This window comes from Chelativorans xinjiangensis (genome assembly GCF_009812055.1).
GTDB lineage: Bacteria > Pseudomonadota > Alphaproteobacteria > Rhizobiales > Rhizobiaceae > Chelativorans > Chelativorans xinjiangense.
Genome location: NZ_WQNH01000024.1, coordinates 1 through 57,671, shown reverse-complemented (window position 1 = coordinate 57,671; position 57,671 = coordinate 1). Strand labels below are relative to the sequence as shown.

The 57,671-nt window shown below is 65.5% G+C and carries 46 protein-coding genes, 1 tRNA gene and 1 pseudogene (1 of these 48 running past the window's edge); 25 read left to right on the top strand and 23 right to left on the bottom strand.

The features are described 5' to 3' along the window. On the bottom strand, nt 1-139 hold the 5' portion of the coding sequence (pdxR, locus tag GM910_RS15575) for a MocR-like pyridoxine biosynthesis transcription factor PdxR (protein WP_159588796.1). It extends 1,355 nt beyond the left edge of the window; only the first 139 of its 1,494 coding nucleotides appear in the window; the start codon lies at nt 137-139; its stop codon lies off the left edge, out of view. 253 nt (nt 140-392) lie between these two features. Between pdxR and pgi the strand changes: the two genes are divergently transcribed. After that, nucleotides 393-2,021: a glucose-6-phosphate isomerase gene (gene pgi, locus GM910_RS15570; protein WP_159588794.1), complete on the top strand. Its 1,629-nt coding sequence runs from the start codon at nt 393-395 to the stop codon at nt 2,019-2,021. A gap of 256 nt (nt 2,022-2,277) precedes the next feature. On the opposite strand, the gene GM910_RS15565 is transcribed toward pgi, so the two are convergent. Next, nucleotides 2,278-4,335: a long-chain-fatty-acid--CoA ligase gene (locus tag GM910_RS15565; protein ID WP_159588792.1), complete on the bottom strand. Its 2,058-nt coding sequence runs from the start codon at nt 4,333-4,335 to the stop codon at nt 2,278-2,280. Nucleotides 4,336-4,493: 158 nt separating this feature from the next. Continuing rightward, the gene (locus tag GM910_RS15560) at nt 4,494-5,045 is read right to left on the bottom strand and encodes a DUF924 family protein (RefSeq protein ID WP_159588790.1); all 552 of its coding nucleotides are present in this window, start codon (nt 5,043-5,045) and stop codon (nt 4,494-4,496) included. 235 nt (nt 5,046-5,280) lie between these two features. On the opposite strand from GM910_RS15560, the gene GM910_RS15555 reads away from it, so the two are divergent. The 5 genes from GM910_RS15555 (at nt 5,281) to GM910_RS15535 (ending at nt 10,611) form a co-directional block, all read left to right on the top strand. Next, nucleotides 5,281-6,876 carry an ABC transporter substrate-binding protein gene (locus GM910_RS15555; protein WP_159588788.1) on the top strand — a complete coding sequence of 532 codons (1,596 nt, stop codon included), beginning with the start codon at nt 5,281-5,283 and terminating at the stop codon, nt 6,874-6,876. A gap of 110 nt (nt 6,877-6,986) precedes the next feature. Next, nucleotides 6,987-7,991, top strand: coding sequence for an ABC transporter permease subunit (locus GM910_RS15550; protein WP_159588786.1), 1,005 nt, complete (start codon nt 6,987-6,989; stop codon nt 7,989-7,991). 3 nt (nt 7,992-7,994) lie between these two features. After that, a complete protein-coding gene (locus GM910_RS15545) occupies nt 7,995-8,930 on the top strand; it encodes an ABC transporter permease subunit (protein WP_159588784.1) in 936 nt (311 codons plus the stop codon). 2 nt (nt 8,931-8,932) lie between these two features. Next, nucleotides 8,933-9,787 (top strand): ABC transporter ATP-binding protein, encoded by an 855-nt coding sequence (locus tag GM910_RS15540; RefSeq protein ID WP_159588782.1) that lies wholly within the window; start codon nt 8,933-8,935, stop codon nt 9,785-9,787. Next, nucleotides 9,784-10,611 (top strand): dipeptide ABC transporter ATP-binding protein, encoded by an 828-nt coding sequence (locus GM910_RS15535; protein ID WP_159588780.1) that lies wholly within the window; start codon nt 9,784-9,786, stop codon nt 10,609-10,611. Before GM910_RS15540 ends, GM910_RS15535 begins: the two co-directional genes overlap by 4 nt. A gap of 130 nt (nt 10,612-10,741) precedes the next feature. Here the strand turns inward: GM910_RS15535 and GM910_RS15530 are convergent, their stop codons facing one another. The 5 genes from GM910_RS15530 to GM910_RS15510 all read right to left on the bottom strand — a co-directional run bounded on the left by GM910_RS15530 (nt 10,742) and on the right by GM910_RS15510 (nt 16,644). Further along, on the bottom strand, nt 10,742-12,376 hold the full coding sequence (locus GM910_RS15530) for an ABC transporter ATP-binding protein (RefSeq protein ID WP_159588778.1): 1,635 nt from the start codon (nt 12,374-12,376) through the stop codon (nt 10,742-10,744). A 1-nt stretch (nt 12,377) separates the two neighbouring features. Further along, a complete protein-coding gene (locus GM910_RS15525) occupies nt 12,378-13,517 on the bottom strand; it encodes an ABC transporter permease (protein ID WP_159588776.1) in 1,140 nt (379 codons plus the stop codon). Further along, entirely contained in the window at nt 13,510-14,433 is a 924-nt protein-coding gene (oppB, locus tag GM910_RS15520; RefSeq protein ID WP_159588774.1) for an oligopeptide ABC transporter permease OppB, read from the bottom strand. The genes GM910_RS15525 and oppB overlap by 8 nt, the downstream gene beginning before the upstream one ends. Before the next feature lie 75 nt (nt 14,434-14,508). Beyond that, nucleotides 14,509-16,113 carry a peptide ABC transporter substrate-binding protein gene (locus GM910_RS15515; protein WP_159588772.1) on the bottom strand — a complete coding sequence of 535 codons (1,605 nt, stop codon included), beginning with the start codon at nt 16,111-16,113 and terminating at the stop codon, nt 14,509-14,511. Between the two features lie 455 nt (nt 16,114-16,568). Further along, a tRNA-Thr gene (locus GM910_RS15510) sits at nt 16,569-16,644 on the bottom strand. A 210-nt stretch (nt 16,645-16,854) separates the two neighbouring features. On the opposite strand from GM910_RS15510, the gene GM910_RS15505 reads away from it, so the two are divergent. The 5 genes from GM910_RS15505 (at nt 16,855) to GM910_RS15485 (ending at nt 21,234) form a co-directional block, all read left to right on the top strand. Next, nucleotides 16,855-17,340 (top strand): (2Fe-2S)-binding protein, encoded by a 486-nt coding sequence (locus GM910_RS15505; RefSeq protein WP_159588770.1) that lies wholly within the window; start codon nt 16,855-16,857, stop codon nt 17,338-17,340. A 142-nt stretch (nt 17,341-17,482) separates the two neighbouring features. After that, nucleotides 17,483-19,831, top strand: a complete 2,349-nt coding sequence (locus tag GM910_RS15500) for a xanthine dehydrogenase family protein molybdopterin-binding subunit (RefSeq protein WP_159588768.1) — start codon at nt 17,483-17,485, stop codon at nt 19,829-19,831. Nucleotides 19,832-19,960: 129 nt separating this feature from the next. After that, nucleotides 19,961-20,761, top strand: coding sequence for an FAD binding domain-containing protein (locus GM910_RS15495; RefSeq protein WP_159588766.1), 801 nt, complete (start codon nt 19,961-19,963; stop codon nt 20,759-20,761). Continuing rightward, nucleotides 20,758-21,006: a hypothetical protein gene (locus tag GM910_RS27835; RefSeq protein WP_425482689.1), complete on the top strand. Its 249-nt coding sequence runs from the start codon at nt 20,758-20,760 to the stop codon at nt 21,004-21,006. Before GM910_RS15495 ends, GM910_RS27835 begins: the two co-directional genes overlap by 4 nt. Nucleotides 21,007-21,039: 33 nt before the next feature. Then, nucleotides 21,040-21,234, top strand: a complete 195-nt coding sequence (locus tag GM910_RS15485; protein ID WP_201285513.1) for a hypothetical protein — start codon at nt 21,040-21,042, stop codon at nt 21,232-21,234. A gap of 9 nt (nt 21,235-21,243) precedes the next feature. Here the strand turns inward: GM910_RS15485 and GM910_RS15480 are convergent, their stop codons facing one another. Continuing rightward, nucleotides 21,244-23,520, bottom strand: a complete 2,277-nt coding sequence (locus GM910_RS15480) for an NADP-dependent malic enzyme (RefSeq protein ID WP_159588764.1) — start codon at nt 23,518-23,520, stop codon at nt 21,244-21,246. 206 nt (nt 23,521-23,726) lie between these two features. Here GM910_RS15480 and mutS point away from each other — a divergent pair, with 206 nt between their 5' ends. From mutS to GM910_RS15450, 6 genes are all read left to right on the top strand, one after another. After that, on the top strand, nt 23,727-26,375 hold the full coding sequence (gene mutS / locus GM910_RS15475) for a DNA mismatch repair protein MutS (protein WP_159588818.1): 2,649 nt from the start codon (nt 23,727-23,729) through the stop codon (nt 26,373-26,375). Between the two features lie 305 nt (nt 26,376-26,680). Next, a complete protein-coding gene (locus GM910_RS15470) occupies nt 26,681-29,491 on the top strand; it encodes a [protein-PII] uridylyltransferase (protein ID WP_159588762.1) in 2,811 nt (936 codons plus the stop codon). 286 nt (nt 29,492-29,777) lie between these two features. Beyond that, on the top strand, nt 29,778-31,340 hold the full coding sequence (gene murJ / locus GM910_RS15465; RefSeq protein ID WP_159588760.1) for a murein biosynthesis integral membrane protein MurJ: 1,563 nt from the start codon (nt 29,778-29,780) through the stop codon (nt 31,338-31,340). Nucleotides 31,341-31,422: 82 nt separating this feature from the next. Next, nucleotides 31,423-32,490 (top strand): tryptophan--tRNA ligase, encoded by a 1,068-nt coding sequence (gene trpS / locus GM910_RS15460; protein ID WP_159588816.1) that lies wholly within the window; start codon nt 31,423-31,425, stop codon nt 32,488-32,490. 93 nt (nt 32,491-32,583) lie between these two features. After that, entirely contained in the window at nt 32,584-33,075 is a 492-nt protein-coding gene (locus tag GM910_RS15455) for a universal stress protein (protein WP_159588758.1), read from the top strand. Nucleotides 33,076-33,170: 95 nt separating this feature from the next. Continuing rightward, a complete protein-coding gene (locus GM910_RS15450; protein ID WP_159588756.1) occupies nt 33,171-33,746 on the top strand; it encodes a NifU family protein in 576 nt (191 codons plus the stop codon). Nucleotides 33,747-33,922: 176 nt separating this feature from the next. On the opposite strand, the gene GM910_RS15445 is transcribed toward GM910_RS15450, so the two are convergent. Then, nucleotides 33,923-34,543, bottom strand: coding sequence for a L,D-transpeptidase (locus tag GM910_RS15445; protein ID WP_159588754.1), 621 nt, complete (start codon nt 34,541-34,543; stop codon nt 33,923-33,925). Nucleotides 34,544-34,778: 235 nt separating this feature from the next. Between GM910_RS15445 and GM910_RS15440 the strand changes: the two genes are divergently transcribed. Further along, nucleotides 34,779-35,279 carry an MmcB family DNA repair protein gene (locus tag GM910_RS15440; RefSeq protein ID WP_159588752.1) on the top strand — a complete coding sequence of 167 codons (501 nt, stop codon included), beginning with the start codon at nt 34,779-34,781 and terminating at the stop codon, nt 35,277-35,279. Nucleotides 35,280-35,512: 233 nt separating this feature from the next. Here GM910_RS15440 and GM910_RS15435 read toward each other — a convergent pair whose 3' ends face one another. From GM910_RS15435 to GM910_RS15410, 6 genes are all read right to left on the bottom strand, one after another. Beyond that, entirely contained in the window at nt 35,513-36,079 is a 567-nt protein-coding gene (locus tag GM910_RS15435) for an ActR/PrrA/RegA family redox response regulator transcription factor (protein ID WP_159588750.1), read from the bottom strand. 56 nt (nt 36,080-36,135) lie between these two features. Continuing rightward, nucleotides 36,136-37,449, bottom strand: a complete 1,314-nt coding sequence (locus tag GM910_RS15430; RefSeq protein ID WP_159588748.1) for an ActS/PrrB/RegB family redox-sensitive histidine kinase — start codon at nt 37,447-37,449, stop codon at nt 36,136-36,138. Nucleotides 37,450-37,685: 236 nt separating this feature from the next. After that, entirely contained in the window at nt 37,686-40,142 is a 2,457-nt protein-coding gene (hrpB, locus tag GM910_RS15425; RefSeq protein WP_159588746.1) for an ATP-dependent helicase HrpB, read from the bottom strand. Then, entirely contained in the window at nt 40,139-40,780 is a 642-nt protein-coding gene (locus GM910_RS15420; protein ID WP_159588744.1) for an ATP-binding cassette domain-containing protein, read from the bottom strand. Before GM910_RS15420 ends, hrpB begins: the two co-directional genes overlap by 4 nt. Before the next feature lie 10 nt (nt 40,781-40,790). Next, on the bottom strand, nt 40,791-42,467 hold the full coding sequence (locus tag GM910_RS15415; protein ID WP_159588742.1) for an ABC transporter permease: 1,677 nt from the start codon (nt 42,465-42,467) through the stop codon (nt 40,791-40,793). Nucleotides 42,468-42,705: 238 nt separating this feature from the next. Next, entirely contained in the window at nt 42,706-43,926 is a 1,221-nt protein-coding gene (locus GM910_RS15410) for an ABC transporter substrate-binding protein (protein WP_159588740.1), read from the bottom strand. A 455-nt stretch (nt 43,927-44,381) separates the two neighbouring features. Here GM910_RS15410 and GM910_RS15405 point away from each other — a divergent pair, with 455 nt between their 5' ends. From GM910_RS15405 to GM910_RS15390, 4 genes are all read left to right on the top strand, one after another. Next, nucleotides 44,382-44,693, top strand: coding sequence for a (2Fe-2S)-binding protein (locus GM910_RS15405; RefSeq protein WP_159588738.1), 312 nt, complete (start codon nt 44,382-44,384; stop codon nt 44,691-44,693). Beyond that, entirely contained in the window at nt 44,659-45,144 is a 486-nt protein-coding gene (gene bfr / locus GM910_RS15400) for a bacterioferritin (protein WP_159588736.1), read from the top strand. The genes GM910_RS15405 and bfr overlap by 35 nt, the downstream gene beginning before the upstream one ends. A 320-nt stretch (nt 45,145-45,464) precedes the next feature. Next, on the top strand, nt 45,465-46,280 hold the full coding sequence (locus GM910_RS15395; protein ID WP_159588734.1) for a C40 family peptidase: 816 nt from the start codon (nt 45,465-45,467) through the stop codon (nt 46,278-46,280). Nucleotides 46,281-46,414: 134 nt separating this feature from the next. Continuing rightward, nucleotides 46,415-47,839 (top strand): alanine/glycine:cation symporter family protein, encoded by a 1,425-nt coding sequence (locus GM910_RS15390; protein WP_159588732.1) that lies wholly within the window; start codon nt 46,415-46,417, stop codon nt 47,837-47,839. Nucleotides 47,840-47,908: 69 nt separating this feature from the next. On the opposite strand, the gene GM910_RS27740 is transcribed toward GM910_RS15390, so the two are convergent. Both GM910_RS27740 and GM910_RS27735 read right to left on the bottom strand, forming a co-directional pair. Next, on the bottom strand, nt 47,909-48,718 hold the full coding sequence (locus GM910_RS27740) for a response regulator (protein ID WP_343032991.1): 810 nt from the start codon (nt 48,716-48,718) through the stop codon (nt 47,909-47,911). Then, nucleotides 48,687-50,345: a hybrid sensor histidine kinase/response regulator gene (locus GM910_RS27735; RefSeq protein ID WP_343032990.1), complete on the bottom strand. Its 1,659-nt coding sequence runs from the start codon at nt 50,343-50,345 to the stop codon at nt 48,687-48,689. Before GM910_RS27735 ends, GM910_RS27740 begins: the two co-directional genes overlap by 32 nt. Nucleotides 50,346-50,544: 199 nt before the next feature. Here GM910_RS27735 and lepA point away from each other — a divergent pair, with 199 nt between their 5' ends. Further along, nucleotides 50,545-52,353 carry a translation elongation factor 4 gene (gene lepA, locus GM910_RS15380; RefSeq protein WP_159588730.1) on the top strand — a complete coding sequence of 603 codons (1,809 nt, stop codon included), beginning with the start codon at nt 50,545-50,547 and terminating at the stop codon, nt 52,351-52,353. 779 nt (nt 52,354-53,132) lie between these two features. Further along, nucleotides 53,133-53,627 (top strand): hypothetical protein, encoded by a 495-nt coding sequence (locus GM910_RS15375; RefSeq protein ID WP_159588728.1) that lies wholly within the window; start codon nt 53,133-53,135, stop codon nt 53,625-53,627. On the opposite strand, the gene GM910_RS15370 is transcribed toward GM910_RS15375, so the two are convergent. The 3 genes from GM910_RS15370 to recR all read right to left on the bottom strand — a co-directional run bounded on the left by GM910_RS15370 (nt 53,597) and on the right by recR (nt 56,129). Next, nucleotides 53,597-53,995: a Kazal-type serine protease inhibitor domain-containing protein gene (locus tag GM910_RS15370; protein ID WP_159588726.1), complete on the bottom strand. Its 399-nt coding sequence runs from the start codon at nt 53,993-53,995 to the stop codon at nt 53,597-53,599. The genes GM910_RS15375 and GM910_RS15370 overlap by 31 nt on opposite strands. Before the next feature lie 90 nt (nt 53,996-54,085). Next, nucleotides 54,086-55,303 (bottom strand): lytic murein transglycosylase, encoded by a 1,218-nt coding sequence (locus GM910_RS15365; RefSeq protein WP_425482690.1) that lies wholly within the window; start codon nt 55,301-55,303, stop codon nt 54,086-54,088. Nucleotides 55,304-55,523: 220 nt separating this feature from the next. Further along, nucleotides 55,524-56,129: a recombination mediator RecR gene (gene recR / locus GM910_RS15360; protein ID WP_159588724.1), complete on the bottom strand. Its 606-nt coding sequence runs from the start codon at nt 56,127-56,129 to the stop codon at nt 55,524-55,526. A 96-nt stretch (nt 56,130-56,225) separates the two neighbouring features. Here recR and GM910_RS15355 point away from each other — a divergent pair, with 96 nt between their 5' ends. Beyond that, the gene (locus GM910_RS15355) at nt 56,226-56,729 is read left to right on the top strand and encodes a GNAT family N-acetyltransferase (protein WP_159588722.1); all 504 of its coding nucleotides are present in this window, start codon (nt 56,226-56,228) and stop codon (nt 56,727-56,729) included. A 4-nt stretch (nt 56,730-56,733) separates the two neighbouring features. On the opposite strand, the gene GM910_RS15350 is transcribed toward GM910_RS15355, so the two are convergent. Both GM910_RS15350 and GM910_RS15345 read right to left on the bottom strand, forming a co-directional pair. Then, nucleotides 56,734-57,057 (bottom strand): YbaB/EbfC family nucleoid-associated protein, encoded by a 324-nt coding sequence (locus GM910_RS15350; protein WP_159588720.1) that lies wholly within the window; start codon nt 57,055-57,057, stop codon nt 56,734-56,736. 18 nt (nt 57,058-57,075) lie between these two features. Continuing rightward, nucleotides 57,076-57,671 (bottom strand): annotated as a pseudogene (locus GM910_RS15345) (DNA polymerase III subunit gamma/tau); the annotation flags it as partial.

The following is a 57,671-nucleotide window of genomic DNA, read 5'->3' as shown; positions in this document are numbered from 1 at the left end:
GCGGCATCGAAGGCGCGATCTGCCGGTCGAGAATCGCCGAGACGATCGCCTGGCGGATCTGCGCCTGCAATGTCTGGCTCGAATCAGGGGATATCTTGAACAGCCCGGCCCAAAGGGCGGCGTCGTTTCTGGTCGGCATGGCTTCCTCTCCGGCGGCGGAGCCTACCCCCATGGGCAATGTGCCGCAACCCTGGACTAAGCCGTTACGCCACAGATGCGCCTTCTTCACCGCTTCACATTTTCCGGGTAGCGACCTAAAGCAATTCCAGGAAAAGTGGAAACCGGTTTTCCGTCCGGAATTGCGATAAAACAATGGGTTAGACCAGTTCATCGATTCCGTGAAACGATGAACTGGTCTAAGATCCGGCCGGCAAGGAAGGAGAAGCACCGACATGAGCGCCTACGAGAATGCCCTGGCTGCGCTGCGGCGGCACCGGGAAGAGAATCGGGATTTCGACCTGCGCGCTGCCTTCGCCGCCGATCCCCAACGCTTCTCCCGTTATTCGACCACGCTCGACGACATGCTTCTCGACTATTCGAAGTGCGCCGTCAGCGACGAGACGTTGAAGCTTCTTGCCGATCTTACCGAAGCCGCCGGCCTCGGTGAGCGCCGCGAGGCGATGTTCTCCGGCGAGCGGATCAACACGACCGAGGATCGCGCCGTCCTGCACACCGCCCTGCGCAACTCCGGTGCACCGGTCATGCTCGACGGCAAGGACGTCATGCCCGATGTCGAAGCCGTGCTGGCTGCGATGAGCGCGTTCGCCGAGGCGGTGCGCGCGGGCGACCTTGCGGGCGCCACCGGCAAGCGCTTCACCGATGTCGTCAACATCGGCATCGGCGGCTCCGATCTCGGCCCGGCCATGGCAACGCTGGCGCTGGCGCCCTATCACGACGGCCCGCGCCTCCACTACGTCTCCAATATCGACGGCGCCCACATCGCCGATACGCTGAAGGAACTCGATCCCGAGACGACGCTTTTCATCGTCGCCTCGAAAACCTTCACCACCGTCGAGACCATGACCAACGCCGGAACGGCGCGCGCCTGGGTGGCGGAGAAGCTCGGCTCGGGCGCGGTCGGCGCCCATTTCGCCGCCGTTTCCACCGCCCTCGACAAGGTCGCCGCCTTCGGCATCGACAAGGCGCGCGTCTTCGGCTTCTGGGACTGGGTGGGCGGGCGCTATTCGCTCTGGTCGGCCATCGGCCTGCCCATCATGATCGCCGTCGGCGCGGAGAACTTCCGCCGCTTCCTTGCCGGGGCGGAGGCCATGGACAGGCATTTTCGCGAAGCGCCGACACGCGAAAACATGCCGGTGCTCCTCGGCCTCGTCGGCTTCTGGCACCGCGCCGTCTGCGCCTATCCCGCCCGCGCTGTCATCCCCTACGACCAGCGGCTTTCCCGTCTGCCCGCCTATCTGCAGCAGCTCGATATGGAATCGAACGGCAAGCGCGTCACGCTCGACGGTGAACCGGCTGCCACCCCCACCGGCCCGCTCGTCTGGGGCGAGCCGGGCACCAACGGCCAGCACGCCTTCTTCCAGCTCCTGCATCAGGGCACGGACGTCATCCCCGTCGAGTTCATCCTGGCCGCCAACGGCCACGAGCCGGCACTGAAGCACCACCACGACCTGCTCGTCGCCAATTGCCTTGCCCAGTCGGAAGCCCTGATGAAGGGCCGTACGCTGGAGGAGGCGACTGCCCAGCTCCGCGCCAAGGGCATGGGGGAAGCGGAGGTAATGGCGCTCGCCCCCCACCGCGTCTTCCCCGGCAACCGCCCCTCGCTCACAATCGTCTACGAACAGCTCGACCCCTTCGCCCTTGGCCGCCTGATCGCGCTCTACGAGCACCGGGTCTTCGTCGAGGCCACGCTCTTCCGCATCAACGCCTTCGACCAGTGGGGCGTCGAGCTCGGCAAGGAGCTGGCGACGGAGCTTCTTCCGGTGGTGGAAGGCAAGAAGGACGCCTCGGCCCGCGACGCCTCGACGGCGGGGCTGGTGGGGCACATCGCGGCGCTGCGGTAGAGGCGTCGCCGAAGGGCCGGGCATCCTCCCTCGCGCGTCATCCCGGCCAAGGGAGCCCAAGCTCCCGCGAGCCGGGATCCATTCCGTGACTCATCCATGTTCCGGAATGGGTCCCGGACAGCCTCTGCTTCGCTCCGGCTTCCGGGATGACGCGCGAGGGAGGATGCTCGGCCCTTTGACAGAACCCCCGGCCCTTTGACAGAACCCAGTGAGGGCGCGAAGGGGCGCGGCACCTCCAATGAGTATGGACGGGCCCCTACCGCAATTCCCGCCGCAGGATCTTGCCCACGTTGGATTTCGGCAACTCGCTGCGGAACTCCACATGCTTCGGCCGCTTGTAGCCGGTCAGCTCCTTGCGGCAGAAGTCGATGATGTCCTCTTCGGTGAGCGTACTGTCCTTCCTCACCACGAAGAGCTTCGGCACCTCGCCCGAGTGCTCGTCCGGCACGCCGATCGCAGCCACTTCCCGCACGCCGGGGTGCTGCGCTACCACATCCTCGATCTCGTTCGGATAGACGTTGAAGCCCGAGACGTTGATCATGTCCTTCTTGCGGTCGACGATCTTGATGTAGCCGCCTTTGTCCATCACGCCCATATCGCCGGACTTGAAGAAGCCGTCCTTCGTCATGCTTTTCCTGGTCTCGTCGGGCCGGTTCCAGTAACCGCCCATCACCTGCGGGCCGCGGATGCACACTTCCCCCACCTCGCCCGTTTTCACGTCCTTCCCGTCTTCGTCGCGGATGGCCACTTCGGTGGACGGCAGGGGCAGGCCGATCGTACCGGTGAAGTCGTCACTGTCGAAGCGGTTGGCCGTGGCCACCGGCGAGGTCTCCGAAAGCCCGTAGCCCTCGGAGATCATGCATCCCGTCAGTGCTTTCCAGCGCTCCGCCACAGAGCGCTGCACGGCCATGCCGCCACCGAAAGTGAGGATCAGGTTCTTGAAGTCGAGTTTGTGGAAGTCATCGTTGTGGAGCAGCGCGTTGAAAAGCGTGTTGAGGCCGGGGAACATGGTGAAGTCGTACTTCGCCAACTCCTTCACGAATGCAGGGATGTCGCGCGGGTTGGTGATCAGGACATTCTGCGCCCCCAGCTTCAGACCCATCAGCGCGTTCACCGTCAGCGCATAGATATGGTAGAGCGGCAACGCGCAGATATAGACCGCATGCTCTGGCCGGGCCCGCTTCAGATAGGCCGTTTCCAGCCAGATTTCGTTCTGCATCACGTTGGCGAGGACGTTGCGGTGGAGCAGCATCGCCCCCTTTGCAACGCCCGTCGTGCCGCCCGTATACTGCAGGAAGGCGACGTCATCGATGCCGACATCGGCGGGCGAGAAGCGCCGGGCCGCGCCTTCCTTCATGGCGGTTTTGAAGGGCACGTGGCCGGGCAGCTCCCATGCCGGCACAAGCTTTTTCACCCGGCGCACGACGAAGTTCACGATGTGGCCCTTCAGCCCCATCATGTCGCCCATGGCGGCGACCACCACGTGCTTGACCTCGGTCTTGTCGATCGCCGCCTGCAGCGTCTTGGCGAAATTCTCCAGAATGACGATGGCTTCCGCGCCCGCATCCTTGAGCTGATGTTCCAGTTCGCGCGGTGTGTAGAGGGGGTTGACGTTGACGACCACAAATCCCGCCCTCAGCGCCGCCAGCATCACCACCGGATATTGCAGCACGTTGGGCATCATGATGGCCACGCGCGCGCCCTTCTTCAGCCCCTTCGACTGCAGGTAGGCGGCAAAGTCCCGCGATGCCTTCTCCAATTCGGCGAAGGTGAGGGTCTTGTCCATGCAGGTGAAGGCCGGCTGCTCGGCGAAGGCGCGGCAGGAGGCTACGATCATATCGCCGAGGGAGTTGTGTTCGAAATCCCCGATCTCGCTCGGGATTTCCTTGGGGTAGCTCTTCAGCCACGGCTTCTGCGCAGCCTTGGCAGTGCGCGCGGCAGGCTTGCGGGCCGTCGTTCTGGCGCCGGCAGTCTTCGCGGGCGCGGCCTTTGTGCCCGAGCCTTTCGAGGCAGCCGCTTTCGACGCTGCGGAGCGAGTGGAGGCGGGTTTGGCTTTATCCGCGGTTTTGGCCGCTGCGGTCTTTGCGCTTGCTGCCGTTGACGTGGCTGCTTTGGCGCCCTTCTTGCCGGCATCGGTGGTTTTTGCCGCGGTCTTGGCTGCAGGCTTTTTCTCCGCTGCAGAGCGGGTGGGCGAGCGCTTGGGCGCTGCCTTCTGCTGCGTATTGCCGCTCGCTGCGGCCTGCGTTTTTCCGGCGCGGGTGGTTGTCGTTTTCTTCTCTCCGCCCGTCTTGCTCGTCGTTGTGGTCTTGGCCAAATTTCCCTCCCTTTGGAAATTCCCGTTTACCTTCACGTCAACGTTAATATCCGGTCATCACCTGTTCCGCTACTGGGATTGCGCATTCCGGTGGCGCTGCTCCCCGATGCCGCCACCTTATTGTGGCGCGTCCCGCACCGGCAAGCCCGGCGCTGCGGTTACTGCCCGAAGCCCTTGTGCCCTTCCAGAAAGGCCTCCTCGTCGTGTGTGCTGACGCGGCCCAACGCGCGGTTGCGGTGTGGAAAGCGGCCGAAGCGTTCTATGATGTCCCGGTGCTCGACGGCGTAGCGCAGCGCCTCCTCGTCGCCCAGCGCCTTGAACAGCATCACCGCATGCTCCTGGTCGGCCAGAACCTCCGAGTGCTGGAACGGCATGTATAAAAACTGCCGCTGCTCTTTGGACAGCCCTTCGTCCAGCCGCTTCTCGACCGCCTCGCGCGCAATCCAGATGGCAAGGTCGTCCGTCGAGAACGCCTTGGCGGTGCCGCGGAACATGTTGCGCGGAAACTGATCGAACAGAATGACGGCGGCGAGCGCCGCCCGGGCATCCTCGGCCGCCTCCTTCGGCGCCCCGGCGCTCAGCCGCTCGTGCAGCGCGCCGAAGCGCGGGCGGATGGTCTCGTCCAGCTTGCCGTTGCCTTTGAACCAGTCCTCCGTCGCGATCTCCTCGAACCAGAAGGAGAGAACGCTGTCGATCCAGTCACCGGCCATAAATACCTCCTCACTTCCGCTTGCCGCCACCTTGCCGAGGCTTCGCCACCCCCATTCTCTCAACGTGCCGGCGGCCGTGCGGCCAAGTCCACCATTCGAAAGCCTTGTGAAACAAAATTCACGAAATGCGAAATTTTATTACTCCGAGAGGAGTTTCCTCCCCAAGAGAACTTTGCTTATATGCGGCTTCCAAGAGCCTGTGGGAAGGGCTCGATATAACAAGAGGGAGAATCCCATGAAAACGAAACTGACATTCGCGGCCGCGCTGCTGGCTGCCACGATGCTGAGCGGCGCGGCGGGCGCCAAGACGTTCGTCTATTGCTCGGAGGGCAGCCCGGAGGGCTTCGATCCGGGTCTCTATACGGCGGGGACGACATTCGATGCAGCCGCGCACACGGTCTACAACCGCCTGCTCGAGTTCAAGCCCGGTACGACCGAGACCGTCCCCGGCCTGGCCGAAAGCTGGGAGATCTCCGACGACGGCCTGCAGTACACCTTCAAGCTGCGCCCCGGTGTCAAATTCCAGACCACGGACTTCTTCACGCCGACGCGCGACATGAACGCGGACGATGTGATCTTCTCCTACGAGCGGCAGTTGAAGAGCGACAATCCTTGGCACCAATATGTCGCCGGCGCCGCGTGGGAATATTTCAACGGCATGGGCTTTCCGGATCTGATCGACACGATCGAGAAGGTGGACGACATGACGGTGCGTTTCACGCTCAAGCAGCGGGAAGCGCCGTTCCTCGCCAACGTCGCGATGCCCTTCGCCTCGATCGTGTCGAAGGAATATGCCGACAAGCTGGAAGCCGACGGCCAGATGCAGATGCTCAACCAGCAGCCGGTGGGAACAGGCGCCTTCGAGTTCGTCGCCTATCAGCAGGATGCCGTGATCCGCTATCGCGCGCATGAGGACTACTGGAACGGCAAGCAGCCGATCGACGATCTCGTCTTCGCCATCACGCCGGACGCTTCGGTGCGCTATCAGAAGCTGAAGGCTGGCGAATGCCACCTGATGCCTTATCCGAACGCGGCCGACGTCGAGGAGATGAAGGCGGATCCGAACCTTAAGGTGATGGAGCAGGAAGGCCTCAACGTCGCCTATCTCGCCTACAACACCACCCAGGAGCCTTTCGACAAGGTCGAGGTGCGCAAGGCGCTCAACATGGCGATCAACAAGGAGGCGATCGTCGAGGCGGTGTTCCAGGGGCAGGCCACACCGGCCAAGAACCCGATCCCGCCGACCATGTGGTCCTACAACGATGCCATCGAGGACGATCCGTATGATCCGGAAGCGGCCAAGAAGATGCTCGAAGAAGCAGGCGTCACCGACCTTTCCATGAAGGTCTGGGCGATGCCGGTCAGCCGCCCGTACATGCTCAATGCCCGCCGTGCGGCCGAGCTCATCCAGTCCGATTTCCGGGAGATCGGCGTCAATGTCGAGATCGTCAGCTACGAGTGGGCTGAATATCTCGATCGCTCGAAGGCGAAGGACCGTGACGGCGCCGTGATGCTCGGCTGGACCGGCGACAATGGCGACCCCGACAACTTCCTCCACACCCTGCTCGGCTGCGATGCCGTCGGCGGCAACAACCGCGCGCAGTGGTGCAACGAGGAATTCGACAATCTGGTGACGCAGGCCAAGCAGACCTCAGATCAGGCCGAGCGCACCAAGCTCTATGAAGAGGCGCAGGTGGTCTTCAAGCGCGAGGCGCCGTGGGCGACGCTCGACCATTCGCTGTCGGTCGTACCGATGCGCAAGGAAGTCGAGGGCTTCGTGCAAAGCCCGCTCGGCGACTTTGCCTTCGAGGGCGTAGACATCGTCGAATAAGCCACTAAATGGCCCAGACGGGAGGCGCGCCGGGAAACCAGCGCGCTTCTTTTCCATTTTGTAATGTAGCCCTCCCGGGCTCGCGCGTACTATGGGAGATCGAAAGCGCCATGTTCCGGTTTTTCCTCCGGCGGCTTGCGGTCCTGATTCCGACCTTCATCGGCGTCTCCATCATCGCCTTCGCCTTCATCCGCATCCTGCCGGGCGATCCCGTCATGCTCATGTCGGGCGAGCGTGTCATGTCTCCCGAACGCCATCAGGAACTGACCCATCTGCTCGGCTTCGACCGGCCGCTCTGGATTCAGTATGTCGATTATCTTGGCGGCGTGGTCACCGGCGACTTCGGCAACTCGATCGTGACGAAGCGCCCGGTTCTGAACGATTTTCTCACGCTCTTCCCGGCGACATTGGAGCTTTCCATCTGCGCCATCATCATCGCCATCCTCATCGGAGTGCCGCTCGGCATCCTGGCGGCGGTCAAGCGCGGTTCCTGGCTCGACCAGTCGGTTATGGGCTTTGCGCTCGTCGGCTACTCCATGCCCATCTTCTGGTGGGGCCTTCTGCTCATCATCTTCTTCTCCGGCGTCCTGCAATGGACACCGGTGTCGGGGCGTATCTCGCTGCTCTACTATTTCCCACCGGTGACCGGCTTCATGCTTATCGACAGCCTGCTGTCGGGCCAGGAAGGCGCCTTCACGTCCGCCGTCTCCCATCTCGTCCTGCCGACCGTGGTGCTCGCCACCATCCCGCTCGCCGTGATCGCACGGCAGACGCGCTCGGCCATGCTGGAGGTGCTGGGCGAGGACTATGTGCGCACCGCCCGCGCCAAGGGCCTGCCGCCGCGCCGCGTCATCGGCCTTCACGCGCTGCGCAACGCGCTCATCCCGGTCATCACCACCATCGGCCTGCAGGTCGGCGTGCTTTTGGCCGGCGCCATCCTCACCGAGACCATCTTCTCCTGGCCGGGCATAGGCAAGTGGATGGTCGATAGCGTGTTCAAACGCGACTACACGGTGGTGCAGGGCGGGCTGCTCTTGATCGCCGGCATCATCATGATCGTCAACTTGATCGTCGACATGCTCTACGGTCTGGTGAATCCCAGGATCAGGCACTGAGCCATGGCCACCACGAACACAAAAGACCAAAACGCGGCCATCGGCCTTGAAGGCGGCACCCTTATCGCCACCAGCCGGCGCGCGCGGCTGGCCGAGTTCTGGTATTACTTCCGCCAGAACCGGGGCGCCGTCATCGGCCTGGCTGTCTTCGTCATCATCGTCGCCATCGCCGTCCTGGCGCCCCTCATCGCCCCGCACGGCCCCAGCCTTCAGAATCGCGGCGCCTTCCTCCTGCCGCCCGTTTGGGAGGACGGCGGGCGCTGGGAGTTCGTGCTCGGCACGGACGCGGTCGGACGCGACATCCTCTCGCGCCTCATCTACGGCGCGCGCTTCTCGCTTTTCATCGGTGTCGTCGTCGTCTCCCTCGCCGTCACCGTAGGCATCTTCGTCGGCCTGATGGCCGGCTATTTCCGCGGCGCGGTCGATACCGCCGTCATGCGCATGATGGATATCATCCTGGCCTTCCCCTCGCTGCTCCTGGCGCTGGTGCTCGTCGCCATCCTGGGGCCGGGGCTCACCAACGCGATGATCGCCATCGCCCTGGTGCAGCAGCCGCATTACGTGCGGCTCACCCGCGCCGCGGTGATGGCGGAAAAGGGCAGGGACTATGTGACGGCGGCACGCGTCGCCGGCGCCGGCAATCTGCGGCTGATGTTCAAGACCATCCTGCCCAACTGCACCGCACCGCTCATCGTCCAGGCCGCGCTTTCCTTCTCCACCGCCATTCTCGACGCAGCGGCACTCGGCTTCCTCGGCATGGGTGCGCAGCCGCCGACGCCGGAGTGGGGCACCATGCTGGCCGAGGCGCGCGAGTTCATCCTGCGCGCCTGGTGGGTGGTCACCTTCCCCGGCATCGCCATCCTCGTCACCGTGCTTGCCATCAACCTGATGGGCGACGGCCTGCGCGACGCGCTCGATCCGAAACTGAAGAGGTCGTGACGATGTCCCTGCTCGAGATCGAAAACCTCACTGTCGAGTTCGACACCGCAGGCGGCAAGCTGCGCGCCGTCGACGGCATCTCCTTGTCGGTGGAGGAAGGCGAGGTGCTGGCCGTCGTCGGCGAGTCGGGCTCCGGAAAATCCGTCTCCATGCTCGCCGTCATGGGGCTGTTGCCCTGGACGGCCACCGTTACGGCGGACCGCCTGGCCTTCCAGGGCCGCGATATCCTCAACCTGTCGCCCGCCGAGCGGCGGCGCATCGTCGGCAAGGATATCGCCATGATCTTCCAGGAGCCGATCGCCAGCCTCAATCCATGCTTCACCGTCGGCTTCCAGATCGAGGAGACGCTGCACCAGCACACCGATCTCGACCGGGCGGCGCGCCACCGCCGTGCTATCGAGCTTCTGAAATCCGTCGGCATCCCCGAGCCGGAGGATCGCCTCGGCGCCTTCCCGCACCAGATGTCGGGCGGTCAGTGCCAGCGCGTCATGATCGCCATCGCCCTCGCCTGCGGCCCGAAGCTTCTGATCGCCGACGAGCCGACCACCGCACTCGACGTCACCATCCAGAAGCAGATCCTCGATCTGCTCATGGACCTGCAGGCCAAGACCGGCATGGGCATGATCCTGATCACCCACGACATGGGGGTCGTGGCCGAGACGGCGGACCGGGTCGTCGTCCAGTACATGGGGCGCAAGATGGAGGAGGCGGACGTGCTCTCCCTCTTCGAAAAACCGAAGAGCGCTTATACGCGAGCGCTTCTTTCCGCCCTGCCGGAGAATGCCGTCGGCGACCGCCTGCCCACCGTCTCCGACTTCGCCCTCGACGACACGCCCTACACGGGAGCGCGCACATGAGCGAGATCGTGCTGGAAACCCGCGACATCGTCCGCGACTACCACATCGGCGGCGGTCTCTTCCGCCAGGGCCGCACCGTGCACGCGGTGAAGGGCGTCAGCTTCAAGCTCGAGAAGGGCAAGACGCTGGCCATCGTCGGCGAGAGCGGCTGCGGAAAGTCGACGCTGGCGCGCATGATCACGATGATCGACGCGCCCACCGCCGGCGAGCTTTTCATCGACGGCGAAAAGGTCGATATCGTAAGACAAGGGCTGACGCCGGAACTGCGCCGCAAGGTGCAGATCGTCTTCCAGAACCCCTACGGTTCACTCAACCCGCGCCAGAAGATCGGCGATGTGTTGATGGAGCCGCTCATCATCAATTCCAACATTCCCGCGAGCGAGCGGCGCGAGCGCGCCATGCGGATGCTCAAGAAGGTCGGCCTCGCTCCCGAGCACTTCAACCGCTATCCGCACATGTTTTCCGGCGGTCAGCGCCAGCGCATCGCGATCGCCCGCGCGCTCATGCTCAACCCGCGGCTCCTTGTCCTCGACGAGCCGGTCTCCGCGCTCGACCTGTCGGTGCAGGCGCAGGTCTTGAACCTTTTGGCCGACCTGCAGGACGAGTTCGGCCTCACCTTCGTCTTCATCAGCCACGACCTCTCGGTCGTGCGCTACATCGCCGACGAGGTGATGGTGATGTATTTCGGGGAGGCGGTGGAATACGGCACGCGCGACGAGGTCTTCTCCAACCCGCAGCACGACTACACCAAGACACTCTTCGCTGCCACGCCGCGTGCCGATGTCGAGAGCATCCGTGCGCGGCTCGCCAGGAAGGCGGCTTGAGCAAGTCCGCCTAGAGCAATTCCAGGAAAAGTGGAAACCGGTTTTCCGTCCGGAATTGCGACAAAACAAAGAGTTAGACCAATTCATCGATTCTATGAAACGATGAATTGGTCTAGCGGGGGGCGAGCTATCACGCCCGCGCCTCCGCTTGCCGGCTCAGCACCTGCCTCAGATTGAAGGCCGCCTCCATGAGATCGCGCGTATAGTCGCTCCTGGGGCGTTCGAAGACCTCGTCCGTCACCCCCTCCTCTACCACCCGTCCAGACTTCATGACGATGGTGTAGTCGGCCAGCGCCTTCACCACCGCCAGGTCGTGGCTGATGAAGATGAAGGACAGGTTGTGGCTTTTCTGGATGCGCCGCAGGAGCGTGATGATCTGCTTCTGTACCGACCGGTCGAGCGCCGAGGTCGGTTCGTCCAGAACGATCACCGTCGGCTTCAGCACCACGGCGCGGGCAATCGCGATGCGTTGGCGCTGACCGCCGGAGAATTCGTGCGGGAAGCGGTTGCGCATGGCCGGGTCCAGCCCCACCTCCTTGAGTGCCTCCATCGCCTGCTCCACGCGCTGGCCCGCCGAAAGCCCCGGCTCGTGCACCAGAAGCCCTTCGGTGATGATCTCGCCCACCGTCATGCGTGGACTTAAGCTACCGTACGGGTCCTGGAACACCATCTGCAGGTTCCTCCTGTATGGCCGCATGGCCGCGCGGTTGAAGCCCTGGATGGGCACGCCCTGATAGACGACACGTCCTTCCGACGGCAGCAATTGCAGCAGCGCCCGGCCAAGCGTCGATTTTCCCGAGCCCGATTCGCCGACGATGCCCACCGTCTGGCCCGCCCTCAGGCTCAGCGTCACATCCTGCACCGCCTTCAGCGCGAAACCGGGTGAGAACAGCCCGCCCCTGGCGGAGAAGGTGACCGACACCTTGTCGGCGTCGAGCAGGATCGGCGCGCTTTTCGGCACCGGCGGCTTGTGCCCCTCGGGTTCGGCGGCCAGCAGCATTTTCGTGTAGTCTTTCGTGGGGCGGGTGAAAATCTGCTCCGTTACCCCTTCCTCCACCACCTTGCCGTGCTGCATCACATACACCCTGTCGGCGAAGGCCTCGACGATGGTCAGATCGTGGGTGATGAAGAGGATTGCCATGCCGAGCTTGTGCTGCAGCTCAGCCAGGAGCCCCAGGATTTCGGCCTGGATCGTCACGTCCAGCGCCGTCGTCGGCTCGTCGGCGATAAGCAAGTCCGGGCCGTTGGCAAGCGCCATGGCGATCATCACGCGCTGGCGCTGCCCGCCGGACAACTCGTGCGGATAGGATTTCAGCCGTCGCTCCGGCTCGGGGATGTGCACCAGCTTCAAAAGCTCCAGCGCCCGTCTTCGCGCCGCGGAAGCCGACAGCCCGCCATGCACGCGCAGAGGCTCCGATATCTGCCGTTCGATGGTGTAGAGCGGGTCGAGCGAGGTCATCGGCTCCTGAAAGATCATGGTGATCTTGGCGCCGCGGATACGGTTGAGCTTCTCCCGCGGCAGGCCGACCAGTTCCTGCCCGCGATAGGTGACGGAGCCGTCGGCCCGGCCGTTGGAGGCCAAAAGCCCCATGGCCGCCATCATGATCTGGCTTTTTCCCGAGCCGGATTCGCCCACCACGGCCACCGTCTCCCCGGCTCTCACGTGCATATCGACCCCGCGCACCGCCTCGACCGCGCCGTCCGGCGTATCGAAGGTGACGCGGATGTCGCGTATGTCGAAGATCGTTTCCGCCATCCTTTCCATCTCAGCGATCCTTCGGGTCGAGCGCGTCGCGCAGTCCGTCGCCAAGGAAGTTGAGGGCGAAGAGAAGCATCGTCAGCGCCAGCGAGGGGTAGAGGAGCATGTAGGCGGCACCGCGCATGTTGCGCGCGCCCTCGGCGATCAGCACGCCCAGGCTCGTCAGCGGCTCCTGCACGCCGAGCCCGAGGAATGAAAGGAAGCTTTCCAGAAGGATCACCTTGGGGACGAGCAGCGTCATGTAGATGATGACCGGTCCCAGCGTATTGGGGATGATGTGGCGGCGCAGGATGCCCCCGGAGCTCACACCCAGCGCCTCGGCCGCCTGCACGAACTCGCGCCTTCTGAGCGAGATGGTCTGCCCACGCACGATGCGCGCCATGTCGAGCCATTCCACCGCGCCTACGGCAATGAACATCAGGACGATGTTGCGGCCGAAGAAGACCACCAGCAGGATGGCGAAGAAGGTGAAGGGAAGCGCGTAGAGGATGTCGACCACCCGCATCATGACATTGTCGATGCGTCCGCCGAGGAAACCTGCCGTCGCACCGTAGAGCACACCGATGAGGAGCGCCACGCCGGTCGCCAACGCACCGATCATCAGCGAGATGCGGATGGAGATGAGCACGCGCGCGAAGAGGTCGCGCCCATTGGCGTCCGTGCCGAAGATGAAGCGCAGCCGGTGCACGTCGGCTTCCATCGTCACGTGCTGTCCGTCCGCGCTCTGCTCGACGATGCGGGCGTTGGAGAACAGGTCCGAGCGGTCGAGGTAGCGTGTCACGCGCGGGTCGATTTCACGGCTGGAGGATGCCTCCACGCGCAGCGTCCCGCCGTCGATCGTCAGCGCATCGATATCGAGCCGCATACGCGCCGCGACGCTCTCGGCCGCCGGCAGGATCTCGTCCTCGCGCGGATAGGCCTCCAGGCTCGCCGGCACCTTGACGAAGTTCGGATAGACGTTGGCGTAGTGGTGCGGCGCCAGCATCGGCCCGAACAGGCCGGCGAAGATGAAGACGATGAGGATGCCGAGGCTCACCATCGCCGCCTTGTTGCGGCGCAGGCGCATGAAGGCGGTGGCCCACAGCGAGCGGCCTTTGACGCCTTCGCCGATAACGGCCGCGGGTGTGTTGGTGGCGATATCAGTCATAGCGCACCCTTGGGTCGAGCGCCGCATAGAGCAGGTCGACGATCAGGTTGAAGACCACCACGAAGACGGCGATGATGATGACGGTGCCCATCACAAGGGTGTAGTCGCGGTTGAGTGCCCCTTGCACGAAGTAGCGGCCGATGCCCGGCAGGCCGAAGATCGTCTCCACCACGACCGAGCCGGTCAGAAGCGCGGCCGCCGCCGGCCCGAGATATGAGACCGCGGGCAGGCAGGCCGCCCGCAGCGCGTGCACGCCGACGATCATACGCGTCGGCAGGCCGTAGGCGCGCGCCGTCCGCACGTGGTCGGAGCGGAGCGCCTCGATCATCGAGCCGCGGATGAGGCGGGCGACGATCGCCACCTGCGGCAGCGCCAGCGTGATGACGGGCAGAACCATGTTCTGCGGGCTGCCGCCGCCCCAGCCGCCGGCCGGCAGCATGCTGAGCCACACGCCGAAGATCAGCGACAGGAGCGGCGCCACGACGAAGTTGGGCACCGTGATGCCGAACGTCGCCACGGCTGTCACGCTGTAGTCTATCCACGAATTCTGCCTGAGCGCGGCGATTGTGCCGAGCACGGATCCCGCCAGGAGAGCCACGAGAAGCGCCAGGCCGCCGAGCTGGATCGACACCGGCAGCCCGTTTGCGAGCAGTTGCTGCACGTTGAAATCGCGGTAGATGAAGCTCGGCCCCAGGTCGCCGCGCGCCAGGTTGCCGAGATAATAGAGATACTGTTCCCACACCGGGCGGTCGAGGTGGAAGACCCGGTTCAGGTTCTCCAGCACCTTCGCCTCGAGTGCGCGTTCCTGGTCGAAGGGCCCGCCGGGGGCCACACGCATCAGGAAAAAGGACGCGGTTACGACGAGAAACAGCGTCGGGATCGCCCCGAGCAGGCGACGCAATACATAGCCGAACATAGGCTTGTCTAACTCTCGACTGTGCACGCAGCGGCTGCGCGCATTCGTGGAAAGCGCGCAGCCGCCAACGCGACGTTATTCGGAGAGGCTCATAAAGCGCGTGGGATGAACATTCCGAATATTGTCCTCCCAGCCCTGCAGCTTGGGCGAGACCAGCGAAAGGGACGAGTAGAAGAGCAGCGGAACGAAGGGCGTGTCGCGCAGGAACACGGTCTCCGCCTGGCGAAGGATTTCGGCCCGCTTCTCAAGATCGCCTTCCGCCGCCGCCTGGTCCATCAGGGCGTCGTATTCGGGGTTCTTGTACTTGGCGTAGTTGAACCCCGTATTGTCGCTCTCCACCAGGAACAGGAAGTTCTGCGGGTCGGAATAATCGCCGATCCAGCCTGCGCGCGCCACCTCGTAGTCGCTGGTATCCCGCAGCGTCGCATAATGCGCCGAGAGATCGCGCACGTTGAAGGTGACGTTGACCCCCAGCGGCTTCCACATATCGGCGATGGCGGTCGACGTGTTCTTGTGGTTCTCCGAGTTGTTGTAGGAGATTTCCAGCGTCAGCGGGTTGTCGGGGCCGTAGCCGGCTTCCTCCATCAGCGCGATCGCCTGGTCCTCTCGGTCGAGCGGCGACATTTCCGCCCATTCGACCGTGGCGCCGCCGCCCTGGTAGTTGCCGATACCGGGGGGCACGAGGGCGTAGGCTGGAAGCATTGCGCCGGCCCAGATCTCCTCGGCAAGGAATTCGCGGTCGATGACCATCGCAAGCGCCTGGCGCACTTTGGGATCCTTCAGCGCCTCTTTTTCGGTGTTGAGCGCGAAGTAGTATGTGCCAAGGTAGGGCGCGATGCGGACTTGGTCGCCCAGGCGCTCTTTCAGCGAGGCGATCTGCTCGGTGGGCAGGTCGGAGCAGCTATGCACCTCGCCCGCCTCGAAGCGGCGCACGCAGGTGGCGCGGTCCTCGATCGGCAGATATTCGATACGATCGATGGCGGCGCTGTCGAATTCGCGGAACTCCGGGTTCTTCTCCATCACGATCTTGTCGCCGGGCGTGAAGGAGACGAGGGTGTAGGCGCCGTTGGTCACCATGTTTTCCGGCGTCACGAAATCGCTGCCGTGTTCCTCGACACTCGCCTTGTGCACCGGCAGACCCGTCTGATGGGTCAGAAGCTCGATGAAATAGGGCGTCGGCTGCTCGAGCGTGATCTCCAATGTCTTCTCGTCGATCGCCCTGGCGCCGAGTTCGGTGGGTTCCATCTCGCCTTTGTTGATCTTCTCGGCATTCTTGATGGGAAAGAGGATGTTGGCGTATTTCGCACCTGTTTCCGGCGTCATGATGCGCTGGAAGGAAAAGACGAAATCCTCCGCCGTGACCGTGTCGCCGTTCGACCATGTCGCGTCGTCGCGCAGTTTAAAGGTGTAGGTCAGGCCGTCGTCGGAGACCTCCCAGCTCTCCGCGGCGCCGGGAATGACATTGGCCTTGCTGTCGTTGATTACGAGCCCCTCATAGAGGTCGCGGAAAAGGTGGGCCTCGGCCACGGTCGAGGTCTTGTGCTGGTCCAGCGTTTCCGGATCGCCGTCGTTTCCGCGGATATAGGTCGTTTCAGCCAGCGCCATGTTTGCCCCGGCGACCACACCCGCGGCCGCCAACGCGCCGGCCAGGAGCGGCCGGATGACTGCAAGTTTCAACATACTCAACACTCCCATCTTTTCGCGTTTCGCGCTTGTTGTTGATTTGGCTCGGTCGCGAGCGCAGCCCGTCTGGAAGAGAAAATTTGCGTGACGCCCGTCGGTCGAAAAAGCGGATCGAACGTTTTTCTTCCCCCTTCCGGTTCGACACAGCATGGCTGGATATTGCCGAAGGCAACGCGTGTAACGAGCCTGGTTGGAGGCCTGATTAGGCATCGAAATGACGCGCACGTCAAACAGATTCCTGTGTAAACAAGAAGCAGCAACAAGCGCACCACGGCGTGCCGGCACAGGCAATAAAATTGCCGCTCCCGCTTGTCTGCGCCGTGCAAAGTTGCGCGTGGAAAGCAGCAAGTGCCGTGCAGCGGCCGACGGCGGAGGTGATGGATCCTGAAGGAAGAAGAGGGGCAGCGCCTCGGAGTCGGGGTGGCCTGCCACCCGAAGCCGAAGGCGTAGGGTGGTGCCGCTTGTCAGACTCGAACTGACGACCTCCGCATTACGAATGCGATGCTCTACCAACTGAGCTAAAGCGGCTAAGGCCGGCTGGCGCCGGCATCCCATGCGTGACGCCTGATACCCGCATCGCCGGCGAAGATCAAGTGATCTTGCGCTGCTTTGCAAGATGGCTCCGTGCCCTCCGAAATGGTCATGGACTCTCCCGCAACCTGCGCTAAGCTGTCGGTATGACCCACCGTCCGTGGTGGGCGGATGCATCACGGCAACGACCGACCTGAGGAGGGACCCATGGCGGAAATTTCGATGACGGTGAACGGCCGCAAGGTGACAGGCACGGTGGAGGACCGCACGTTGCTGGTCCATTTCCTGCGTGAGAACCAGGGCCTGACCGGCACCCATGTCGGCTGCGACACCTCGCAGTGCGGCGCCTGTGTCGTCCACCTCGACGGCAAGGCGGTCAAATCCTGCACCATGCTGGCCGCACAGGCCTCGGGCTCGCAGGTGCTCACCATCGAAGGCCTCGCCGAGAGCGGCGAACTGCACCCGGTACAGGCCGCTTTCAAGGAGCACCACGGCTTGCAGTGCGGCTTCTGCACGCCCGGCATGATCATGGCCGCGGTCGACATGATCCGCCGCCATCCGCAGGGCCTCGACGAGAAGACCGTGCGCGCGGAGCTGGAGGGCAATATCTGCCGCTGCACCGGCTACCACAACATCGTCAAGGCGGTGCTGGCCGCCTCGGAGGCGATGAGCGGCAAGGCGAAGGCAGCGTGAGGGAAGTGAATGGTGAGTAGTGAATAGTGAATAGAGGCGAACGGCGCCAAGCCGGAGACTGAAGCTCTCCAAGAGCGGTGTCTTTCACTATTTCACTACTCACCACCTCGCTATTCACCCATTCCGACGGAGGAGGAACGTCATGGGTATCGAAGGCATCGGCGCCAGAGTGGCGCGCAAGGAAGACAAGCGGTTCCTAACCGGCCTCGGCCGCTATGTGGACGACATGGTGGTGCCCGGCATGAAGCACGCCATCTTCGTGCGCAGCCCGCATGCGCACGCGGCGATCAGGAGCGTCGACACCAAGGCAGCCAAGGCCATGCCCGGCGTTATCGGCGTGCTGACGGGCGCCGAGTTGAAGAACGACGGTATCGGCAACTTGATCTGCGGCTGGATGATCCATTCCAAGGACGGAACGCCGATGAAGATGGGCGCCTATTCGGCGCTCGCCACCGACCGCGTGCGCTATGTGGGCGAGGCGGTTGCCGTCGTCGTGGCTGAAACCAGGGGCCAGGCGCGCGACGCCGCCGAGGCGGTCGAGATCGACTACGAGGAGATGCCGGCTGTCACCGACGCGGTCGAGGCGCTCGAGAAGGGCGCGCCGCAGCTCCACCCCGAGGCCGAGAACAACCTCATCTACGACTGGGAGATCGGCGACGCCTCCGCCGTCGACCAGGCGCTCGATGGCGCTGCCCATGTGACGCGCATGAAGCTCGTCAACAACCGCCTCGTGCCCAACGCGATGGAGCCGCGCGCCGCCCTCGGCCACTACGACATGGCGGAGGACCACTTCACGCTGTGGACCACCAGCCAGAACCCGCATGTGGCCCGCCTCGTCATGAGCGCCTTCTACAATGTCGCGCCGGAGAACAAGCTGCGCGTCATCGCGCCCGACGTCGGCGGCGGCTTCGGCTCCAAGATCTACGTCTATCCGGAGGAGATCGTCTGCCTGTGGGCCTCCAAGAAGACCGGCGTGCCGGTCAAATGGGTGGCCGACCGCACCGAGAGCTTCCTCACCGACGCCCATGGCCGTGACCATCACACGGAGGTTTCGCTTGGCTTCGACGCCGACAACCGCATGGTCGCGTTGAAGGTCGACACCATCGCCAATTTCGGCGGCTACATGTCGCTCTTCTCCTCCTGCGTGCCCACCTATCTCTACGCCACCTTGCTTTCCGGGCAGTACGCCATCCCGGCGATCCACTGCAACGTGCGGGCGGTCTACACCAACACCGCACCGGTGGACGCCTATCGCGGCGCCGGCCGGCCGGAGGCCACCTATCTGCTCGAACGCACGGTGGAGACGGCGGCGCGGGAGCTGGGTGTCTCTCCAGCCGAGCTTCGCCGCAAGAACTTCATCCGCGAGTTCCCCTACCAAACCCCCGTCATCATGAACTACGACGCGGGCGACTACGAGGCCTCGTTGGACGCCGCCATGCGCGAGGCCGACTATGCCGGCTTTCCCGCCCGCCGCGATGAGGCGAAGAAGAGGGGCAAATTACGCGGCATCGGCATGAGTTGCTACATCGAGGCCTGCGGCATCGCGCCCTCCCAGGCCGTCGGCAGTCTCGGCGCCGGCGTGGGTCTCTGGGAGTCGGCCGAAGTGCGGGTAAACGCCGCCGGCACCATCGAGGTGCTGACAGGCTCGCACAGCCACGGCCAGGGCCACGAGACCACCTTCGCCCAGGTGGTGGCCTCACGTTTCGGCGTGCCGCTCGAGCAGGTCTCCATCGTCCATGGCGACACGGACAAGGTGCAGATGGGCATGGGCACCTACGGCTCGCGCTCCGGCGCTGTCGGCGCCAGCGCCATCGTCAAGGCGCTCGACAAGGTCGAGGCAAAAGCGAAGAAGATCGCCGCCCACCTCCTGGAGGCTGACGAGAGCGACATCGTCATCGAAAATGGCGAGGCAAAGGTCGCCGGCACGGACCGGACCCTGCCATGGTTCCAGGTGGCGCTCGCCGCCTATACGGCGCACAACCTGCCGGAGGGCATGGAGCCCGGCCTGAAGGAGGGCGCCTTCTACGACCCGACCAATTTCACCTTCCCCGCCGGCTGCTACATCGCCGAAGTCGAGGTGGACCCGGAGACCGGGCACACCGACGTCGTGCAGTTCGTGGCGTCGGACGACTTCGGCAACATCATCAATCCGCTGATCGTCGAAGGGCAGGTGCATGGTGGGCTGGCGCAGGGCATCGGCCAGGCGCTTCTGGAGGGCTGCCATTACGATCCGGCCTCGGGCCAGCTCGTCACCGCCTCCTACATGGACTACACCATGCCGCGCGCAGGCGACCTTCCGTCATTCCAGGTATCGACCACCAACACCCCGTGCCCCGGCAATCCGCTCGGCGTCAAGGGGTGCGGCGAGGCCGGTGCCATCGGCTCCCCGCCGGCGATCATCAACGCGATAACGGACGCGATCGGCAACAACGATCTCAGCATGCCGGCAACACCGCAGAAGGTGTGGGCGGCGATGCGGAGAAATCAGTGAATAGTGAATAGGGAGATAGTGAGTAGTGGGGAGCTTGAGATCGGCGTCGAGCCCACAGAGAGCTTTCTACTCACTACTCACTACTCACTACTCACTACCTCGCTCATCGACCTCGAAGAGGAGAACCCAATGCACCAGACCACCTACCACCGCGCCTCCTCCGTTTCCGAGGCGGTGAAGCTGTTGAACGATGCCGACGACGGCAAGTATGTCGCTGGCGGGCAGACGCTCATCCCCACCATGAAGCAGCGCCTCGCCGCGCCGTCCGACCTGGTGGACCTGCGGCACATCGCCGACCTGAAGGGCATCGAGGTCTCGGGCGACAAGGTGAAGATCGGGGCCGCCGCCACCCACGCGGAGGTGGCCGAAAACGCCGCGCTCGCCAAAGCCTGCCCGGCGTTCTGCCATCTCGCCGCCCATATCGGCGACCCGCATGTGCGCCACATGGGAACCGTCGGCGGCTCCATCGCCAACAACGATCCCGCGGCCGACTACCCGGCCGCCCTTCTGGCGCTCGCCGCCACTGTGCACACCAACAAGCGTGAGATCTCGGCCGACGATTTCTTCGTCGACCTGTTCGAGACCGCGCTCGAGGACGACGAGATCATCACCGCCGTCTCCCTCACCGTTCCGGAGAAGGCGGGCTACGGCAAATTTCCCAACCCGGCCTCGCGTTATGCGCTCACCGGCGTCTTCGTGGCCAGGCGGGCGGATGGCGTGCGTGCCGCCGTCACGGGTGCCGGCGAGAACGGCGTCTTCCGCGCCGAGGCGATCGAGAAGGCGCTCTCCTCCTCCTTCGACGCCTCCGCTCTCGATGGCGTCACCATCCCGGCCGACGGCCTGATGACCGACATCCACGCCTCCGCCGAATACCGCGCCAACCTCATAGCCGTGATGGCCAAGCGCGCCGTCCAGGCGGCGAATGGATGAGTGACGGCGCCTGGGGCAAGGCCTTCGAGCGGCTGCGCGAAGCCGCCGCAGGCCTGCCCGAGGTGGAAGAAAGCACATCGTACGGCACGCCTTCGTTGAAGGTGCGCAAGAAGTTCCTGGCCCGGGTGAAGGATCCCGAGACCGTCGTCCTAGAGCAATTCCAGGAAAAGTGGAAACCGGTTTTCCGTCCGGAATTGCGACAAAACAACAACTTAGATCAGTTTATCGATTCCATGAAACGATGAACTGGTCTAGTGTGTCCGCTGGAGGAAAAGGAGATGCTCCTTTCCGCCGCACCCGGCATCTTTTATGAGACCGACCACTACAAGGGCTGGCCAGCCCTCCTGGTGCGCATCCACCGCATCGCCCCTGATGAGCTTCGCCACCGGCTGGATCGCGCCTGGCGCATGCAGGCGCCGAAGCGCCTCGCCGCCGCCCAGGACCGCGGACGGGAAAACCCTTCCGGCAACTGATTCCGCCGCCTACTGCCCGGCGCTGTACGCAGCGATCGCCGCCATATTCACGATGTCGGAATCCTTGGCGTTGAGCGACACGATCTGCACCGGCTTGTTGAGGCCCACCAGAAGCGGCCCGATCACCGTAGAGCCGCCCAGTTCCTGCAGCATCTTGGTGGAGATCGAGGCCGAGTGGAACGCCGGCATGACAAGCACGTTCGCCGGTCCCGACAGCCGGCAGAACGGATATTGCTTCATCAGCTGCGAATTGAGTGCCACGTCCGCCGCCATCTCGCCGTCATACTCGAAGTCGACGCGCCGCTTGTCGAGAATGCGAACAGCTTCCTGCACCTTGGCCGAGCGCTCGCCCGGCGGGTGGCCGAAAGTGGAGTAGGCGAGCATGGCCACGCGCGGCTCGTATCCCATGCGCCGCGCCATGCCGGCCGCTTCCTCGGCGATGTCGGCAAGTTCCTCCGAGGTCGGCATATCGTGGACGGCCGTATCGGCCACCAGCACCGTGCGCCCGCGGCACAGCGCGATCGACACGCCGATGACGCGGTGTCCGGGCCGGGCGTCGATGATGCGGCGTATATCGTCGAGAGCGGTGGAATAGTTGCGCGTCAGCCCAGTTACCACCGCATCCGCATCCCCCAGCGCCAGCATGCAGGCGGCGAAATGGTTGCGGTCGTTGTTGATCAGCCTCTGGCAGTCGCGGAAGAGATAGCCCTTGCGCTGCATCCGCTCGTAGAGGTGGTGGGCATAGATGCCGTTGCGCCGCGACAGCCGGGCGTTGATGAGCTCGATGCCGGGCCGGGAGAGGTCGACGCCGGCGTTGCGCGCCGTCTCCTGCATCTGCTCCTCGCGGCCTAGAAGGATTGCGGTGCCCAGCTTCTGGTTCACGTAGGAGACAGCCGCCCGCATCACCTGCTCTTCCTCGCCCTCGGCGAAGACCACGCGCTTGGGCTGGCGGCGCACCCGGTCGTGGATGCGTTGCAGCGTCGAGGCGATGGGGTCGCGCCGGGCGGAAAGCTCGTTGGCGTATTTCTCCATGTCGAGGATTGGCCGGCGCGCCACGCCGGTATCCATCGCCGCCTTGGCGACCGCCACCGGCACGGCCGAGATCAGCCTGGGATCGAACGGCACCGGGATGATGTAGTTGGGCCCGTATTTCGGCCGGTTGCCCTGATAGGCAGCCGCCACGTCGTCCGGCACGTCTTGCCGGGCGAGTGCAGCCAAGGCCTCCGCCGCCGCCACTTTCATCGCTTCGTTGATGGTGGTCGCCCTGACATCCAGCGCACCGCGGAAGATATAGGGAAAGCCGAGCACATTGTTGACCTGGTTCGGATAGTCCGAGCGCCCCGTCGCCATGATGGCGTCGGTACGGATCTCCGCCACCTCCTCCGGTGTGATCTCCGGGTCCGGATTGGCCATAGCGAAGATGATCGGGTTCCTGGCCATGGACTGCACCATGGCCGGCGTCAGCGCCCCCTTGGCCGAAAGGCCGAAAACCACATCCGCGCCCTCGAGCGCCTCGGCCAGCGTGCGCTTGTCGGTCTCCACCGCATGGGCCGACTTCCACTGGTTCATGCCCTCTTTGCGCCCCTTGTAGACGACGCCTTTCGTGTCGCACAGGATGACGTTTTCCGGCGCAAATCCCATCGCCTTGGCCAGTTCGATGCAGGCGATGCCGGCCGAGCCCGCCCCGTTGCAGACGAGCTTCGTCGTCTTCAGGTCGCGCCCCGTCAGATCGAGCGCGTTGATGAGCCCGGCCATGGCGATGATGGCCGTGCCGTGCTGGTCGTCATGGAAGACGGGGATGTCCATCAACTCGCGCAGCCGGCTTTCGATGATGAAGCACTCCGGCGCCTTGATGTCTTCCAGGTTGATGCCGCCAAAGGAAGGGCCGAGCAGCTTGACGCAGTTGACGAATTCCTCCGCGTCCTCGGTATCCACCTCGAGATCGATGGAATCGACATCGGCGAAGCGCTTGAACAGCACCGCCTTGCCCTCCATCACCGGTTTCGACGCCAGCGCCCCGAGATTGCCGAGCCCCAGGATCGCCGTGCCGTTGGAGATCACCGCCACCAGGTTGCCCCGCGTCGTGTAGTCGAAGGCGCGGCTCGGATCCTCGGCGATCGCCTTCACCGGGACGGCCACGCCCGGCGAATAGGCCAGCGAGAGGTCCCGCTGCGTGGCCATCGGCTTGGTCGGGTTGACCTCCAGTTTGCCCGGCCGGCCCGAGGCGTGAAAATCCAGGGCCTCCTGCGGGCTCACCGAGGGGCCCTGTCTCTCAGTCTTGTCCATCTCCGCCACGCTCCTCCGCTCCCTCCGATGTCGGCTTCTTGTGGAGTTTTGCCGAACACGGGTGCATAAGGCTACATTTGCGGTAGGTAAATGGCCAAGCAGAGCTAAACGCGCGTTTTTTGAAGGGGCGCTTCTTGAACGACGAAACGCCAATCCGCCAGCGTGAGGCCGCCGCAGTGGGGGCGCCCGCAGCCGGCGCGACGCCGATGATGCAGCAGTATATCGAGATCAAGGCAGCCAACGCCGACTCGCTGCTCTTCTACCGCATGGGCGATTTCTACGAACTGTTCTTCGAGGATGCGGAGGTGGCAAGCCGCGGCCTCGGCATCACGCTCACCAAGCGTGGCAAGCATCAGGGCGAAGACATCCCCATGTGCGGCGTGCCGGTGCATGCGGCCGACGATTACCTGCAGAAGCTCATTGCGCTCGGCCACCGCGTCGCCGTCTGCGAGCAGATGGAGGACCCGGCGGAGGCCAAGAAGCGTGGCTACAAGTCCGTGGTGCGTCGCGACGTCGTCCGCCTCGTCACCCCCGGCACCATTACCGAGGAAAAGCTCCTCGACCCTTCCGAAGCCAACTACCTGATGGCGCTGGGCCGCGTGAAGGGCGGGGAGGAGCAGCTTGCGCTCGCCTGGATCGACATCTCCACCGGCACCTTCCGCGTTGTCTCCACCACGCCCGAGCGGCTTCTTGCCGACATCCTGCGCGTCGACCCGCGCGAGTTGATCGTCGCCGAGCCCGTCTACCACGACGAAGCCCTGCGCCCGGTCTTCGACACGCTCGGCCGCGTCGCCAACCCGCAGCCGCCGAGCTTCTTCGATTCGTCCAGCGCGTCCGCCCGCCTTTCCCGCTTCTACGGCGTTGCCACCCTCGACGGCTTCGGCCGTTTCTCGCGTGCCGAGCTTTCCGCCATCTCCGGCGCCGTCGCCTATGTGGAAAAGACGCAGAAGGCCGAACGCCCGCCGCTTGGCCGCCCCGAGCGCGACGAGGAGGGCGCCAGCCTCTTCATCGACCCCTCCACCCGCGCCAACCTGGAGCTTACCCGCACCCTTTCCGGCCAGCGCGACGGCAGCTTGCTGAAGGCCATCGACCGCACGGCGACCGGCGCCGGCGGAAGGCTGCTCGCCGAGCGCCTGACATCCCCGCTCACCGACCCCGGGGCCATCGGCGAGCGCCTCGATTCCGTCTCCTTCTTCCTTGAGGAAGCCACCCTGCGCGAGCGCCTGCGCGAATTCTTGAAGGGCGTGCCCGACATCAGCCGCGCGCTCTCCCGCCTCGCCCTCAACCGCGGCGGCCCGCGCGACCTCGGCGCGCTCGCCAGCGGGCTGGAGGCCGCCACGGCAATTGCCGGCCTCCTGCGCGATAAGGAGCTGCCGTCCGAACTCGCCCGCGCCCTCGCGCAGTTGGCCGCGCTCCCCGAAGATCTCGCCGCCCACTTGGAAAGGGCGCTCGCTGAAGACTTGCCGCTCCTGAAGCGCGACGGCGGCTTCGTGCGCGCCGACTACGACGCCGAGCTGGACGAGATGCGGGCGCTGCGCGACCAGTCGCGCCGCGTCATCGCCGCCATGGAGCGCGATCTGGTCGAAGAGACAGGCATCCGCTCCCTGAAGATCCGCCACAACAACGTGCTCGGCTACTACATCGAGGTGACGGCCAACAACAGCCAGGTCATGACCGGAACCGACGAAGCCAAGGCTCGCTTCATCCACCGCCAGACCATGGCCAGCGCCATGCGCTTCACCACCACCGAGCTCGCAGGGCTCGAAACCAAGATCGCCAACGCCGCCGACAGAGCGCTTTCCATTGAGCTCGCCGTCTTCGACCGCCTGGTATCGGAAGTCGTCGCCGCCTCCGAGCCGCTCCGTGCCGCCGCGCAGGCGCTTGCCGCCCTCGATGTCTCCGCCGCCCTCGCCACCCTTGCCGAGAGCGAAGCCTACTGCCGCCCCGCCGTCGACGACAGCCTCGACTTCCACATCGAGGGCGGCCGCCATCCGGTGGTGGAACAGGCGCTCCGCCGCCAGCTCGGTGAGCCCTTCGTTGCCAACGATTGCGACCTGTCACCGTCGGAGGGCGAAAAGGCCGGCGCCATCTGGCTCTTGACCGGCCCGAACATGGGCGGCAAGTCCACCTTCCTGCGCCAGAACGCGCTGATCGCCGTCATGGCCCAGATGGGCTCCTTCGTGCCTGCCCGCCTTGCCCGCATCGGCGTTGTCGACCGCCTCTTCTCCCGCGTCGGCGCCTCCGATGACCTCGCCCGAGGCCGCTCCACCTTCATGGTCGAGATGGTCGAGACCGCCGCCATCCTCAACCAGGCCGGCGAACGCTCCCTGGTCATCCTCGACGAGATCGGCCGTGGCACTGCTACCTTCGACGGCCTCTCCATCGCCTGGGCGGCCGTCGAATACCTGCACGAGAAGAACCGCTGCCGCGCCCTCTTCGCCACTCACTTCCATGAGATGACGGCGCTTACCGAAAAGCTCCCCCGCCTTGCCAACGTCACCATGCGGGTGAAGGAGTTCGAGGGCGAGGTGATCTTCCTGCACGAGGTCGCGCGCGGTGCCGCCGACCGTTCCTACGGCGTCCAGGTCGCCCGCCTGGCGGGGCTGCCCGCCGCGGTGGTGGAGCGCGCGAAGGAGGTCCTGCACCGGCTGGAGGAGGGGGAGACCGGCGGCAAGGCGGATCGGCTGGCCGACGACCTGCCTCTCTTCACCGCCGCAGTCCGCCACGAGCCGGCAAAGCCGAAGCGTACCGACCGCCTTTCAGAAGCGCTTGCGGGCCTCAATCCGGACGACATGACGCCCCGTGAGGCGCTGGAGGCGCTCTACCGGCTGAAGGCACTGGATTCGGGCGATTGAGTGCCCCATTTCACCGTTCCTGCAAACACGCTATAGACGCGGGCGAAAAAGCGCCTTTCCTCTTCCTTGGGGCTATCGCCTATGGATTTTGAGTCCTTGATCGGACCCCCACCCCTCACCCCTCCCCTCAAGGGGGAGGGGGACATCGGCGTCTCAGAATCCCCCTCCCCCTTGAGGGGAGGGGTGAGGGGTGGGGGTCCCGGCGAAGCCGGCAAAAACGACTCATATGCAATAACGCTAACCTTTGCTGGGAAGAGAGGGTGCGCGGACACTGCACACCACCTCAACGGCCACACAGGAACCGGATGGCGAAGATCCCCCTGAAACTCGACCAGATCATCGACACCGCCAACCTCAGGGCGGAGCTTGACACCCTTGCAGAGAAGGGCAAGCCCGGCTCCCCCGAGACGCGGACCTGCGTGATGAAGCTCCTCAAGGCCTGCCTCGCCGATGGCCAAAAGACCGCCGAGACCATGCTCGCCGAGGACGGCGGCGGCACCGCCTGCGCCATCCGCCTTTCTCACCTGATGGACGAGATCGTCCACGCCGTTCACGATTTCGCCGCCGCCTACGTCTATCCCTCGGAGAACCGCTCCGCCGCCGAACGCATGGCCATCGTCGCCGTCGGCGGGTATGGCCGCGGCACACTTGCGCCCGGCTCCGACGTCGACCTCCTGATCCTGCTTCCCTACAAGCAGACGCCCTGGGGCGAGCAGGTGGCCGAATACATTCTCTACATGCTGTGGGACATGGGTCTGAAGGTCGGGCACGCAACCCGCAACATCGACGAGTGCATCCGCCACGCGCGTACCGACATCACCATCCGCACTGCCGTTCTGGAGGCCCGCTTCATCTGCGGCGACCGGACGCTCTACGACGATCTCGTCGCCCGCTTCGACAAGGAGATCGTCAAGGACACGGGCGCGGAATACATCCAGGCCAAGCTTGCCGAGCGCGATCAGCGCCACGCCAAGGTCGGCGAGAGCCGTTATCTCGTCGAGCCCAACGTCAAGGACGGCAAGGGCGGCCTGCGCGACCTCCACACCCTCTTCTGGATCGGCAAATACTATTATCGTGTGCGCGAGGCCGAGGAGTTGGTGGAAAAAGGTGTCTTCACCCGTCGCGAATACCTCCAGTTCCACAAGGCGGAGGATTTCCTCTGGGCCGTGCGCTGCCACATGCACTTCCTCACCGGCAAGGCGGAAGAGCGGCTGCACTTCGACATCCAGCCCGACATTGCCGAGCGGCTGGGCTACACCAGCCACCCCGGCCTCTCCCCCGTCGAGCGCTTCATGAAGCACTACTTCCTCACCGCCAAGTCGGTGGGTGACCTGACGCGCATCTTCTGCGCCGCTCTTGAGGAAGAGCAGGCCAAGCACGTGCCCGGCTTCAACCGCATCTTCCTCACCTTCTCGCGCCGGAAGCGCAAGCTCGCCGGCACCAGCGACTTCATCGTCGACAACCATCGCATCAACATCGCCGACGAGGGCGTCTTCGAGCGCGACCCCGTCAACATGCTGCGTCTCTTCTGGTTCGCCGACCGTCATGGGCTGGAGCATCACCCGGACGCGCTGAAGCTGCTCACCCGTTCGCTCAACCTGATCGACCGCAACCTTCGCCGTGACAAAGAGGCGAACCGCCTCTTCATGGACCTGCTCACTTCCGACCGCGATCCCGAGCTCAACATGCGCCGCATGAACGAGGCCGGCGTGCTCGGCAAGCTCATCCCCGATTTCAACAAGATCGTGGCGATGATGCAGTTCTCCATGTACCACCATTATACGGTCGACGAGCACTTGATCCGCTGCCTCGGCGTTCTGGCCGAGATCGAGCGCGGCGAGGACGAGAAGGTCCACCCGCTCGCCCACTCGCTTTTGCCGGGGCTCAAATCCTGGCGCGCGGTGCTGTACACGACGATGCTCTTCCACGACATCGCCAAGGGCCGGCCGGAGGACCATTCCGTCGCCGGCGCCCGCATCGCCCGCCGGCTGTGCCCGCATATGGGCTTCGAAAAGGCCGAGACGGAGATGATCGCCTGGCTCATCGAGCAGCATCTCGCCATGTCCATGACGGCGCAGATGCGCGATCTCAACGACCGCAAGACCATCCAGGATTTCGCCGATATCGTGCAATCGGTTGAAAGGCTGAAGCTCTTGCTCGTCGTCACCGTCTGCGACATCCGCGGCGTCGGTCCCGGCGTGTGGAACGGCTGGAAGGGCCAACTCCTGCGCACTCTCTACTACGAGACCGAGCTTCTTCTCACCGGCGGCTTCTCGGAAGCTTCCCGCGCTGCCAGGGCCGAGGCCGCGCGCGCCGCGCTTGCCGAGGCGCTGCACAAGGCCGGCTGGGAAGAAGCGGACGCCCGCCGCTACATCGCCCTTCACTACGAGAACTACCTCCTGGCGGTAGACCAGGAAGACCAGGTGCGCCACACCGAGTTCATCCGTGCCGCCGACCGGCAGGACAGGGCGCTTTCCACCATGGTCAAGCCACACAGCTTCGAGGCGGTCACCGAGATCACGGTGCTGGCGCCCGACCACCCGCGCCTTCTCTCCGTCATCGCCGGCGCGTGTGCCGCGGCCGGCGCCAACATCGTCGACGCGCAGGTCTTCACCACCACCGACGGCCGCGCGCTCGACACCATCCTCATCAGCCGCGAGTTCGACTATGACGACGACGAGCGCCGCCGCGCCCGGCGCGTCGGCCGTCTCATCGAGGACGTGCTGTCCGGCAAGGAATATCTGCCCAACGTTCTGGAAAAGCGCACCAAGCCGAAGCGGGGCGCGAAAACCTTCCGCATCGAGCCGCGCGCCGAAGTCCGCAACACGCTGTCGAACCGCTTCTCCGTCGTCGAGGTGGAGTGCCTTGACCGCCCGGGCCTCCTCTCCGAGGTCACCGGCGCCCTCTCCGACCTGTCGCTCGACATCGCCTCGGCCCACATCACCACCTTTGGCGAGAAGGTCATCGACACCTTCTACGTCACCGATCTGACGGGCGCGAAGATCGAAAACCCCGACCGCCTCACCGCCATCCGCCAGGAGCTCCTGGAGGTGCTGGAGAAGGGGCCGGCAAAGCGCGGCAACCACCGGGCGCGGGCGAAGACGGTGGTTGCATGAGGCGGGCAGGCGAAGGGGAAGGTTAGGTGGAAGCGTGCATGCGTGAGAATATCGGCACTCCTTCGCGCCCCCCTCTGTCCTGCCGGACATCTCCCCCACGAGGGGGAAGATTGGCGGTGGCTTCGCTGACGCTCGATTCCCAGCTCCGCAGAATAGGCGCGGCGGGCATGAAAGCTGATCTCCCCCCTTGTGGGGGAGATGCCCGGCAGGGCAGAGGGGGGCGCCAAGGAGTGCCGGCCTTCCCAGTCAGCCAAACCGCCGCCCACATCTCCAGGACCCCCAGCCCATGAGCCTCGTCGCCAAATTCGCCAGCGTCGGCAGCGCCACGATGGCAAGCCGCATTCTCGGCTTCGCCCGCGAGGCGCTGGTGGCCGCCGCGCTTGGCGCCGGCCCCGTCACCGACGCCTTCTACGCCGCCTTCCGCTTCCCCAATCTGTTCCGTCGTCTCTTTGCCGAAGGTGCCTTCAACACCGCCTTCATCCCGCTCTTCTCCAAGGAGTTGGAGGGCGGCGGCATGGAGGCGGCAAGGAAGTTCGGCGAAGACGTGCTGGCCGTCCTGCTGACAGCCCTTCTGGCGCTCTCGGCGCTCGCCATGATCTTCATGCCCTTCCTGGTCGGCACCATCGTGGCGCCGGGCTTCGCCGATACGCCGGAAAAATTCGACCTCACCGTCGTCATGACGCGCGTCATGTTCCCCTATCTTCTCTTCATGTCGCTGGTGGCCATGCTGTCGGGCGTCATGAACGCCATGCGCAAGTTCTTCCTTGCAGCCCTTGCCCCGGTGCTTCTCAACGTCATCCTCATCGCGGTGCTGGCCACCGCGCTCTCAGTGGAGTTGCCGGCGCGCACCACCGGCCTGTGGCTCGCCTGGGGCGTCTTTGCCTCCGGCATCGCCCAGCTTCTCATTCTCGTCGTCGCCGTGCGCCGCGCCGGCTTCACCATACGCCTGCATGTGCCTCGCCTCACCCCCGCCGTGCGCCGCCTCCTGGTCCTGATGGCGCCAGCGCTCATCACCGGCGGCATCATGCAGATCAACCTGCTCGTCGGTCAGATCATCGCCTCCGTCCAGGACAAGGCGATCGCGCTCCTGAACTTCGCCGACCGCATCAACCAACTGCCCTTGGGCGTCATCGGCATCGCCGTCGGCGTCGTCCTCTTGCCGGAACTGGCACGCGCCCTGAAGGCGGGCGATCAGAGGGAAGCGCAGCACCTGCAGAACCGCTCCCTGGAATTCGCCCTCGGCCTCACCGTGCCGGCGGCGGTGGGCTTGATGATCATCCCCGCTCCGATCGTCGGCCTCCTCTACGAGCGCGGCGAGTTCACCGCCCTCGACACGCAGATGACCGCCGCCGCCCTTGCCGCCTTCGCCTCTGGCTTGCCGGCCTATGTGCTGACCAAGGTTTTCCAGCCCGGCTTCTTCGCCCGCGAGGATATGAAGACGCCGATGTGGTTCTCGCTCGTCACCGTCATCGTCAACATCGCGCTCAGCCTCGCGCTCTTCCCGCTCTACGGCCACGTCGCCATCGCACTCGCCACCTCCCTCTCGTCCTGGGTCAACGTCGTCCTGCTCTCCGGCACCTTGTGGCGGCGCAACGATTTCCGCCCGTCGGCCGTCACCAGCCGCCGCATCGTCATGATCCTCGTCTCCAGCGCCCTCATGGGCGGCGTTGCCTATGGCCTCGACGCGGTGCTCCTCGCTCCGCAGCAAGGCGCCGCCCTGCCTCTGCGCGCCGCGGCGGTGCTGTTCGTCGTTGCCGCAGCAGTGATCGCCTATCTCGCCCTTGCCGTCCTCACGGGTGCCGTCGACCGCACGGAGCTAAGGGCGGCGATGAGGCGCCGCGGGGCTTGATTGCGCCCGCCGCCTCGTCCATAAGCCCCACGCGCAAAAGCGCCATTCGGATCTTCAGGATTTCTCCATGAGTGAGTTTAAGGTGAGTGAGTTCAGGCAGCTCGTCTTTTCCGGAGTGCAGCCCACCGGCAACCTCCACCTCGGCAATTATCTCGGCGCCCTGCAGAAGTTCGTCGCCCTGCAGGATGTCTACGAATGCATCTACTGCGTCGTCGACCTCCATTCCCTGACCGCCACCCTGGTCCATGACGACCTGGCCGACCAGACGCGCGCCATCGCCGCCGCCTACCTCGCCAGCGGCCTCGACCCGAAGAAGAACATCATCTTCAACCAGTCCCGCGTGCCCCAGCACGCCGAGCTTGCCTGGATCTTCAACTGCGTCGCCCGCATCGGCTGGATGAACCGGATGACCCAGTTCAAGGACAAGGCCGGCAAGGACCGTGAGAACGCTTCCCTCGGCCTGCTCGCCTATCCGAGCCTCATGGCCGCCGACATCCTGCTCTACCGCGCCACCCACGTGCCGGTGGGCGAGGACCAGAAGCAGCATCTGGAGCTGGCCCGCGACATCGCCCAGAAATTCAACAATGACTTCTCGAAGCGTATCGCGGCGCTTGGCTACGGCGTGGAAATGGACGTGGGCGAGGAGCGCGTCAACGGCTTCTTCCCGCTTACCGAGCCGCTCATCGAGGGGCCGGCCACCCGCATCATGAGCTTGCGCGACGGCACCAAGAAGATGTCGAAGTCCGACCCATCGGACCTCTCGCGCATCAACCTGTCCGACGACGCCGATGCCATCGCCCGCAAGATCAGGAAGGCCAAGACGGACCCCGATCCCCTGCCGGGCGACCTCGAAGGCCTTGCCGGACGCCCCGAGGCCGAGAACCTTGTCGGCATCTACGCCGCCCTTGCCGGCGTTCCGCGCGGCACGGTGATTGCGGAGTTCGGCGGCCGCCAGTTCTCCGATTTCAAGCCGGCGCTCGCCGAACTGGCGGTTGAGAAGCTGGCGCCGATCAACGCGGAGATGCGCCGCATCTCGGCCGACCCGGCTTATGTCGACGGGGTCCTGCGCGACGGCGGCGAGCGCGCCGGCGCCCGCGCCGAGGCAACCATGAAAAAGGTGCACGAGATCATCGGGCTCCTGGCCGACTAGAACTACAACTACACGCGGCTTGCCGCCCGCCCTCACCGGTGGCAGATTGCGCCACGGGTGGGCAGGTTCCACCCGTTTGAAGAAGAGGCATGCATGGTCTCCAAACGTCTGAGCCGGGAAGCCGGCCACAAGCGCAAGTTCCTTGCCATCGTCGACGACACGCCCGAGTGCGAGCGCGCTGTGGCCTATGCCGCCCGCCGGGCACGTTCCACCAACGGCTCCGTCGCCCTTCTCTTCATCATCGAGCCGGGCGACTTCCAGCATTGGCTGGGCGTAGAGCAGATCATGCGCGAGGATGCCATGGCAGCCGCCAACGCCGCGCTCGACACCTATGCCGCGAAAATTCGCGAAACGATCGGCGTCGAGCCGGAACTGGTCATCCGTGAAGGCAAGCCCGCCGAGGAGATCCACAAGCTCATCGAAGAAGACCAGGACATCGCCATTCTCGTGCTTGCCGCCAGCAACGCCAAGGAAGGGCCGGGGCCGCTCGTCTCCTCCATCTCCGGCAAGGGGGCTGCCTTTCCCATCCCCGTTACCGTCGTCCCCGACAGCCTGTCGGACGAGGAGATCGAAAGCCTGGCATGAGCCGTCGCCATACACCATATGCGGCTTGAACCGGGCCGGAGTTCGGCCTATTTTAGAATTGTTCCAAACAAAGGCCCCACGGAGAGACCCCGCCGATGTTCATTCAGACGGAAGCGACCCCCAATCCCGCAACGCTCAAGTTCCTGCCGGGCCGGGTGGTCCTCGAACAAGGCACGGCGGATTTCCGCGATGCCGAGGCGGCACGCGCCGCCTCGCCGCTCGCCGGCCGTCTGTTCGACGTGCCGGGCGTGACCGGCGTCTTCTTCGGCTACGATTTCGTCACCGTCAGCAAGGAGGGCGCGGACTGGCAGCATCTGAAGCCCGCCATCCTCGGCACCATCATGGAGCACTTCATGGCCGGCCAGCCGGTCATGGCCGCCAACGAGACAGGCATGCCGGCGCCGGAGGGCAGTGAGTTCTACGATGCGGCCGACGAGGAGATCGTCGCCACCATCAAGGAGCTCCTGGAAACCCGCGTGCGTCCGGCTGTCGCCCAGGATGGCGGCGACATCACGTTCCGCGGTTACGAGAAGGGCACCGTGTTTCTAAACATGCGTGGTGCCTGTGCCGGCTGCCCGTCCTCGACGGCCACGCTGAAACACGGCATTCAGAACCTGCTGCACCACTTCATCCCCGAGGTGCAGCACGTCGAGCAGGTGGAGATCGGCTGATCAAGGGCAATTCCAGGAAAAGTGGAAACCGGTTTTCCGTCCCGAATTGCGACAAGCGAAGAGTTAGATCGGATCATCGATTCCGTGAAACGATGATCCGATTTAAAAAGAAAACCGGGTCCGAAGACCCGGTTTTCCCGGTAGCCACCGTGTGGCCCGTCTATTGCCGAGACGGTTCATCCCTTCACGATAACTTTTGCACCGATTTCTGTGCGGTTGTAAAGGTCGATGATGTCCTGGTTCAAAAGCCGGATGCAGCCCGAGGACATGGCTTTGCCGATGGAATGCCATTCCGGCGTGCCGTGCAGGCGATAGCCCGTGTCGCCGCCTTTGTTGAAGAGGTAGAGCGCGCGCGCGCCGAGCGGGTTGCTCAGGCCGGGCGGCATGCCGCCGCGCCACTTGGCCAATTCCGGCTGACGCCTGATCATCGGCGCCGGCGGCGTCCAGGTCGGCCATTCGCGCTTCATGGCGACGCGCGCCGTCCCCGACCATTCAAAACCCTCGCGCCCGACGCCGATGCCGTAGCGCATGGCCTTGCCGCCTTCCATCACCAGGTAGAGGAACTTCTCCCTCGTATCGACGATGATGGTGCCCGGCTTCTCGTCCGTCTCAAAGGAGATGATCTGGCGGTGATACTGCCGCGGTATCTTGGTGATCGGCACGCTCGGCAGTTGGTAGCCGGCGTCGGTGACCGCGCCATAGTTGGACGTGAACAGCTGCGCCGGTCCACCCGCGCAACCCACAAGCGCCGCCGAAAGGCCAAGCACGGCGGCGACAAAAAACGGCTTCAATTTCATGAGAAGAATCCAATCCCCCATCGTCATGGGCGTCAAAACAAATACCCATTTTTCGCCATCATTCTTAAAGTGGGCGTTAACAGTTTGCCAAGATAGCATTTGATCCGCCCGCGATACCGCGGGTGCTTGCTTATATGCTATTGCAATTTGGCAACACCTTTTTCCGCCCGATCGCCGACATGGCCGGCCACGCCCGATCTTTTCGACGCCGCCGATAACTGGCATTCTCGCTCCCATGCCCATTGTCTCGCCCTTTCACGCCAATCCGCTGGCAGATGGCCGCCAGTCCGAGCGCGCGCTGGTCATCCGCCGCGGTGTGCAGCGCCTGCTCACCGAGATGGGCTCGGTCGTTCTGCCGGAACTGCCGCTCGCCACCGGGCGCCGGGCCGACCTCGTAGCGCTGACGGCCAAGGGCGACATCTGGGTCATCGAGATCAAGTCATCGATCGAGGACTTCAGAGTGGACCGCAAATGGCCGGAATATCGGCTGCACTCCGACCGCTTCTTCTTCGCCTCCCATCCGGAAGTGCCGACGGAGATATTCCCCGACGACTGCGGCTTCATCCTCTCCGACGGCTACGGCGCCGAGATCCTGCGCGAGGCGCCGGAACACCGGCTGGCTCCGGCCACCCGCAAGGCCCTGATGCTCCGCTTCGCCCGTACGGGCGCGGCGCGCCTGACAGCGGCCGAACTCGCCGGCGTGCCGATACCGATGTTGGACGGGGAGGGGTCTTGAGGAAAGGTGAGCCCGTTCATCCCCAGCCTCGGGCTGCCAAGGAAATGATACCAAGCGCCCTCGTGGTTCGACAAGCTCACCATGAGGGCTACTGGAGGCTCAGCGCCCTTTCACGTCTGGCCAAAGAGGTGAGGTGGCCGGAGAGCTTACCGTATAAGCGGAAGCGGTGACTTCGCAGTAGCCCTCATGGTGAGCTTGTCGAACCACGAGGGCGCTCCGGCGCGTTCCACCCCTTATCGCGGCGCTCTCTTCGCCAATATCCGCTGCAAGGTCCGCCGGTGCATGTTCAGCCGTCGCGCCGTCTCCGACACGTTGCGGTCGCACATCTCATAGACGCGCTGGATGTGCTCCCAGCGCACCCGGTCGGCCGACATCGGGTTTTCCGGCGGCTCGGCCTTCTCGTCGGGCTGGCGGGTGAGTGCCGCATAGATGTCGTCTGCGTCCGCCGGCTTGGAAAGGTAATCCACCGCCCCCAGCTTCACTGCCGTCACGGCGGTAGCGATATTGCCGTAGCCTGTCAGGATGATGGCGCGCGCATCCTCGCGTTTCTCGCGAATGGCCGAGACGACGTCGAGCCCGTTGCCGTCTCCCAGCCGCATGTCGACCACGGCGAAGGCGGGTGCCGCGATCTTCACTTTAGCGAGCGCCTCGGACACCGACTCCGCCGTCTCCACGTCGAATCCACGGCCCTCCATCGCCCGCGCCAACCGCACCAGGAAGGGGTGGTCGTCGTCGACGATGAGCAGGGAGCGCTCGTCGCCCGGAATGGTGTCGGCCTGGTCTGTTGCTGCTTCGGTCATCGTTCACTCGCTCTTTTGAGGCTAGATAGCCCTACGAGCTGGTTTTTTCCAGCTTTTCAGCCCCACGAAAAGGAACCGTCGGCCGTCAGGAACCGCTCGCGCGCCCAGCGGACCTCCACCGTCGCCCCCTTGCCCTTGTCGCCGGCGTTCGCGAATTCGATCGTCGCGCCCGAGCGCTCCAGAAGCGTCTTGGCGATGAACAGCCCCAGCCCCAACCCACCGCTGGAGCTGCTGGCCTGCCGCCGCGACATGTACGGCTCGCCGATACGATCGATGATGTCGGCGGGAAATCCCGGCCCGTCGTCGGTGATGGAGATGCTCACTGTCTCGGCGTCCCAGGACCATTTGACGCTCACCACCTCGCGCGCGAAGTCGACCGCGTTCTCCATCAGGTTGCCAAGCCCGTAAAGGACGCCGGGGTTGCGCCGGCCGACCGGCTCCGGCCCTTCCGTCTCGCCGGGCTCCAGCCGGATCTCGATGCCGAAATCGCGGTGCGGTGCCGCCGTCTCCTCGATCAGCGAGGTCAGCGGCAGCCGCGCCATATGCGCCTCGCCCTCCGACGAAAGGCTGGTCAATCGCCTCAGGATCTCGCGGCAGCGCTCGCTCTGCGAGCGCAGGAGCGTCACGTCCTCCTGGTAGCGCGGATCCTGGCCGAGTGCCTTTTCCATCTCGCGTGCCACCAGCGCGATGGTCGCCAGCGGCGTTCCCAGCTCGTGCGCCGCCGCCGCCGCCAGCCCGTCAAGCGCCGAGATATGCTGCTCGCGCTGCAGCACCAGCTCCGTCGCCGCCAGCGCGTTGGCAAGCAACCGCGCCTCCTCGGCCACGCGATAGGCATAGATACCGGTGAAGGTGATGGATGAGGTAACGGCGATCCACATGCCCGCAACGTAGAGGAAGGGCATCGCAAGCTCGGTGCCGGGGTACCAGGGCAGCGGCATGTGGAAGAAGGCAAGCAGGCTCGCCAGCCCGATGACGAAAAGCCCGAGGAGGCTGGTCCACAGGAGCGGCAGCGAGGTGGCCGAGATCACCACCGGCACCGTCATCAGGAGCGAGAAGGGGTTGGTGAGCCCGCCCGTCAGGAACAGGAGCCCGACAAGCTGCAAGGCGTCGAAGGTGAGGATGGCAAGCGCCGACAGCGGCGGCAGAAGGTGCGAGGCGGGAAAGCGGAAGGTGAGATAGAGGTTGAGCCAGGCCGAAGCCGCGATCAGCACGAAGCACGGTCCCACCGGCAGCGGGAACCCCAACCAGAAGGCCACCACCAGCACGGCAGCACTCTGACCGACGATGGCGAGCCATCTTAACCGGATAAGCGTGGCGAGCCGGAGGCTGCGGCCGTAGCGGGTATGGGGTGTTCTCAGTTCTTCCAGCATCGGCGTCTTTATGGGCGGTGCGGCGCGGTTGGCCAAGTTTTATTTGGGGCGCGGCGTACCCGGCTCCCCTCCCCCTTGCGGGGAGGGGTAAAGGGGGGGTGGCCGCGCTCGTGTGCCGTCGTTGGCGATTACCCCAACCCAGGCCCCACCAGGGAGACGCCGGCGCCCGTCGCCACGACCCCCACCCCTTACCCCTCCCCGCAAGGGGGAGGGGAGCCGGATACGTCGCGCTCCCCCTACCTCCCCCGCGGCTTCGCCCGCTTCGTGGCCGCTGCCGCCGCCGGGTCTTCCGGCCATACATGCTTCGGATACCGCCCGCGCATCTCCGCCCGCACATCCGCCCACGAGCCACGCCAGAACCCTGGAAGATCCCGGGTCTTCTGGATCGGCCGCTGCGCCGGCGACAGAAGCTCCAGCGTCAGCGGAACGCCGCCCGTCGTCGGATGCTCGGTCAGCCCGAAAAGCTCCTGCACCCGCACGGCCAGCACGGCTTCTGCGCTCTCGTAGCGGATGGGAAGCCGGCTCCCCGTCGGCGCGGTGAAGTGGCTCGGCGCCTCGGCCTCCACCCGCCGCTGCAAGTCGTAGGGCACCAGTGCCATCAGCCCCTCGCCGAGCGCCCGCCCGGAGATGGCGGAAAGCGCCGCCTCGCCCTTCAGGAAAGGCAAAAGCCATTCCTCCAGCCGCGCCATCAGCGCCTCATCCTCCACATCCGGCCAAGGCGCCCCCTTCGTGGCCCGCAGGAAGGCAAGCCGCGCCCTCAGCGCCTCTGCCTCCCTGTTCCAGGGCAGAATGCCGAGCCCATGCGCATGCACCGCATCGAGAATGGCCCGGTCCGCCGCCTCGCCCCTTGGCGCCGGCAAGGCCCTCTCGCCAAGCACGATGGCGCCGAGACGCCGCGTCTCGCGCTGTCGCACCACGCCCTTCTCGCGGTCGAACAGCGTCTCCACCTGCACCTCGACGCGATGGCCGAGGCCGGCAACCGTCTCCTCCTCGCTCACCACCGCCGCCGCGGCGATGCGGGCATTGCGCGCCTGGCCCTTGAGGTCGGCCACCACGAGGAACGGCTCGCGCGCCAGCCGCTCGGCGGGGTCGAGCCTGCCCCCGCGCCCGTTGGCCAATACGAAACGCCCGTATTCACCGCGCGCCTTGGCCACCCGGTCCGGCCAGGCATGAAGAAGCAGAGGCCCCGCCGCGCTCTCCGCGTCCTGCTGCCCGCCGCCCGCCGCCTGCGCCAGCCGCTCGGCCAGCCCCCGTGCCGCCTGCGCCCGCTGACCGCGCTCGGTAGCGAAGCGCGAAAGCCGCTCGTCGAGATCGACGCTGTTGCCGCCCAGCCCGCGCTCGGAGAGGATGACGGCCAGCCGCGCCGCGGCCAATGCCTGGCTTTTCCTGGCCGCCACCGTCACCATATGCGCCAGCCGCACCGGCAGGGCGAGCCGGCGCATCGCCGCCCCGTCCTCCGTCAGCCTTCCCGCCGCATCGAGCGCCCCCAACGTGCGCAAAAGCGCGCGCGCCTCGTTGAGCGCAGCTTGCGGCGGCGGATCGAGAAAGGCGAGGCTTTCCGGATCGGTAACGCCGAAGGCGGCGCAGTCGAGCAGCAGGCCGGAAAGGTCGGCCTCCAATATCTCCGGCGGCGTGAAGGCAGGCAGCGCCGCGGTCTGTTCCTTGCGCCACAACCGCAGCGCCAGGCCCGGCGCGGTGCGCCCCGCGCGGCCGGCCCGCTGGTCGGCCGAAGCGCGGGAGACGCGCACCGTCTCAAGCCGCGTCAGCCCCGTATCCGGCTCGTATCTCGGCAGGCGGGAAAGCCCGCTGTCCACCACCGCCGTCACGCCGTCGATGGTGACCGAGGTCTCGGCGATCGCCGTCGCCAGCACGACCTTGCGCCGCCCCTTTGGTGCCGGCCGAATGGCCGCGTCCTGCGCCTTGCCGTCGAGGCCGCCATGCAGCGGCGCAAGATCGACCGCCTCCGGCAAGTGGCCGGCAAGCGCTTCCTGCGTGCGCGCGATCTCGCGCTGGCCCGGCAGGAAGGCAAGCACGCCGCCGGCGCCGTCCGCCACAAGCTGCCGCACCGCGCCCGCCACGGCGTCTTCCATCGCCCTGTCCGGCGCCCGCTCCGCATAGCGTATTTCGACGGGAAAGCTGCGCCCCGCGCTCTCCAGGACCGGCGCTCCGTCCATAAGCTCGGCCACCCGCGCCCCGTCCAGGGTCGCCGACATGACGAGAAGCCGCAAATCCGGCCGCAGCGCCCCCTTCACGTCGAGCGCCAGCGCCAGCGCGAAATCCCCGTCCAGCGAGCGCTCGTGAAACTCGTCGAATATCACCGCCGAGACCCCTTCGAGCCCCGGATCGTCAATGATCATCCGCGCCATCACCCCCTCGGTGGCGACCAGGATGCGTGTCCGCGCCGAGACCTTGCGCTCCATGCGCATGGCATAGCCCACCCTGCCGCCCGGCTCCTCGCCGAGGAGTGAGGCCATGCGCCGCGCCGCCGCCCGCGCCGCAAGCCGTCTTGGCTCCAGAAGCACGATGCGCCCGCCCTGGCTCCACACCTCGTCGAGAAGCGTCAGCGGCACCAGCGTCGTCTTGCCCGCCCCCGGCGGCGCCACCAGCACGGCTTTGCCCTGTGCCTCAAGCGCCTCCCGCAACCTCGGCAGCACCTCCGTGACGGGCAGGTCGGGCAGGGTCCGCGCACTCATTCGCCGATCCGCACGATCTCGCCGCCCGCCGCTTTCGCGTCCGCCTCGTCGTGGGTGACGAGCAGCACCGGCAGGCCGCTTTCGCGCGCCTTGGAAAACACCAGCATGCGCATCTGCTGCCGAAGCTCCATGTCGAGCTTGGAGAACGGTTCGTCGAGCAGAAGCATGCGCGGCTCCGAGACCAGCACCCGCGCCAGCGCCACCCGCGCCTTCTGGCCGCCCGAAAGCGTCGCCGGGTCGCGGTCTCCCATGCCGGCCATCTCCACCCCGGCAAGTGCGGTCTCGGCGTGCCGCAAGCGCTCCGCCCGCCCTTTCACGCTCTCGGGCAGGGCGAACATCAGGTTGCCGGCCACACTCATATGCGGGAAGAGCAGGGGATCCTGAAACAGAATTCCCACATGCCGCTCCTCCGCCGGCAGCGCGGTGATCTCCACCCCGTCCACCAGCGCGCGCCCCCGCGCCGTAAACGCCGGCTCGAGAAAGCCGCCGAGATAGGCAAGCAGGCTCGATTTGCCGGCCCCCGAAGGCCCCATGACCGTCAGCACCTCCCCCGGTGCCACACGGCAGGTGAGCGAGACGAGCACGCGCCCCTCAAGCGCGATCGTCACGCCTTCGAGAAAAAGCCCTTTTTTCGTCAATGCGCCTCTCTCAAACCTGCATGCCGCGGAAGCGCCGGAATATCAGCGCCGGCACGAGGGTGGCAACGCCAAAGCCGAGCATCGGCAAAAGCATCTGCCAGAAAGCATAGACGCCGACGATGCGCCGGTCCCCGCCCGAGGCCAGTGCCACCGCCTCCGACGTGATGGTGGTCAGCCTTCCGGCACCCACCAGAACCGTCGGCAGGTAGAGCCCCACCGAGACCGCGAAGCCGATAGCCCCCATGGCAAACACAGCCCGCGTCATCATTGGCAGGCGCACCAGCGCGAAGCGCCGCCACCGCCCCTTGCCGAAACCCGCCGCCACCTGGTTATAGCGCCGGTCGAAGGCGTACCACGGGTCCTTGAGCGCCAGATAGGCGTAAGGCATCACGAAGACGAGATGCGCCAGCACCAGCGCCGGCAGCGTGGCCAGCAGGTCCGCGTAGACGAGGAAGAGCTGCAGCCCGAAGACGAAGGCCACCTGCGGCACCAGAAGCGGCAGATAGAGCAGCATCAAGGCTCGCCGCGGCCTGCGCCCGGTCTCCTCCTCCCGCATCAGGCACAGAATGGCCAGCAGCCCGGCGATGAGCGTCGCAAGCAAGCCCGCCAAAAGCGTGGTGTAGAGCGGCGCGGCAATGCGCGGCAGCGCCCGCATCCAGCTCTTCAGCGTGAAGGACGCCGGCAGCGCGTCGGGAAACTGCCACAGCCCGGCGAACGACCAAAGCGCCAGCGTGGCAAGCCCCGCGAACACGGCGCCCGCCGCAAGCCCCATGGCCAAAAGTGCTGCGCCGCGCAGCAGCGCATCGCGCCGCAGCCTCACGCCCACCTCCACCCCGACGATGCACATGATGCGCCCGACCCGCTCCAGCCCCATCCACAGGCCGAGCGCGGCCGCCGTCACCCCGAGCTGCAAGAGCGCCCCCGCGGAGGCGAGATAGCGCATGGAAAGGTCGGGATCGTTCATCCATTCCACCAGCCGCACGGCCAGTGGCGACGGGCGCATCGGCCCAAGGATGAGCGCCACGTCGACGACCGACGTGGCAAAGGCGATGACGGCGAAGACGGGCAGCCGGATCTGCCGGTAGACCGCTGGCCACAGGCCCAAAAGGAAACCCGCCACCCGCCCGTAGCCCATGGAGGCGGCCAGCATCCGCGTCTCCTTCAGCCGCACCTGCGGCAGCGCCGCAAGCGTCACCAGGAGCAGGAACGGGATCTCCTTGACGATGAGCCCCGCCATCATGAAAAGCCCCATCGGATCATGCACGACGAGCAGGTCCGGCGGCCGCTCCCAGCCCGTCAGTTCCGGCGAGACGAGCCGCACCAGCATGCCGGACGGCGCGATGAGGAAAGCCAGCGCAAACGCCGCCGCCGCGTGCGGCAGCGACAGAAGCGGCGAAACGAGATGCTGCACCCGACCGAAAAGCCGCGTCCCCGCCCAGCCGGCCACGAACAGCACGACGACGCCGAGCGAAAAAAGCGCCGTCACCAGCCCCGCCGTCAGGCTGATCGCCACGGAGGTCAGGATAGCCGGCTGCGAGAAAAGCGTGCGGAAATGATGAAGCGTAAGCTCCATCCCGCCCAGCACCGGCAGGAAACCGAAGGCCGGCAGAACCGTTCCCGCGAGCCCGAAGGCGATAGGGCCGGTGAGAAGTAGAATGGTGATGAGCGGCCCAAGACGCGTCAGCATGGATGCCGCGCCTTTCCCTCCCCGCAAGGGGCAGGGCTATGGCATATGGATTCTGAGTCCTTGATTGGACCCCCACCCCTCACCCCTCCCCTCAAGGGGGAGGGGGGTTCTGAGGCGTCGGCGCCCCCCTCCCCCTTGAGGGGAGGGGTGAGGGGTGGGGGTTCCGGCAAAGCCGGCAAAAATGACTCATAGGCGATAGCCCTCCCGCAAGGGGGGAGAAGGCCGCCCCCCACCTTCCTCAGTTCCCCGCCGTGTAGCGCCGCTTCCATTCCTCCTCGATGCGCTCCATCCAGCTTGGATGCGGCTCGGGGAGCGCCGGGCCGAGTTCGTCCGGACCCAGCGTCGCCGCGCCCAGTTCGATCGCTTCGAACCGCGCCCGTGCCTCTTCGTCCAGCTTGTCCAGCGCCAGCACCGTCGGGTCGCCCCACACGGCCGGGTCCTGCTTCTTAGCCTGCGCCTCCGGCGACAGGAGGAAATCCGCCGTCACCAGCGCCCCCGCCTTGGCCGAGGCGTTGTAGGGAATGGCGACGAAATGCGTGTTGGCCAACGTTCCGCCGGGGAAGGTGAAGGAGCGCACGGTGTCCGGCAGTTCCCCGTCGGCAATCGTGCTCGACGCCTCCGCCGGGTTGAAGGCGAAGACGATGTCAAGTTCGCCGTCGGCGAGAAGCTGCTTCATGGCCGGATAGTTCTGCGGGAAGATGCGGCCGCTTCGCCAGGCCACCGGGTGCAGGGCGTCGAGATAGGCAAACAGAGGCGCCGCCACCTCCTCGAACGTCTTCTCCACCACCGGCTCCTGCAGCACGGAAGGATCCTCCACCTTCTCCAGAAGCACCTGCTTCAGGAGCGACGAGCCGATGAAGTCCGGCGGTTGCGGATAGGAAAACCGCCCCGGATGCGCCTTTGCCCATTCAAGCAGCCCGTCCGCGTCCTGCGGCAACGTACCCTCGTCCGTACGCGCCGAATCGTAGAAGAATACCAGCTTCGCCATCCCCCAGGGGCTCGCCATCCCTTCCACCGGAATGGTGAAGTCGGTCAGGATCGTCGGCTTGTTCTCGTGGTCCACGTAGCGCCAGCTGGGCAGCGCCTCCGCCCAGCCAGGCGAGAACAAAAGCCCACGTTCCTTCATCGCGGCAAAGTTTTCGCCGTTGATCCACACAAGGTCCACGGATCCGCCCGTATCGCGGCCCGCCGCCTTCTCGGCCACCACAGTGGCCACGGCATTGGCCGTATCCTCCAGCTTCACATGCACGAGCCGCACGCCGTAGCGCTTCTCAAGCTCGCCCGCCGCCCATTCGATATAGGCGTTGATGTTCTCCGCCCCGCCCCAGGCGTTGAAGTAAACCGTCTGGCCGCGTGCCCCATCGAGCACCCCCTGCCAATCCGAGGGATGCACATCCTCCGCGCGCGCCGAAAGGGCCGCAAGGGCGAAAAGCGTGGCTGCAACGATCCGCGTCAGCAAGGCGGTTCCTTCCCGATCAGAGCAATTCCAGGAAAAGTGGAAACCGGTTTTCCGTCCGGAATTGCGACAAAACAAAGTGTCGCGGCGATTGAGCACCGCCCGCACCGGCAAATCAATGCCGCCGCGCTCGCGCCCCACTCACTTCGCCGTGAGGCCATCTCCCGCGGCCCTGCGACATTTTCGCCACCATAGCCCAAGCATGACACGCATTGTCAGGTTTATATTGACAGCGCCCCGGCGGTCGCGTTTTTATGCACGCCATCCGAAGGATGCGTTCCTTTGATGTTCGGGCCTTGAACCCGCCCCATTGGAGAACGCCATGCTGGTCGGACGCCGACAAGGGCCCGCTCCCGCCCTCCTACGGCGCCTGCCGCGGGCATTTCCCCAAAAGGTTTCAAGGCCGGTCGAAGGGCGTGGGCTTCGGAGCTTGCTCCTTAAGACCAGTCGCGGAAGCCATGCTCGTCTGTCACTGCAACCTCATCACCCAGAAGGAAATCGAGGCGACCATCGTCGCGATGCTCGATGAGGATCCGTGGCAGCTCATCGTTCCCGCCAAGGTCTATCACGCGATGGCGCAGCGCGGCCGCTGTTGCGGCTGCTTTCCAAATGTGGTGGAAACGATCATTCGGGTAACCGAGGATTATCACCGCAACGCCGATGGTGGCGATGCGGAGATCGTGACATATTTGGATCGTGTGCGCGCCTTGCGCGAGAAATTCGGGAGCAAGTTCAGTGAAAGGCGACAAAAAGGTTATCGAGCGGCTTAACGAGGCCCTGTTTCTCGAGCTCGGCGCTGTCAACCAATACTGGGTTCATTACCGCCTTCTGGAAGACTGGGGCTACACCAAGCTCGCCCAGAAGGAACGTGCCGAATCCATCGAGGAGATGCACCACGCCGACAAGCTGGTTCAGCGCATCATCTTCCTCGAAGGCCACCCCAACCTGCAGACGATAGCCCCCTTGCGCATCGGCCAGAACGTCAAGGAAGTTCTGGAGGCAGACCTTGCCGGCGAATACGACGCCCGCAAGTCCTACAAGGAATCGCGCGAGATCTGCAACAAGCAGGGCGACTACATCTCCATGAAGCTCTTCGAGGAGCTTTTGGCCGATGAGGAAGGCCACATCGACTTCCTGGAGACCCAGCTCCAGCTTCTCGAAACGATCGGCGAGGCCAAATACGGCCAGCTCAACGCCGGCTCCGCGGAGGAGGCGGAGTAGGGGCTAAGCTGGCGCCCCTTCGCGCCCCCTCTGTCCTGAGCTTTGTCGAAGGGCCAGACATCTCCCCCACGAGGGGGAGATTGGCTGTCACGGTGACTTTCGCCAACCGGCGACGTTGCTGAAGAAGCGCCTGAGCGGGCGGGCGGCCAATCTCCCCCCTCGCGGGGGAGATGTCCGGCAGGACAGAGGGGGGCGCGAAGGGGCGCAGACATCTCCGGTCTCATTGGACACATCCCTCAGGCCTTGCCAGCCATGCCGCGATGCGGAAAGCTGCGGCAGAACCTTGATTCCTGCGGCACGGCCCGCCCATCGGAAAACGTATGAGCGATATCACCAACAGCCTGCTCGACCGTCTCGGGCATTTTCTGGCAAGGCGCCTCCAGCGGGAGTCGTCCGGCTACCAGCCCTACACCCCGTCCGACCCGGAAACCCTTCACCGCACCCTGCAACCCGGCGACATCCTCCTGGTCGAGGGAAACCAGCGTCTCTCCGCCGCGATCAAGTACCTCACCCAGTCCACCTGGAGTCATTCCGCCCTCTTCGTCGGCGACGCCTTGCCGGAGCCTGCCGACGGGAGCGAGCGCCCGCGCCTCATCGAGGTCAATTTGGGTGACGGCTGCGTGGCCGTGCCCTTGTCCAAATACCGGACCTACAACACTCGCATCTGCCGCCCCAGCGGGCTGACACCGGACGACCGCGACGCCATCGTCACGTTCATGATGGGGCGGCTGGGCCTGAAATACGATATGCGCAACGTCCTCGATCTCCTGCGCTATTTCCTGCCCGCGCCGCCGGTCCCCGTGCGCTGGCGCCGCCGGCTGATTGCACTCGGCTCGGGCGATCCCACCCGTGCCATCTGCTCCTCGCTGATCGCCCAGGCCTTCCAGTCGGTCGCCTATCCCATCCTGCCCCGGGTCGTGCATATGCCGGGCCAGGCGTCCGCCGAGTCCACCTATTCAAGACGGGAAATCCTGCAGATCCGCCACCACTCGCTCTTCACGCCGCGCGATTTCGACCTCTCCCCCTATTTCCAGATCGTCAAGCCGACACTCGCCTTCGGCTTCGACTACAAGTCGCTGCAATGGGCCGAGAAGGAAGCCGAGGCCAGGGTTGAAGCCGGAAAGGAGCCCGGCTGATGGAGAACCATGCGGCGCTGGCGTTCGCCTTCGCACCGCTCGCCTTCCATGCCTTCTTCGGTGCCGGTTCAACGCAGATGCGCCGCGGGAAATAGTAATATACTGAATTTATTGACGCATTACAGGAGGGAATAATGGATATTGTCAGAGGCTTCTTCGGCCTGATTGAAGATTTGACGTGGGGCTGGGCGCTCGTCCCCATTCTAGTGGTATTCGGCGTGTTCATCACGTTGATGACCCGCTTCGTCCAGCTTGAGTATTTCGGACGGATGTTCCGGGTTCTGTCGTCGAAGAACCAGAGCGCCGATCCCAATGCAATCAGTGCCCGTGAGGCGCTCTTGGTGTCGGTCGGCGGCCGTGTCGGCGGGGGCAATGTTGCCGGCGTCGCGGTGGCCATAGCGCTGGGTGGGCCCGGTGCCGTGTTCTGGATGTGGGCGATCGCCCTCGTCGGCATGGCCACCAGCCTCGTCGAATGCTCCCTGGCGCAGCTATTCAAGCGCTCGGTAGGGGACGGGACCTATCGCGGCGGCCCCGCAAGCTACATACTGTTCGGGCTGGGCAAGGAGTACCGCTGGCTCGCCGTGATCTATGCGATCTGCCTGATCGCCGCTTTCGCCTTGGGCTTCAACGCGTTTCAGGGCAACACCTTCGCCGGCGCGGCAAAGGATAGCCTCGGGATCGATCGGATCTGGACCGCTTTCGCGCTTACTGCGATCACGGGATTTATCGTCTACGGCGGTATCCGGCGCATCGCCAAAGCGGCCGATGTGGTCGTTCCGATCATGGCGCTTGGCTATATCGCGATGGCATTGATCGTCATCGTGCTCAACATCACCTCGATCCCCGGCGTCCTGTGGACGATCCTCACCAACGCCTTCGGGCTCGAAGAGGTCGTCGGCGGCGGCATGGGGGCGGCGATCGCCCAGGGCCTGCGGCGTGGCCTCTTCTCCAACGAGGCGGGGCTGGGCTCGGCACCGAACGTGGCGGCGACGGCCCATGTGCGCCACCCGATCAGCCAGGGCATCACCCAGTCCTTCTCGGTCTTTATCGACACGATCCTCATCTGCTCGTGCACCGCGTTCATCATCCTCCTCAGCGATGTCTATGTACCGGGCGTTACCGATATCGACGGGGTGGTGCTCACACAGCAGTCGCTCGTCTCGCATATGGGGGATTGGTCGCAGTACTTCCTGACCCTCGCGCTCCTGCTCTTCGCCTTCAGCTCGATCATGTACAACTACTACCTGGGCGAGAACGCCATGGCCGTGATGACCGCGAACCCGTTGTCGCTGCACGTGCTGCGCATAGCGGTCATGGGTATCGTCTTCCTCGGCGCCACGGCGCCGGGCGCAACGGCTGTCTTCTTCTTCTCCGATCCGTTGATGGGCATTCTGGCGCTGGTGAACCTCGTTGCGATCATGATGCTCTTCCCCGTCGCCATGCGCATCCTGCGCGATTTCCGCGAGCAGCTGAAAGCCGGCGTCGAGAGGCCGGTGCTGGTACCCGAGAAGTTCGCGGATCTGGATATCGACCCCACGGCCTGGCAGCACGGCAAATGATGCCGGCGTGACGGCAACGGGCAGGGGCGGCCTTCGGGCGGCCCCTGCCTCATCGGGGGAGGGGCGCCCTCATCCCGCTCCCAAAGCCACGCCCGCCGCCGGTAGCCATTCGTCCACCTTGGCCTCCAGCCGCGCCGGCGAGACCGGCTTCGTCATATAGTCGTCCATACCGGCCTTCAGGCAGCGCTCCCGGTCGCCCTCCAGCGCATGTGCCGTCAGGCCGACGATGGGCGTGCGCCGAAGCCCCTCTTCCGCCTCCGCCCGGCGGATCGCTTCCGTCGCCTCGAGCCCGTTCATCTCCGGCATGGAAACGTCCATGATGATCAGCGCCGGATGGCGGCTGCGCCACAGCGCCAGCGCCTCGCGCCCGTTCTCCGCAACCATATAGCGCCGCCCCGTGCCGTCGAGGATCTGGCGCAGGACGAGCTGGTTCACCTCGTTGTCCTCGGCCACCAGGATGTCGATCTCCCCGTCCGGCACCACCTCGGCCCGCGCCGCCGGCACGGCGCCTTTTGCCTCCGGCGCCGGCTGTTCCGCCCGCATCGTGCGCCGTGCCTTGGCGCGCACTTCGGATATGGTCTCGCGCAACAGTGTGGAACGTGCCGGCTTTGTCAGGATCGCCTGCGCCCCGGCGGCCTTCAGTTCGCGCAGCGCCAGCATGTCGTCCACCGAGGTCAGGAGGATGACGCCGGTGCGCGCGCCCGTCCGCCGCAGGCGGCGCAGCATCTCGGCGCCGTTCATCCCCGGCATCTGGTAATCGAGGATGACGAGGTCGACCGCCGCTCCCAGCCGCTCCGCCTCGGCCAGGAAGGCAAGCGCCAGCTCGCCGCTCTCCACCGCGCAGGAATCAAAGCCCCAGTTGCGCGTCTGCTCGGTCAGGATGCGCCGGTTGATCGCGTTGTCGTCGACGATGAGGATGCCGCCCGCCCTCGGCGGCCGCCGTCTCCGGTTCCGCCTCTTCGCGCGGCCCCTCGCACGCTGGAAGCGGGACGCGGAAATGAAATCTGGACCCATCCCCCGGCCGGCTTTCCACGCCGATCGTCCCGCCCATCAGCTCCACCAGCCTGGCGGCGATGGCAAGGCCCAGTCCCGTGCCCTCGTGGCGCCGGGTCGAGGAGGCATCGGCCTGGCTGAACTTCTCGAACACGCTGGCGACCTTGTCCTCGGGAATGCCGATCCCCGTATCGCTCACCGAAAACAGCGCCTCCCCGCCCTCGCGCGACACTTCGATGAGCACATGCCCCCGCTCGGTGAACTTCACCGCGTTGCCGGCAAGGTTGGTCAGCACCTGCCGGATGCGCCCGACATCCCCTTCCACCCAGCGCGGCAGTTCGGGGTCGATGCGCACGATCAGCTCGAGGTTCTTCTCCGAGGCGCGCGCCGCCACCAGTGTGGCCACGTCCTCCACCGCCTCGGCCAGATCGAAAGGGGCAGCGTCGATCTTGGCGTGGCCCGCCTCGATCTTGGAGTAATCCAGGATGTCGTTGATGATGGTCAGGAGCTGGTCTCCGGACTTCATGATCACGTCGTTATAGGTGCGCTGCCGCGTGTCGAGTTCGGTCGCCGCCATCAGTTCCGCCATCCCGAGCACGCCGTTCATCGGCGTCCTGATCTCATGGCTCATATTGGCCAGGAACTCCGATTTCGCCTTGTCCGCCGCCTTCGCACCCTCGATTGCCGTCTTCAGCCGCGCCAGCGCGTGGCGGATGGAGCGGTCCATCGGCAGGAAGATGAAAACGAGGATCGCCGCCGCAAATGCCGCCAGCGCCACGGCAATCGCATTGATGGTCACCTTCACCTGGCCGGCCAGCCGGCGGTTGAACGCGCGCAGCGCCTCGGACAGTTCTCCCAGCGCCGGCTGCACCAGGTAGCCGATCGTCCCGTCGAGCAGTTTGCCAGCGGACGCGCGCTCCTGCGCCCCGCCCGCCGCCGCCGCGGTAAGCTGGTCATGGAATTGCCGCAGCAGCGCCACGGGCTCCATCTCCCCATAGGGCGTCGGTGCCATGAGGTCGGCCTTGAGACGGTCGTCGAGCTGCCCCCACAGCATCGTCATCCGGCCGATCACGCGGTCGAGCCGGTCGGCGCTCACCTCCAGGGCCTTCTCCGCCCAGGCAACGTCGTCGCCGCGCTCGCCGGCCATGGCGATGGCCGTGCGCGAGGCCCGTTCCGCCGTCTCGGAAGCTTCGGCCACCAGCACCGCCATCGCGGTTGCGTTGGAAAACCGCGCATTGACGTAGTGCGCCGCCACGATGAAGGCCACCGCCGGGACGATCAGCACCCCCATCACGATGAAATAGCGCAGGCGCAGGCCGCGCACCGCCTTGTCGATCGTTTGCGAGGGATCGCCGTCCTCGGCCGCCGGCTCATGCCGCTTGAGGCGCCGGATCTCCACCCCCAGCAGGCACAGTACCGCCAGCGCACCCGCCGCTATCGCCACATACACGAGGCTTTCGGCCGAAATCGGCTGCACGCCGCTGCCGGCCTTAAGGCCGAAAAGATCGAGCATCGATATCCCCCAATGCGCGACCCGGCGCCATCTCCCTGGCGCAAGCCGCCGGGCGGGAAAATGTGCGCATAACGTGAAGTTTCGGTTAAGCGCCTATGCTGGGTTGAGGAGGGTTGCACCCTTCGCCGCCACCATCGCCGCCCTGCGGGTGAAAATCATAGGCTTCCCTTCGCCGCCGCATATCTCTATACGCGCGGCCATGACAGACACGCCCCTTTCCCGTATTCGCAACTTCTCCATCGTCGCCCACATCGACCACGGCAAGTCGACGCTCGCCGACCGGCTCATCCAGATGACCGGCTCGCTCGAAGAGCGTGAGATGAAGGAGCAGGTGCTCGACGCCATGGACATCGAGCGCGAGCGCGGCATCACCATCAAGGCCAACACCGTGCGCCTCGAATACAACGCCAGGGACGGCCAGCACTACGTCCTCAACCTCATCGACACCCCCGGCCATGTCGACTTCGCCTACGAGGTCTCGCGCTCTCTCGCCGCCTGCGAAGGCTCCCTCCTCGTCGTCGACGCCTCTCAAGGGGTCGAAGCCCAGACGCTCGCCAACGTCTACCAGGCGCTCGACAACGACCACGAGATCGTCCCCGTCCTCAACAAGGTGGACCTTCCCGCCGCCGATCCCGAGCGCATCCGCCAGCAGATCGAGGACGTCATCGGCCTCGACGCCTCCAACGCCGTGATGATCTCCGCCAAGACCGGCCTCGGCGTCGACAAGGTGCTGGAGGCCATCGTCACCCGCCTCCCCCCACCACGCGAAGGCGACGCCGAAGCCCCGCTCAAGGCCCTCCTCGTCGATTCATGGTACGACGCCTATCTCGGCGTCATCGTGCTCGTCCGCATCATCGACGGCGTCCTGAAAAAGGGCCAGATCGTCCGCATGATGGGCACCGGCGCGAAATACCCGATCGACCGTGTCGGCGTCATCACCCCGAAGATGGTCATGGTCGATGCCCTCGGCCCCGGCGAGATCGGCTTCATCACCGCCTCCATCAAGGAGGTGGCCGACACCCGCGTCGGCGACACCATCACCGACGACCGCCGCCCCACGCAAAAGGCCCTGCCGGGCTTCAAGCCCGCCCAACCCGTCGTCTTCTGCGGCCTCTTCCCCGTGGACGCGGCCGATTTCGAAGATCTGCGCGCCGCCGTCGGCAAGCTGCGCCTCAACGACGCCAGCTTCTCCTACGAGATGGAAACCTCCGCCGCCCTCGGCTTCGGCTTCCGTTGCGGCTTCCTGGGCCTCCTCCACCTGGAGATCATCCAGGAGCGGCTCACCCGCGAGTTCGACCTCGACTTGATCGCCACCGCGCCCAGCGTCGTCTACCGGATAAACCTGACCGACGGCTCGCAGATCGAGCTGCACAACCCGGCCGACATGCCGGACGTCATGAAGATCGCCTCGATCGAGGAGCCGTGGATCCGCGCCACGATCATGACCCCCGACGAGTATCTGGGCTCCATCCTGAAGCTCTGCCAGGACCGCCGCGGCATCCAGGCCGACCTTTCCTACGCCGGCAGCCGCGCCATGCTGGTCTACGACCTGCCGCTCAACGAAGTCGTGTTCGACTTCTACGACCGCCTGAAGTCGATCAGCCGCGGCTACGCCTCCTTCGATTATCACCTCACCGACTACCGCGAGGGCGACCTCGTCAAGATGTCGATCCTCGTCAACGAGGAGCCCGTCGACGCCCTGTCCATGCTGGTCCACCGCTCCCAGGCCGATCGCCGCGGCCGCGCCATGTGCGAGAAGCTGAAGGAGCTGATCCCGCACCACCTGTTCAAGATCCCCATCCAGGCGGCAATCGGCGGCAAGGTCATCGCCCGCGAAACCATCTCGGCGCTGAGAAAGGACGTGACCGCCAAATGCTACGGCGGCGACGTCACCCGCAAGCGCAAGCTCCTCGACAAGCAGAAAGAGGGCAAGAAGAAGATGCGCCAGTTCGGCAAGGTCGACATCCCCCAGGAGGCGTTCATCCAGGCGCTGAAGATGGGGGATTGAGGGATGGCGCCAAGCGCCCTCGTGGTTCGACAGGCTCACCATGAGGGCTACTGAAGCGTAGCGCTCGCCGCCACAGCAGAGCAGGGTGCAAACACTTTGGCGAACTGCTCAAGCGTTAGAAAAGCCCGGGCATCCCAGTAGCCCTCATGGTGAGCCTGTCGAACCACGAGGGCGCTTGGCACCCACCCTGCCTGTTCCTCGCCAACCCCTCATAATCGAGCGCACAACCCTCACACGCCGTGGATAAAATCCACCCCTCCTTCCCTCCAACCCATTGATCCACCTCAACTCCCAAATTTTTTCACCCCCATTTTATCCCCCCTCCCCAAACCCGGCACTATCCTGTCCCTGCTCATCCCGCGGGGACGCAGGTCGCGACGGCGGTCTTGCGAGGGTGGGCCGGCGCCTCCGGCGGGCCGCTAACGTGGCGGTCGGCCCGGGGAGGCTCCGCCCAAGGGTTCCCCTGCCGCCACTACGGGCGGCGCGTGCCGGACGGTGCACTTTAAAGGGGAGCCGGAAAGACGGGGGCGCGGGAGCGCCCTGTCGTGGAAGGCTCAAAGCCTTCCGGATCCGGCTTCGTGGAAGCGGAACGGGCGGAGACTTAAGAACGCCGGACGGGCGGCCCGAGGGTCGCGAAAAAAAATTTGACTGGCGACACGAAGGCCGCCCGTCTCCCCAAACTGCCGCCCACCCGCCGGCCCACCGGCGGGAAGGAAAAGCGCGTGCCCGCAATCTCCCGAAACACGAAGGACCCGAAACACGAAGGAAAGGAAGCCGCGATGGACGGACCCGAAAACCCCCACGAAAGGAACCCGGTCGAAGGCGCGTATAACTGGTATCCCCTTTTCAAGGTGCCGCCGATGGAGCGCGCCGCCTGGCGCACCGACGAGCAACACGCGATCTTCGAGCGCGACCGCGCCGAGCATTACGACAAGCTCGGCATCTATCTGCGGCTGTTCCAGGCGCTCTGCGCGAAGCTCGGCTCCCACCACACCTGCCGCATCGGCAAGTGCCGCCGCAACCGCGATTGCCTCGGCCGCCGCCCGGAGGACGACTGGAGCTTCCCGCTGAAACCCCTGATCCCGCCCTGCGTGCCGCTCGACCCGGAGATCATCGAGCCGCTGCGTGACGAGATCAGGCACGAGCTCGAGCGCATGAAGGGACGGCGCCCACCGAGAAAGGCCAGCCCGCACCCCCCGGGAAAAGGCAGGCGGCCCCGGCGGGGTGCCCCGCCTGGCTCACCTCAGCACTCGCCACGCCCCAGGATGCGGTAATCGGCGGCCTCCGCCTCGCAGGCATTGCCGAACGTGCGCAGGCGGTTGCCGCGCCGGGCGCAGACGGGTGCGTATTCCCTGGTGCAGAATTGCGGCCGGTCGGGCCGGGGCGGCCGGATGGACTGCTGCCGGCATTCGCCCCGATACACCGGTTCGAAGCCATCGGCCCGCGCGAAGCAGGCGTTGGGGAAGGTGCGCTGGCGCTCGCCGCGGCGGGCGCAGACGGGTGCGTATTCCTGGGTGCAGATTTGCGGGCGCGGCGGGCGCGGGCGCTCGGTCCCCTCTTCGACGACGACGGTGCAGGCGGACAGGATGACGCCGGCAAAGGCGATGACGCCAAGGCCTGCGAGCGGTTTGAAGCGATTCACGGGAGACCCTCCTTTGGATACTGCCTGAAAACCCGAATACTGCTTAAAAAAATACAGTACGCGATGCCCCCGCCCGGCTACCGCGGCAGCTTACCCGAGTTGCCGCGCCAGGTCTCTATCGGGAAAGCAGGTGGCGGCCCGGCCCGCCTTCGCCTGCCACCGGCCGATGGAGCGCCGCGTCTTGAAGCCGGCAAGCCCGTCGGCGCCGCCGACATCGTGCCCTTGCCGCTCCAGCGCCCGCTGCATGGCGGCGATATCGGCACGGCTCAAGCCGTCGACGCGGCTCCACCCGGCGGCAAAGGCCATGTCCCCATACATGATGCGGTCGCCCGCATGGCCGACGAAGAGCGCGTAGAGATCGCTCTCGTTATAATCCTTCAGCCGGTAAAAGTTCGGCGTGACGATGAAGGCCGGCCCGAGCCGGCCCGCCGGCATCATCAGATAGCCCTCGCCCTCAATCTCGTGCGCTGGAAAGGCCTTGCCGCCCACGCGGGCGATCCCCGCCGCCGCCCAGTCGGCGATGCGCCGGCCCCGGTCCGGCCCCTCCTCGGCGCAGGAGATGCCCTGTGGCACCGTCACCTCGAAGCCCCAGTCGCGCCCGCGCACCCAGCCGTGGCTTGCAAGGTAATTGGCGATGGAGGCAAGCGTGTCGGGCACCGAGTTCCAGATGTCGGCCCGCCCGTCGCCGTCGAAATCGACCGCGTATTTCAGGTAGGAGGACGGCAGGAACTGCGGCTGCCCCATGGCGCCGGCCCAGGACGAGCGCATCGTCTGCGGCCCCACGCCCCGCTTTTCCACCATTTCCAGTGCCGCCAGCACCTCCTCGCGGAACATCTCCTTGCGCGTGGCGAGAAAAGCCTTGGTGCCCAGCACCTCGAAGGCATTGTGCGGGATCTTGGCGGCGCCGAAGCCCGATTCGCGCCCCCAGATCGCCAGCACGATGCCGCGCGGCACCCCAAAGCGCTTCTCGATCGCCGCAAGCGTCGCCGCATGCTGGCCGGCCAGCCGCCTGCCGCCCGAAACCACGCCGCCGATATGGTCGAAATAGGCCGACGGCGCGCGGAATTCGGCCTGGTGCTGCGCGGTGGCCCGCGGCGCGCTCTCGCCCGGCATCACCAGGTCCGGCAGCTTCAGATTGGGCGTCACGCCGGCGAACGCGGCATTGAAGGTGGCGGGCGAGATGCCGCGCGCGCGGGCCTCCGGCCACAGGTCGGCCTGAAGCCATTGGGCGAAGAGGTTGGAGACGTTCTGTGCGGCGGCGGGAACGGGGGTGAGGAGGAATGAAAATATGACCAGCACCACGGCCAGGATCGGCGCCTTACGTTGCCCCCCTCTGCCCTGCCGGGCATCTCCCCCACAAGGGGGGAGATTTGCCGTCACGACTGGTTTCGCCAACCACCACCGCGGCAAAGAGAGCGCCGGCAAAAGCGGCCGGCGCAATCTCCCCCCTTGTGGGGGAGATGCCCGGCAGGGCAGAGGGGGGCGCGAAGGGGCGAGACTTTTCAATTCCTGCTTCTCCCTCCGAACGTCAAAACACCGTGCGCGATTTCAGCGCCGCGGCAAGCGTGCCCTCGTCGAGATAGTCGAGCTCCCCGCCCACCGGCACGCCGTGCGCCAGACGCGTCACCTTCACCCCCATATCGGCCATCTGGTCGGTGATGTAATGGGCGGTCGTCTGCCCCTCGACGGTGGCGTTGACGGCGAGGATGATCTCGGCGATGCCGCCCTCGGCCACGCGATTCACCAGCCCGGCGATGTTGAGGTCGTCCGGCCCGACGCCGTCGAGCGGCGACAGCGTGCCGCCCAGCACGTGGTAGCGCACGTTCATCGCCGCCGCGCGCTCCAGCGCCCAGAGGTCGGCAACGTCCTCCACCACGATCAGCGTCGCCGCATCGCGCCGCGGGTCGGTGCAGATGGAGCAGGGGTCGGCGGTATCCACGTTGCCGCAGACCGAGCACACCCGCACCTTCTCCAGCGCCTCGCTCATCGCCGCCGAAAGCGGCGCGAAGAGCTGTTCCTTCTTCTTGATCAGGTGCAGTGCCGCCCGCCTGGCCGAGCGCGGCCCCAGCCCCGGCACCTTGGCCAGGAGCTGTATCAGGCGTTCGATCTCGGGGCCGGCGATTCGCTTCGACATGAGGACGGTTTAACCGGGAACGAAAGAATTGGGTAGCGCCTGCACCGCCGTTGGCTATGCTGCCGGACGGCTCCAAACGCCGAGGAGACGCCCGCCATGGCCGATATCGCCATCCGTGTCGCCACGCCCGGCGACCTCGACATGTTGTCGGACCTCATCGCCGCTGCCTACGCCACGCTCGCCGACGGCTCCTACGAGCCGGAGAAGCTTGCAAAGGCCCTCCCGATCATGTCGCGGGCGAACCCGAAGCTGCTTGCAAGCGGCACCTATTTCGTCGTCGTGGCCGACGGCGAACCGGCCGGCTGCGGCGGCTGGACGATGGAGAAGCCCGGCACCGGCGGGATCGAGGAGGGCGTGGCGCATATCCGCCATTTCGCCACCCATCCCGCACATCTGCGCAAGGGTATCGCCCGGCTGCTCGTCGAGCGCTGCCTCGCCGAGGCGGCCGCTGCCGGCACACGCCTCATCAAGAGCCAGTCCACCCTCCCGGCGGAAAGGTTCTATGCCTCGGTCGGCTTCCGGCGCATCCGCCGCATCGAGGTCGAGTTCGCCCCTGGTATCGCCCTCCCGGCGGTCGAGATGGAGCGGGAAATCCCCTGACATCTCAAAAGGGCAGCTTCATTCCCGGTGGGATCGGCAGGCCGGCCGTCATCTCCTCGGTCTTCTTCTTCATCTCAGTTTCGACCTTCGCCTTGGCGTCGTTGTGGGCGGCCAGGATCAGATCCTCGAGGATCTCCACGTCGTCCTCCTTGAAGAGCGAGGGGTCGATATGGAGCTTCTTCATCTCGAAGCGGCCCGAGAGCACCACCTTGACGGCGCCGCCGCCGGATTGGCCCTCGGCCTCCATTGTGGCGATCTCTTCCTGCATGGCCTGGAATTTGGCCTGCATTTCCTTGGCCTTGCTCATCATGCCCATCAGGTCGCGCATGTTCGTCTCCAATCGCGCTTAGATATCATCGTCTTCGGCGTCCGGCTCGGGCGGCACGGCATCGCCGGCCGCCTCTTCCGCCACCGCGTCGGGAATGCGCACATCCAGGATGCGCGCACCGGGAAAGCTTTGCAGGATGGCGGCCACGGCCGGGTCGGCGCGCGCGTCGGCGAGCGCGGTTTCACGGCGGCCGCTCTCCTCCTCGGCCAGCGTCTTGCCGCCCGCCTCGCGCGACAGCGAGACGATCCAGCGTCGGCCGGTCCATTTCTGCAGGCGGTTCGTCAGGTCGTTCAAAAGCGTCTTCGGCGCGTCCTCCGTCAGGTTGACGGCAAGCCTTCCCGGCTCGATGCGCACGAGACGGACGCAGCGCTTGAACTGCACCTTGAAGGCCATGTCGCGGTTGGCCTCCGCCAGCTCCGCGATGTCGGCCAGCGACGTCAGCGGAACCGTCTCCGGTTCGGGGTCGGGGGCTGCCGCGGGTGCGGGCGCCTCCTCTTCCCGCGGGGCCTCGCGCACCAGCCGCATGGTCTGCCCGCCGCCGCCTGCCGGCATGCGTGCGGAGGCGACCGCCTGCGCGCCGCCGTTGCCTGCGGGTGCGGCGGCCGGGGCAGCGG

What these genes read in the sequence shown, in the direction of transcription:
- pgi (WP_159588794.1), top strand. Translation starts at nt 393, where the DNA reads ATGAGCGCCTACGAGAATGCCCTGGCTGCGCTGCGGCGGCACCGGGAA.
- GM910_RS15560 (WP_159588790.1), bottom strand. Translation starts at nt 5,045, where the DNA reads ATGGCCGGTGACTGGATCGACAGCGTTCTCTCCTTCTGGTTCGAGGAG.
- GM910_RS15555 (WP_159588788.1), top strand. Translation starts at nt 5,281, where the DNA reads ATGAAAACGAAACTGACATTCGCGGCCGCGCTGCTGGCTGCCACGATG.
- GM910_RS15550 (WP_159588786.1), top strand. Translation starts at nt 6,987, where the DNA reads ATGTTCCGGTTTTTCCTCCGGCGGCTTGCGGTCCTGATTCCGACCTTC.
- GM910_RS15545 (WP_159588784.1), top strand. Translation starts at nt 7,995, where the DNA reads ATGGCCACCACGAACACAAAAGACCAAAACGCGGCCATCGGCCTTGAA.
- GM910_RS15540 (WP_159588782.1), top strand. Translation starts at nt 8,933, where the DNA reads ATGTCCCTGCTCGAGATCGAAAACCTCACTGTCGAGTTCGACACCGCA.
- GM910_RS15535 (WP_159588780.1), top strand. Translation starts at nt 9,784, where the DNA reads ATGAGCGAGATCGTGCTGGAAACCCGCGACATCGTCCGCGACTACCAC.
- GM910_RS15530 (WP_159588778.1), bottom strand. Translation starts at nt 12,376, where the DNA reads ATGGAAAGGATGGCGGAAACGATCTTCGACATACGCGACATCCGCGTC.
- GM910_RS15525 (WP_159588776.1), bottom strand. Translation starts at nt 13,517, where the DNA reads ATGACTGATATCGCCACCAACACACCCGCGGCCGTTATCGGCGAAGGC.
- oppB (WP_159588774.1), bottom strand. Translation starts at nt 14,433, where the DNA reads ATGTTCGGCTATGTATTGCGTCGCCTGCTCGGGGCGATCCCGACGCTG.
- GM910_RS15515 (WP_159588772.1), bottom strand. Translation starts at nt 16,113, where the DNA reads ATGTTGAAACTTGCAGTCATCCGGCCGCTCCTGGCCGGCGCGTTGGCG.
- GM910_RS15505 (WP_159588770.1), top strand. Translation starts at nt 16,855, where the DNA reads ATGGCGGAAATTTCGATGACGGTGAACGGCCGCAAGGTGACAGGCACG.
- GM910_RS15500 (WP_159588768.1), top strand. Translation starts at nt 17,483, where the DNA reads ATGGGTATCGAAGGCATCGGCGCCAGAGTGGCGCGCAAGGAAGACAAG.
- GM910_RS15495 (WP_159588766.1), top strand. Translation starts at nt 19,961, where the DNA reads ATGCACCAGACCACCTACCACCGCGCCTCCTCCGTTTCCGAGGCGGTG.
- GM910_RS27835 (WP_425482689.1), top strand. Translation starts at nt 20,758, where the DNA reads ATGAGTGACGGCGCCTGGGGCAAGGCCTTCGAGCGGCTGCGCGAAGCC.
- GM910_RS15485 (WP_201285513.1), top strand. Translation starts at nt 21,040, where the DNA reads ATGCTCCTTTCCGCCGCACCCGGCATCTTTTATGAGACCGACCACTAC.
- GM910_RS15480 (WP_159588764.1), bottom strand. Translation starts at nt 23,520, where the DNA reads ATGGACAAGACTGAGAGACAGGGCCCCTCGGTGAGCCCGCAGGAGGCC.
- mutS (WP_159588818.1), top strand. Translation starts at nt 23,727, where the DNA reads ATGATGCAGCAGTATATCGAGATCAAGGCAGCCAACGCCGACTCGCTG.
- GM910_RS15470 (WP_159588762.1), top strand. Translation starts at nt 26,681, where the DNA reads ATGGCGAAGATCCCCCTGAAACTCGACCAGATCATCGACACCGCCAAC.
- murJ (WP_159588760.1), top strand. Translation starts at nt 29,778, where the DNA reads ATGAGCCTCGTCGCCAAATTCGCCAGCGTCGGCAGCGCCACGATGGCA.
- GM910_RS15455 (WP_159588758.1), top strand. Translation starts at nt 32,584, where the DNA reads ATGGTCTCCAAACGTCTGAGCCGGGAAGCCGGCCACAAGCGCAAGTTC.
- GM910_RS15450 (WP_159588756.1), top strand. Translation starts at nt 33,171, where the DNA reads ATGTTCATTCAGACGGAAGCGACCCCCAATCCCGCAACGCTCAAGTTC.
- GM910_RS15445 (WP_159588754.1), bottom strand. Translation starts at nt 34,543, where the DNA reads ATGAAATTGAAGCCGTTTTTTGTCGCCGCCGTGCTTGGCCTTTCGGCG.
- GM910_RS15440 (WP_159588752.1), top strand. Translation starts at nt 34,779, where the DNA reads ATGCCCATTGTCTCGCCCTTTCACGCCAATCCGCTGGCAGATGGCCGC.
- GM910_RS15435 (WP_159588750.1), bottom strand. Translation starts at nt 36,079, where the DNA reads ATGACCGAAGCAGCAACAGACCAGGCCGACACCATTCCGGGCGACGAG.
- GM910_RS15430 (WP_159588748.1), bottom strand. Translation starts at nt 37,449, where the DNA reads ATGCTGGAAGAACTGAGAACACCCCATACCCGCTACGGCCGCAGCCTC.
- hrpB (WP_159588746.1), bottom strand. Translation starts at nt 40,142, where the DNA reads ATGAGTGCGCGGACCCTGCCCGACCTGCCCGTCACGGAGGTGCTGCCG.
- GM910_RS15415 (WP_159588742.1), bottom strand. Translation starts at nt 42,467, where the DNA reads ATGCTGACGCGTCTTGGGCCGCTCATCACCATTCTACTTCTCACCGGC.
- GM910_RS15405 (WP_159588738.1), top strand. Translation starts at nt 44,382, where the DNA reads ATGCTCGTCTGTCACTGCAACCTCATCACCCAGAAGGAAATCGAGGCG.
- GM910_RS15395 (WP_159588734.1), top strand. Translation starts at nt 45,465, where the DNA reads ATGAGCGATATCACCAACAGCCTGCTCGACCGTCTCGGGCATTTTCTG.
- GM910_RS15390 (WP_159588732.1), top strand. Translation starts at nt 46,415, where the DNA reads ATGGATATTGTCAGAGGCTTCTTCGGCCTGATTGAAGATTTGACGTGG.
- GM910_RS27735 (WP_343032990.1), bottom strand. Translation starts at nt 50,345, where the DNA reads ATGCTCGATCTTTTCGGCCTTAAGGCCGGCAGCGGCGTGCAGCCGATT.
- lepA (WP_159588730.1), top strand. Translation starts at nt 50,545, where the DNA reads ATGACAGACACGCCCCTTTCCCGTATTCGCAACTTCTCCATCGTCGCC.
- GM910_RS15375 (WP_159588728.1), top strand. Translation starts at nt 53,133, where the DNA reads ATGGACGGACCCGAAAACCCCCACGAAAGGAACCCGGTCGAAGGCGCG.
- recR (WP_159588724.1), bottom strand. Translation starts at nt 56,129, where the DNA reads ATGTCGAAGCGAATCGCCGGCCCCGAGATCGAACGCCTGATACAGCTC.
- GM910_RS15355 (WP_159588722.1), top strand. Translation starts at nt 56,226, where the DNA reads ATGGCCGATATCGCCATCCGTGTCGCCACGCCCGGCGACCTCGACATG.
- GM910_RS15350 (WP_159588720.1), bottom strand. Translation starts at nt 57,057, where the DNA reads ATGCGCGACCTGATGGGCATGATGAGCAAGGCCAAGGAAATGCAGGCC.